Source organism: Vibrio sp. 704 (assembly GCF_033339295.1).
Genome location: NZ_JAWOUH010000001.1, coordinates 661,180 through 718,850, shown reverse-complemented (window position 1 = coordinate 718,850; position 57,671 = coordinate 661,180). Strand labels below are relative to the sequence as shown.

At 39.6% G+C, this 57,671-nt stretch carries 42 protein-coding genes and 4 pseudogenes (1 of these 46 running past the window's edge); 31 read left to right on the top strand and 15 right to left on the bottom strand.

What is annotated here, in order from left to right; translation table 11 throughout:
• Together R7R24_RS02985 and R7R24_RS02980 are read left to right on the top strand one after the other, a co-directional pair.
• Positions 1-1,736, top strand: the 3' portion of a protein-coding gene (locus tag R7R24_RS02985; protein WP_042520945.1) for an FdhF/YdeP family oxidoreductase. The gene continues 589 nt to the left of window position 1, outside the view; 1,736 of the gene's 2,325 nt are visible here — the last part of the coding sequence; its start codon lies off the left edge, out of view; the stop codon is at positions 1,734-1,736.
• Positions 1,737-1,931: 195 nt separating this feature from the next.
• Complete coding sequence (locus tag R7R24_RS02980; RefSeq protein ID WP_005376099.1) at positions 1,932-2,408, top strand: DM13 domain-containing protein; 477 nt, start codon at positions 1,932-1,934, stop codon at positions 2,406-2,408.
• A gap of 208 nt (positions 2,409-2,616) precedes the next feature.
• On the opposite strand, the gene R7R24_RS02975 is transcribed toward R7R24_RS02980, so the two are convergent.
• On the bottom strand, positions 2,617-3,066 hold the full coding sequence (locus R7R24_RS02975; RefSeq protein ID WP_054579621.1) for a YkgB family protein: 450 nt from the start codon (positions 3,064-3,066) through the stop codon (positions 2,617-2,619).
• A 147-nt stretch (positions 3,067-3,213) separates the two neighbouring features.
• On the opposite strand from R7R24_RS02975, the gene R7R24_RS02970 reads away from it, so the two are divergent.
• Entirely contained in the window at positions 3,214-4,014 is an 801-nt protein-coding gene (locus R7R24_RS02970; protein WP_017634635.1) for a PhzF family phenazine biosynthesis protein, read from the top strand.
• A gap of 139 nt (positions 4,015-4,153) precedes the next feature.
• Positions 4,154-4,852, top strand: a complete 699-nt coding sequence (locus R7R24_RS02965) for an aspartate/glutamate racemase family protein (RefSeq protein ID WP_017634634.1) — start codon at positions 4,154-4,156, stop codon at positions 4,850-4,852.
• Between the two features lie 67 nt (positions 4,853-4,919).
• Here the strand turns inward: R7R24_RS02965 and R7R24_RS02960 are convergent.
• Positions 4,920-6,512: pseudogene (locus R7R24_RS02960) on the bottom strand (FAD-dependent oxidoreductase); the annotation flags it as partial.
• Positions 6,513-6,560: 48 nt separating this feature from the next.
• Here R7R24_RS02960 and R7R24_RS02955 point away from each other — a divergent pair.
• From R7R24_RS02955 to R7R24_RS02920, 8 genes are all read left to right on the top strand, one after another.
• Positions 6,561-8,198 (top strand): recombinase family protein, encoded by a 1,638-nt coding sequence (locus R7R24_RS02955; protein ID WP_005376107.1) that lies wholly within the window; start codon positions 6,561-6,563, stop codon positions 8,196-8,198.
• A gap of 862 nt (positions 8,199-9,060) precedes the next feature.
• Entirely contained in the window at positions 9,061-9,606 is a 546-nt protein-coding gene (locus R7R24_RS02950; RefSeq protein ID WP_005376109.1) for a hypothetical protein, read from the top strand.
• Positions 9,596-10,984 carry a relaxase/mobilization nuclease domain-containing protein gene (locus R7R24_RS02945; RefSeq protein WP_005376112.1) on the top strand — a complete coding sequence of 463 codons (1,389 nt, stop codon included), beginning with the start codon at positions 9,596-9,598 and terminating at the stop codon, positions 10,982-10,984. The genes R7R24_RS02950 and R7R24_RS02945 overlap by 11 nt, the downstream gene beginning before the upstream one ends.
• A gap of 310 nt (positions 10,985-11,294) precedes the next feature.
• Complete coding sequence (locus R7R24_RS02940) at positions 11,295-12,062, top strand: hypothetical protein (protein WP_005376115.1); 768 nt, start codon at positions 11,295-11,297, stop codon at positions 12,060-12,062.
• Positions 12,063-12,218: 156 nt separating this feature from the next.
• A complete protein-coding gene (locus R7R24_RS02935) occupies positions 12,219-12,416 on the top strand; it encodes a hypothetical protein (protein ID WP_005376117.1) in 198 nt (65 codons plus the stop codon).
• A 130-nt stretch (positions 12,417-12,546) separates the two neighbouring features.
• Entirely contained in the window at positions 12,547-12,918 is a 372-nt protein-coding gene (locus R7R24_RS02930; RefSeq protein ID WP_005376119.1) for a hypothetical protein, read from the top strand.
• Positions 12,919-13,607: 689 nt separating this feature from the next.
• Positions 13,608-13,994 carry an HNH endonuclease family protein gene (locus tag R7R24_RS02925; protein ID WP_005376121.1) on the top strand — a complete coding sequence of 129 codons (387 nt, stop codon included), beginning with the start codon at positions 13,608-13,610 and terminating at the stop codon, positions 13,992-13,994.
• 521 nt (positions 13,995-14,515) lie between these two features.
• On the top strand, positions 14,516-15,010 hold the full coding sequence (locus R7R24_RS02920; RefSeq protein ID WP_054579589.1) for a hypothetical protein: 495 nt from the start codon (positions 14,516-14,518) through the stop codon (positions 15,008-15,010).
• 277 nt (positions 15,011-15,287) lie between these two features.
• On the opposite strand, the gene R7R24_RS02915 is transcribed toward R7R24_RS02920, so the two are convergent.
• The 5 genes from R7R24_RS02915 to R7R24_RS02895 all read right to left on the bottom strand — a co-directional run bounded on the left by R7R24_RS02915 (position 15,288) and on the right by R7R24_RS02895 (position 21,269).
• On the bottom strand, positions 15,288-16,991 hold the full coding sequence (locus tag R7R24_RS02915; protein ID WP_005376128.1) for a hypothetical protein: 1,704 nt from the start codon (positions 16,989-16,991) through the stop codon (positions 15,288-15,290).
• Positions 16,975-18,708, bottom strand: a complete 1,734-nt coding sequence (locus tag R7R24_RS02910) for a hypothetical protein (RefSeq protein ID WP_005376130.1) — start codon at positions 18,706-18,708, stop codon at positions 16,975-16,977. The genes R7R24_RS02915 and R7R24_RS02910 overlap by 17 nt, the downstream gene beginning before the upstream one ends.
• Before the next feature lie 240 nt (positions 18,709-18,948).
• Positions 18,949-19,461, bottom strand: a complete 513-nt coding sequence (locus R7R24_RS02905; RefSeq protein WP_025605171.1) for a hypothetical protein — start codon at positions 19,459-19,461, stop codon at positions 18,949-18,951.
• Positions 19,461-20,285, bottom strand: a complete 825-nt coding sequence (locus R7R24_RS02900; RefSeq protein WP_005376134.1) for a hypothetical protein — start codon at positions 20,283-20,285, stop codon at positions 19,461-19,463. Before R7R24_RS02900 ends, R7R24_RS02905 begins: the two co-directional genes overlap by 1 nt.
• 351 nt (positions 20,286-20,636) lie before the next feature.
• A complete protein-coding gene (locus tag R7R24_RS02895; RefSeq protein ID WP_005376136.1) occupies positions 20,637-21,269 on the bottom strand; it encodes a GGDEF domain-containing protein in 633 nt (210 codons plus the stop codon).
• A gap of 335 nt (positions 21,270-21,604) precedes the next feature.
• Here R7R24_RS02895 and R7R24_RS02890 point away from each other — a divergent pair, with 335 nt between their 5' ends.
• From R7R24_RS02890 to R7R24_RS02865, 6 genes are all read left to right on the top strand, one after another.
• On the top strand, positions 21,605-22,570 hold the full coding sequence (locus R7R24_RS02890) for a helix-turn-helix transcriptional regulator (protein WP_005376138.1): 966 nt from the start codon (positions 21,605-21,607) through the stop codon (positions 22,568-22,570).
• A gap of 5 nt (positions 22,571-22,575) precedes the next feature.
• Positions 22,576-24,198: a dynamin family protein gene (locus tag R7R24_RS02885; RefSeq protein WP_054579588.1), complete on the top strand. Its 1,623-nt coding sequence runs from the start codon at positions 22,576-22,578 to the stop codon at positions 24,196-24,198.
• Between the two features lie 11 nt (positions 24,199-24,209).
• Positions 24,210-27,833 carry a patatin-like phospholipase family protein gene (locus R7R24_RS02880; RefSeq protein WP_005376141.1) on the top strand — a complete coding sequence of 1,208 codons (3,624 nt, stop codon included), beginning with the start codon at positions 24,210-24,212 and terminating at the stop codon, positions 27,831-27,833.
• A gap of 13 nt (positions 27,834-27,846) precedes the next feature.
• Complete coding sequence (locus R7R24_RS02875; protein ID WP_005376143.1) at positions 27,847-29,082, top strand: hypothetical protein; 1,236 nt, start codon at positions 27,847-27,849, stop codon at positions 29,080-29,082.
• A 77-nt stretch (positions 29,083-29,159) separates the two neighbouring features.
• A complete protein-coding gene (locus R7R24_RS02870; RefSeq protein ID WP_054579587.1) occupies positions 29,160-30,302 on the top strand; it encodes a TerB family tellurite resistance protein in 1,143 nt (380 codons plus the stop codon).
• A gap of 4 nt (positions 30,303-30,306) precedes the next feature.
• Entirely contained in the window at positions 30,307-32,523 is a 2,217-nt protein-coding gene (locus R7R24_RS02865; RefSeq protein ID WP_005376149.1) for a dynamin family protein, read from the top strand.
• A gap of 85 nt (positions 32,524-32,608) precedes the next feature.
• Here R7R24_RS02865 and R7R24_RS02860 read toward each other — a convergent pair whose 3' ends face one another.
• Both R7R24_RS02860 and R7R24_RS02855 read right to left on the bottom strand, forming a co-directional pair.
• Positions 32,609-33,262: a HEPN domain-containing protein gene (locus R7R24_RS02860; RefSeq protein WP_005376151.1), complete on the bottom strand. Its 654-nt coding sequence runs from the start codon at positions 33,260-33,262 to the stop codon at positions 32,609-32,611.
• A 401-nt stretch (positions 33,263-33,663) separates the two neighbouring features.
• A pseudogene (locus tag R7R24_RS02855) lies at positions 33,664-34,238 on the bottom strand (DUF2913 family protein).
• 567 nt (positions 34,239-34,805) lie between these two features.
• On the opposite strand from R7R24_RS02855, the gene R7R24_RS02850 reads away from it, so the two are divergent.
• Positions 34,806-35,228, top strand: a complete 423-nt coding sequence (locus tag R7R24_RS02850; protein ID WP_005376160.1) for an ATP-binding protein — start codon at positions 34,806-34,808, stop codon at positions 35,226-35,228.
• Positions 35,225-35,626, top strand: coding sequence for a hypothetical protein (locus R7R24_RS02845; RefSeq protein ID WP_005376161.1), 402 nt, complete (start codon positions 35,225-35,227; stop codon positions 35,624-35,626). Before R7R24_RS02850 ends, R7R24_RS02845 begins: the two co-directional genes overlap by 4 nt.
• On the opposite strand, the pseudogene R7R24_RS02840 reads toward R7R24_RS02845, so the two are convergent.
• A pseudogene (locus R7R24_RS02840) lies at positions 35,591-35,882 on the bottom strand (DUF4113 domain-containing protein); the annotation flags it as partial. The gene R7R24_RS02845 and the pseudogene R7R24_RS02840 sit on opposite strands and share 36 nt — an antisense overlap.
• 464 nt (positions 35,883-36,346) lie before the next feature.
• On the opposite strand from R7R24_RS02840, the gene R7R24_RS02835 reads away from it, so the two are divergent.
• The 9 genes from R7R24_RS02835 (at position 36,347) to R7R24_RS02795 (ending at position 50,346) form a co-directional block, all read left to right on the top strand.
• On the top strand, positions 36,347-37,234 hold the full coding sequence (locus R7R24_RS02835; RefSeq protein ID WP_025796294.1) for a helix-turn-helix transcriptional regulator: 888 nt from the start codon (positions 36,347-36,349) through the stop codon (positions 37,232-37,234).
• Positions 37,227-38,006, top strand: a complete 780-nt coding sequence (locus tag R7R24_RS02830) for a hypothetical protein (protein WP_005376163.1) — start codon at positions 37,227-37,229, stop codon at positions 38,004-38,006. Before R7R24_RS02835 ends, R7R24_RS02830 begins: the two co-directional genes overlap by 8 nt.
• Entirely contained in the window at positions 38,006-38,551 is a 546-nt protein-coding gene (locus R7R24_RS02825; RefSeq protein WP_001283833.1) for a BREX protein BrxB domain-containing protein, read from the top strand. Before R7R24_RS02830 ends, R7R24_RS02825 begins: the two co-directional genes overlap by 1 nt.
• A 12-nt stretch (positions 38,552-38,563) precedes the next feature.
• The gene (brxC, locus tag R7R24_RS02820; protein WP_054579585.1) at positions 38,564-42,037 is read left to right on the top strand and encodes a BREX system P-loop protein BrxC; all 3,474 of its coding nucleotides are present in this window, start codon (positions 38,564-38,566) and stop codon (positions 42,035-42,037) included.
• Between the two features lie 154 nt (positions 42,038-42,191).
• Entirely contained in the window at positions 42,192-45,611 is a 3,420-nt protein-coding gene (locus tag R7R24_RS02815; RefSeq protein ID WP_005376168.1) for an Eco57I restriction-modification methylase domain-containing protein, read from the top strand.
• Positions 45,604-47,409 carry a DUF262 domain-containing protein gene (locus R7R24_RS02810; protein WP_054579584.1) on the top strand — a complete coding sequence of 602 codons (1,806 nt, stop codon included), beginning with the start codon at positions 45,604-45,606 and terminating at the stop codon, positions 47,407-47,409. The genes R7R24_RS02815 and R7R24_RS02810 overlap by 8 nt, the downstream gene beginning before the upstream one ends.
• A complete protein-coding gene (pglZ, locus tag R7R24_RS02805; protein ID WP_005376176.1) occupies positions 47,409-49,451 on the top strand; it encodes a BREX-1 system phosphatase PglZ type B in 2,043 nt (680 codons plus the stop codon). The genes R7R24_RS02810 and pglZ overlap by 1 nt, the downstream gene beginning before the upstream one ends.
• Complete coding sequence (locus R7R24_RS02800; protein ID WP_005376178.1) at positions 49,451-50,167, top strand: zeta toxin family protein; 717 nt, start codon at positions 49,451-49,453, stop codon at positions 50,165-50,167. The genes pglZ and R7R24_RS02800 overlap by 1 nt, the downstream gene beginning before the upstream one ends.
• 11 nt (positions 50,168-50,178) lie before the next feature.
• Entirely contained in the window at positions 50,179-50,346 is a 168-nt protein-coding gene (locus tag R7R24_RS02795; protein ID WP_005376180.1) for a hypothetical protein, read from the top strand.
• Between the two features lie 58 nt (positions 50,347-50,404).
• On the opposite strand, the gene R7R24_RS02790 is transcribed toward R7R24_RS02795, so the two are convergent.
• The 4 genes and pseudogenes from R7R24_RS02790 to R7R24_RS02775 form a co-directional block, all read right to left on the bottom strand.
• A complete protein-coding gene (locus tag R7R24_RS02790; RefSeq protein WP_005376183.1) occupies positions 50,405-52,264 on the bottom strand; it encodes a DEAD/DEAH box helicase family protein in 1,860 nt (619 codons plus the stop codon).
• 56 nt (positions 52,265-52,320) lie between these two features.
• Positions 52,321-54,306 carry a DEAD/DEAH box helicase family protein gene (locus tag R7R24_RS02785; protein WP_031778913.1) on the bottom strand — a complete coding sequence of 662 codons (1,986 nt, stop codon included), beginning with the start codon at positions 54,304-54,306 and terminating at the stop codon, positions 52,321-52,323.
• A 239-nt stretch (positions 54,307-54,545) separates the two neighbouring features.
• Positions 54,546-54,983 carry a hypothetical protein gene (locus R7R24_RS02780; protein WP_005376187.1) on the bottom strand — a complete coding sequence of 146 codons (438 nt, stop codon included), beginning with the start codon at positions 54,981-54,983 and terminating at the stop codon, positions 54,546-54,548.
• A 174-nt stretch (positions 54,984-55,157) separates the two neighbouring features.
• Positions 55,158-55,609, bottom strand: a pseudogene (locus R7R24_RS02775) (hypothetical protein).
• Between the two features lie 265 nt (positions 55,610-55,874).
• On the opposite strand from R7R24_RS02775, the gene R7R24_RS02770 reads away from it, so the two are divergent.
• Entirely contained in the window at positions 55,875-56,204 is a 330-nt protein-coding gene (locus R7R24_RS02770) for a hypothetical protein (RefSeq protein ID WP_005376192.1), read from the top strand.
• Positions 56,205-56,237: 33 nt separating this feature from the next.
• Positions 56,238-56,507 carry a hypothetical protein gene (locus R7R24_RS02765; protein ID WP_005376194.1) on the top strand — a complete coding sequence of 90 codons (270 nt, stop codon included), beginning with the start codon at positions 56,238-56,240 and terminating at the stop codon, positions 56,505-56,507.
• Positions 56,508-56,645: 138 nt separating this feature from the next.
• Here the strand turns inward: R7R24_RS02765 and R7R24_RS02760 are convergent, their stop codons facing one another.
• A complete protein-coding gene (locus R7R24_RS02760) occupies positions 56,646-57,437 on the bottom strand; it encodes a metallophosphoesterase (RefSeq protein ID WP_054579583.1) in 792 nt (263 codons plus the stop codon).
• Positions 57,438-57,671 lie beyond the last annotated feature (234 nt).

Here is a 57,671-nt window from a genome sequence, read left to right as displayed (position 1 = left end):
GTGTTGGTAAAGGCACAGTGATCTTTGATGATTTTGAAGAAGCTGATGCGATTTTCGTGATTGGTCAAAACCCGGGCACGAACCACCCACGAATGCTTGAACCTCTGCGCGAAGCGGTAAAACGTGGTGCACAGGTTATCTGTCTAAACCCGCTCAAAGAGCGCGGGTTAGAGCGTTTCCAAAACCCACAAATGCCGATTGAGATGTTGAGTAACGGCTCAGAGCCTACAAACACGGCGTACCTGCGTCCTGCTTTAGGTGGAGACATGGCAGTGTTTCGTGGCATCGCGAAATTCTTGTTGCAATGGGAGCGCGAGGCATTGCAAAACGGTGGCAAAGCGGTATTTGACCGCGAATTCATCAAACAACACACGATAGGTATTGATAAGTATTTGGCTGAAGTGGATGCAACGTCTTGGGAACACATCGCGGAACAATCGGGTCTTGATTTAAGTGAAATCGAGATGGTGGCGAGCATGTATCGACGTGCAGAACGTGTGATCATGTGTTGGGCAATGGGGTTGACTCAGCATCGTCACTCTGTGCCAACCATTAAAGAAGTCGCAAACGTGCAAATGTTACGAGGTAACGTTGGAAAGCCGGGCGCGGGTCTTTCACCTGTGCGAGGTCACAGTAACGTTCAGGGCGACCGTACGATGGGCATTGATGAAAAACCTTCAGATCTGTTGTTGGATCGCATTGAAAGTCGATTTAACTTTGCCGTCCCGCGTGGTGAAGGCCACAACACTGTGCAAGCCATTAAAGCGATGGAAGAAGGGCAAGCGAAAGTATTTATCGGTTTGGGCGGTAACTTTGCACAAGCAACGCCAGACACAGAACGTACGCACAACGCGATGCGAAACTGTAATTTAACCGTACACATTTCGACGAAGTTAAATCGTTCTCACCTTGTCACAGGTAAAGATGCGCTTATTCTTCCATGCTTAGGCCGTACTGAGATTGATCAGCAAGCGACTGGCCCACAAGGCGTGACGGTTGAAGATACCTTCAGCATGGTACATATTTCATTTGGTCAGCTAAAACCGCGTTCGGAGCATTTGCGTTCAGAACCAGCGATTATTGCAGGTATTGCCAATGCTACACTCGGGGCAAAACCAATTGATTGGTTGTGGGTGATTGAAGATTACGACCGTATTCGCGATTTGATTGCCGACACGATTCCGGGCTTTACCGACTTTAACCATAAGCTCAAACACCCGGGTGGATTCCACTTGGTAAACCCAGCTGCTGAGCGTCGATGGAATACACCAAGCGGCAAAGCACAGTTCAGCTCTAGTGAGTTGCCGAAACAGTTGATCAGCGAAGCGATACTCGAAAAAGGCCAAAAGCCAGATTTGATCTTGCAAACCATGCGCTCACACGACCAATACAATACGACACTTTACGGCTTGAATGACCGTTATCGTGGAGTATTTGGTATGCGCGAAGTGCTGTTTATCAATGAAGCGGATATTCGTAAACTCGGTTTTGAACCGGGCGACAAAGTGGACATGGTGTCATTGTGGGAAGATGGCGTTGAGCGCCGTGTGAGCGGATTTACGCTTGTTGCCTATGATGTACCAGCAGGTCAGGCGGCGGCTTACTATCCAGAAACAAACCCATTAGTTCCTTTGGACAGTTATGGGGATAGAACGTTTACGCCAACCTCTAAGTTTATTGCGATAAAATTGGAAAAATCGACATCCGATAAGATCGCTTTGGTGGAAGCGGAATAGTGACCAAACCGGCACAACGACATTTCCGATAAGCAAACGGCTGATATTAATTATCAGCCGTTTTTAATTGCGCTCAGTCTGCATTTAGTGCGCATAGCTTGTGTATAATGTTAATGACATTATGCTGCTCGATAATAGACAGATAAGGCCGATTTGAATCTAATTTCAAGTAGTAAAACTAATAAGAAGATGCTTATGACCTTGAAAAATATAATTAAATTAACAATCAGTCACTTAGTGGCAGTTTCTATTGGCATTGCGATAGGTATCTATACTTTACCGATCCTTATTGCACCACCTGCGCCGACCGATGAACAAGTTGCTAAGAGCAAGCAAGGTGCAGAATACAGCGCAGTGTTTAAGAGGGAACTCAAAGGTAGCGATGCTTTTCATTGGGGAGAGGGAGAGATTCATTTGAGTTCTGAAGTCATTACGTTGGTAGGAAAACTCGCTCCCGGACCAGACTATAAACTCTATCTATCTCCTAAGTTTGTCGAAACGGAACAAGAGTTTAATGACCTTAAATCTGAAATGAGCTTAATTGGTGATGTAAAAACGTTCGATAACTTCGTTGTTGAGGTTCCTCAAAGCACTTCAATTTCTGAATACAATACGGTTGTTGTATGGTGCGAGACATTCGGTGAGTTCATTACTTCGGCAAAGTATCAATAAACCTTAGCAGTAGAGTAAAAGGCTTTTCTTTTCACTTTACGCTAAGATGTTGTTTCGCATAATTAAGAGGCAAAGACTCTTAAACATTCTAAATTTAAGAGCCTTTGTTTAGAGTTATTGACAGAACCATTCGACTTGTTTCGACTTGTAAGTCGTTTGCACCTTTCAGGCTACGTTCTGGAAAAACAAGATTTCGAACTATTTAGAGTTATTCTCTGTTTGGCTTGTTTCGTTCGATGACGCTAATCGCAATGGCTAAAAATAGAATATCTTTTACTAAAAAGAAGTTTGTCACCAAAACCCCATCAGACACTTTCCATGTATTCGGTGTCGTAATTAGAAAGCTGAGTGTCGCAAGAAAAATAATTGCGGCGGCTATGCCAGAAAAATAAGCGACTCGTGTGTTTTTAAGGCCAACGATTAATCCAATAGCGACAATGATTTCTGTTGCGCCAATGATGTTTGATACGGCTTGAACTGACATCACATCATACAACCAACTCATCAGAAAATGATTTTCAACGAGCGGTTGTATAAGCTTGGCCTCTGTAGGTGTGAATTTATAAATACCAATCCATATTAGAACTAAAGAAACGCCGAAAACTCCGATAAGATATCCAATTGAGTCACATTGACGATGGCTTTTTACGTTTTGCATAATTAACTACATTCTCCTGTTTGTTAGCGCTTCCAACAAGACCTATAAGGTTGGTAGAAAATTTCATAGGTTTTTTTCGCTCAAACAACAGATATTAAAAATCACGTGATACAGAATTACGTGTTTGATAGAACTTAAGGATATTTCGTGGAAGTTAAAATTTTTCAGGTTGACTCGTTTACATCAGAGGTTTTCAAAGGTAATCCCGCGGGTGTTTGTATCACAGAGTCAAGCCTTGATGAGGAAACGATGTTGGCCATCGCGGCCGAGATGTCGTTATCTGAAACGGCATTTCTGTCACTCAATACAATGCAACTTCGTTGGTTTACACCGAGGACGGAAGTTGCTTTGTGTGGACACGGCACACTTGCAACGGCGCACGTTCTGAAAGAGCAGGGGTTATATAATACTGGAGATACGATTGAGTTCGTTACGCTATCTGGGGTTTTAACTGCACAACTCGATCATGAAGAAATTCATTTGGTGTTTCCTGCGCCAACTTTAGATATGAGAGCGAGTATTAACAAAGACTTACTTCATGGCTTGGGGCTAGATGCCGCCAATGTAGTCGCCTACGGTCAGTTTGATAATAAGCAGTTGATCGTCATTAATGATGAATTTGTGCTTGAACAGCTCGACCCTGATTTTGGTGCGCTGCTTAAACAAAAGGGCCGTGGCGTCGTCATCACTGCTCAATCAAGTACTGACGCCGATTTTGTCTCTCGATACTTCGCGCCTTGGGTAGGTGTTAATGAGGATCCAGTTACAGGCTCTGCACATTGCGCTTTATGTGTTTACTGGGCTAAAGAGCTCAACAAAAAGCAACTGAAAGGCTTCCAAGCCTCCGAGAGAAGTGGGGTCGTCCATACAGAGTTGTTAAGCACTGAGCACGTTAAGCTTTCTGGAAATGCAGTAACGATATTGCGAGGATATATGAGAATCGCGTAGCGGTCCTTGTGGGAATGATTTTATTTTCGTGTTACCCAATGCTCAATAGTGAGGACGCTTGAACGCTACTTATTTAAGTTGCTGATTTTTTTTGTAAAAACACCCCTGGCACGGTGGTGTATAACGATTGGAGAGTTATATGAAAACTATCGGTCTTCTAGGTGGTATGAGCTGGGAGTCGACGCTTAGTTATTACAAATTGATCAACGAAGGAGTCAAAGAGACGTTAGGCGGCTTAAATTCCGCAAAAATTTGTATGTATAGCGTGAATTTTTCGGAGATAGAGAAACTTCAACATCAAGGTAAATGGGAAGAAACGGCAAGCATTCTATCTGATGCTGCATCTTCAATAGAAAAAGGGGGCGCTGACTTCATTCTTATTTGTACTAACACAATGCACAAAGTTGCGCCTCAAATTGAAGCCAGTATTAATATCCCCATACTACATATCGCAGACGCGACTGCTGAGTTACTTCGTGAGAAAGGGGTTCAAAAGGTCGGACTCCTTGGTACTCAATTCACAATGGAGCAAGACTTTTATAAAGGAAGGCTTTCCGACCGTTATGGGCTTGATGTCGTCATTCCCGATCAAGACGACCGCTCTAAAGTACATAACATTATTTATAAAGAGTTATGCCAAGGTGAAATCAAAGAGGAGTCAAGGACGATATACTTGCAAATTATTGAAAAACTAAAAGAGCACGGAGCTGAAGCTGTGATTCTCGGGTGCACTGAAATTGCCTTACTTGTAAACCAAAGTCACACCGAGGTTACACTACTTGATACCACTTCTATCCATGCTCAAGCAGCAGTCCGTTTGGCAATTGAAGGTGAATGATCTACGCTTTCTTTCCTGCAAAAAAAGAGAAAACCAAGCACGTGGTTTTCTCTTTTTTATTATCAAGTTATAAGCGAGCAAATTTGAGAGTTCTGTATCCACCAATCAAGTTGCGGGCTTTGTAACCATTGTTGACCAGCTGACGGTATGCTACGTTACCGCGTAACCCAACTTGACAGTAAATCACGATCTCTTTGTCTTTAGGAAGTTCGTGCATGCGACGACGTAGTTGATCGACAGGAATATTAATTGCACCTTCAAGATAACCAACGGACTCCAATTCACCAGGATTACGAACATCAAGTAACAGTTGGTCTTCTGTCAGTGAATCCATTTCATCATAATGAATCGCAATCGCGTCACCTTTGATGATGTTATTTGCCACAAACGCCGCTTGGTTAATTACATCTTTAGCAGAGCCATAAGGTGGCGCGTAAGTTAGCTCGAGGTGTTGCAGTTGCTCTACCGTCATACCAGCACGCTGAGCAACTGCCATTACGTCGATACGTTTATCAACACCGTCTTTACCTACTGCTTGCGCACCTAATATTTTACCTGTTACTGGATCAAACAGCATTTTGAATGACACGGTTTCTGCACCTGGGTAGTAACTCGCGTGACTTGCTGTATGCACATACACTTTTTCATAAGCGATGTTTTCACGTTTCAGCTGTTTCTCGTTTTTACCAGTAGAAGCGACGGCTAAATCAAAAATCTTACAGATCGCCGTGCCTTGCGTACCTTGGTAAGTTTCTTGGCGGCCAAGCATGTTGTCTGCTGCCATTCGGCCTTGACGGTTTGCCGGGCCCGCAAGTGGCACTAGAGTTTGCTCGCCAGTCACGAAGTCTTTCTCTTCTACCGCGTCGCCGACAGCGTAGATCGAAGGATCGCTGGTTTGCATGTATTCATTGGTATAAATACCACCAAGAGCGCCGATTTCTAAGCCAGCTTCTTTTGCTAATTTGGTCTCGGGGCGAACACCAATTGCCATAATCAGAATATCGGTGGTGAGTCTTTCACCATTGTTTAGTGTTAATTCCAATTCACCTTCTAGATGTTGGTGTTTTTCGCTTTCACCAGAGTCGAAACTTGCCACGTGCTCGTTAGGTACGAATTTCACCGACTCAAGTGCGACGCCAAGTTTAAGGTCGATGCCTTTCTCACGAATTTCAGCATGTGCGAAGCCAGCCATTTCACGGTCAACGGGCGTCATCACTTGATCCGCCATTTCAACTAATGTGGTTTTTATGCCTAGCTGGTTGAAGGCTTCCATCATTTCCAAACCGATAAAACCACCACCAACGACCGTAGCGTGTTCAACTTTGTTGGTTTCGATCGTTTTAATGATGCGATCCATATCTGGAATATTGCGCAGCGAGTGTGTTAACGGGTTATCAATACCCGGAATAGGCGGCACAACTGGACCTGCGCCAGGGCTAAGTAGAAGAAAGTCGTAGCTCTCTTGGTATTCCGAGCCATCAAGCAAATTGTTAACCGTAACCGTTTTGTCTTGACGGTTAATAGAAACCACTTCGTTCATCACACGGACATCAACATTGAAACGCGCTAGAAAGCTCTCAGGCGTTTGAAGAAGCAGTTTGCTGCGCTCTTGGATATCGCCACCAATGTGACAGGGTAAGCCACAGTTTGCAAAAGACAACTAAATGTTATACTACATTTTATAACTCCTGGGAATGTGTAAGAAAAAGTGAATAAGTATCATCTATATCAACGTGTTAGTAAGCAAATTCAGGCTGAGGAAGGACAGGGTATACAAAGGCAGGAACAGGCTTGTGAGCATTGGATTTCTGATTACAACAAGCGCCTTTTAAGTGAAGGGAAATCGGCATACTCAAAGGGATTAATTTATGAAGATCGTGGTAAGAGCGCTTACACAGCCGCGAACTTTAAAAGAGGTGAACTGGGGGCTTTGATTAATGATATTGAAAATGGAAAGATCGAGAAAGGCGACCTTATTGTTATAGAGCTAATAGATAGATTTAGTCGAGCTAATGTTGACTTTGTCAGAAGTCAATTTCAACGGATTATCGATGCTGGTGTTAAAATTGCTATCACGAAATGGAATCTTGTTTTTGAAGAAAATATGGAATCTGTATCTAGTGTAACAGGAAGAATACTACTTGAAATTGGAATGTACTTAGCATATCAAGAATCTAGTCAAAAAAGTTCAAGAATAAAAGCCAGTAGAAAATTGCTTGAAGATTCAGGAAGGAAATCTATAGCGAAACCACCTTTCTGGTTAGCTAGAAACTCAGATTTAAAATCTTATACAATAATTGAAGAGAATGCGGAAATTATTAGGAAAATATTTTATTTAAAACTTAACTTCAATTACGGGCCTCAAAAAATTATTAAGAGTCTCGGTGACTTGGATATCTACAGATACAGTTTTGATGAAAATGGAAATCTAATAAAAACAACAAAAAATAGTCCTCTTAGTGAATCATCTATTAATGCATACATCAGAAATACGAATGTAATTGGAAAGTTAGATGGTAAGGATTACTATCCTAGAATTATTGATGATAGAACATTCTATGCAGTTCAAAAAAGAACTCGGGAAAATACAGGTGGAGTTGGTGAAATTTTCCGTAATGTGTTTGTTGGTGTTGGTAAATGTGGTTGCTTAATACGGAAGGAAAATGAGAACGGTTGTGGTAGTTTAGCTAAATGTGGTTATATAATGGCATTCTCTAGTAGGAAAGTTAAGAATCCAACTAAAGGTATGTATTTAAAGTGTAACAGAAAAAGAAAAAGTACTAAATGCGACTCTGAAAATATAAATTATTACTTGGCTCAAAATAAAATTTATAATGTGCTTAAGTCTTTAAAATTTGACATTGACCAAAGTGTAGACATTTCTCACTTAGAGGAGAAAATTAATACGATCGATAAGAGCATGTCAAAGATACGTGAATATATGACACAATATTCTGATGATGAAGAATGGGAGAATCAATATAAAATTAAAAGAATGGAAAGAGAAAAAATTGAAAATGAAATTAAAGCTAGTAAATCACGTATTACAGGAAAATTGTCTAACCTTGATATTGATTTTTCGAAAGAAAAGGATAGAGTTTTATTCAATCAGTTTTTGAAAGATAATCGTATAACAGTATATTTCACAAAGGAGAGAATGGAAATAATTATAGGTTCTTTAAACAACTTTTCGATAAAGTGTGGATATGATGATAGTAACCGTGACATAGATCATATCATTGAATCTTATTCAAAAAATGGTTTAGTTGGAATAGAAGAAAAATCTGGTAAATCAGAAGGTAAGGGATTACTTAGATTTAACCTACCCACTGTACCAGGATCGTAGGAGCATTCGAATATGTACAAGATACAAGACTGTTATACGATTGAACCAGCCGTATCATTGTTTTACTCATAATAAATGAGCAGTATTTCTTCTGCTCTAATTTTATATAGATTTATAACCGCTAGAGCAGAAATCTCACTTAACGTTTGGGATAGATGAGCACTCCTCAACGCCTTGAACGGAAGGTGTTGAGTTAAGTTAGAGTTCTACATAGGACGTTCGATTTCGCTCTAAAGATAACTTCAAGTATACAAATCTTAGATATATATGCATAATTTGGTTATAAAATTTATAGTCAACATAAATATTACTATTAATTATATTGCAATGAAGAATAGAGCTATACCTATTCAATTCTTAATAAGATATTCAGTTTTAGTAAGTAAAGTCTATTTTGTTTTTAATTAGTCTTGATGTCATACTACTTACGCAACAAAAATAAATTACACTAAGATTACTTAATATTTAAGTAATTATCTATTAAATCTACTTACATGATAAGAAAATAAAAGATTTAATTAAGATACTATTTTATAATATTGAATTTTATGAGGTTATTTATTGATTGTATTTCCTATAAGTTTATTTTAAATGTGAGCTGTGCTTTTGTTTGTGTAAAAATAAATATTGAAAATCTTATCATTTAAATTAATAATATAATTATCTAGTTTTGAAGCAAGCTGTGTCTGCGCGTTTATTTGTCCCAAATAAAATCTCCGACAAATACTCCGCCCATTCTGGTTGGTTGCACTAACCCCCTTCGGTGTTAGCGCTAGTTTATCATATGCTGTTAGTCTTAGATCTTAATAGCTATATCTAATTATTTGAGAGGTGAGTATAGATACAATAAAAGGTAATAATTATGAACAACGATGTGTTAGACATTCTAAGAAATGTAGGTGTAAAAGATTTTAGAGCTATTGAAACTGCCATTAAGACAGTAAAAAAAGAGAAATACAAAGCTCGTAAAGAACCTGCTGATTTACAGATTAAATCAGTAAAGACAAATCTCACTGAAAAAGAATATCAAGAGCTAGTTAAAAAGCAATGTGTGGCTGGTTATTCAAAGCTTTCAGCATTTACTCGTGACATCATCAATAATGCTGTAAAAGTCAAACCTATCATTCTAGAGGCATCTAAAGAGTTCTTCTCAGAAACTTCAGAACTCAGTGATCAAATTAAAACAATTGCCACCGATATTGAGAATAGTAAAGCTCTCACAAGAGAAGAAATAGAAAGTACTCTTGTAGTACTAGCGGGACTATTAAGAGAGTTTCAGGCCACTCGTCACTTGCTAGTGAATAGCTTTACTCAAGAAGCGGCTTATGAAATAGCAAAACAGCATTTAAGTGAAGACAAGCTTGTTCAGGCACTGAAAGAATTAAGAGGCTCAAGTCATGATCTATAAGGAACCTGCACAAAAAGGCGGTAAGCATACTAAGCTGACCGCAGATGCTCTCATAAAGTATGTTGCTGGTGACGATGAACGAGTGGCTAAATATTTAGTAAATTATGGTGCAGGAGCGACTAAAAGCGCTGATGCAGTAACAGAATTTATTTATGCAAATAATATTATACATATCCCTGTAAATGCTAAAAACGCACCAGGGGAGATGTTAGATATGGCGCTTGCGATAAGGGAGATGCAGGAGTCTATAAGGCTTAATCCAACCGCCAAACAGCAATTTAAGCACATGATTGTAAGCTTAGATACTAATGAGAGTTTAACTAATTTCCAATGGTGCAAAACAGCTAAAAAGTTGATGAATCATTTGGGTTACGCAAATTGCCGATATATTGCTTTTAAACATAATGATACCGATGAACAACATATACATGTAGTCACATCTACTATCGATATAGTAACAAGAAAACGCATCAAAGACTCTTATAGCAAGATACGAGCACAAGAAGTAATGAGGGAGCTAGAGATAGAGTTTGGTCTGCGACAATTAGTAAGTAGTAATAAGATTGGTTACGATTCCTATGTTGATATTAATGACGCTAAAATATTTAACAAAAAGGCTCAAATAGCTCGTCTGGTAAAAACTGGTATCAATAAGTTAAAGCCACGCTCTAATCTTGCAGAGTTTGTCACTGCTGTTGAATCAACACATTCAAGCCTCAAAGTTGAGCTACAAACAAAGAAGGGGGTTGCGGTGGGGATCGTATTTAATCTCGACGGAGTTCGAATGTCTGCCTCCCAGTTAGGTGGAAATCGAAAATATACACTCGGAAAGCTTATTGGAAACGGTATTCTACATGACGCCTGTAAGGACCTGAGTAACTATGAAGAAGAACTAGAAAGAGCGGCTGCGCACGCTCAAGAACAATCAGATAATGCGCTTAGAGTTTACGAAAGTAAGCAAGATCAAGATATGAGGACTTATCTTGTGATGCTTTCTGTGAATGTTAGATATCGCAAAGAAGTAGAACAATTCATAGATGACATGAAATGGAATCTGAGAGCACGTAAAAGATTAAAAGGCGCTTCTGATGTCGTGTATGTCGTTGAGATGATTTCTATGCTTAAAGATGTCGAAATGGGTTTTGAAACAGTTATTGAAGCGCTATTTTTGGATACTCTTGATAAAGCATTTAGCTGTATCACTAAGCGAAAAACAATGGAAAATGTATTTGAAAATTTAAGCACAAAACAGATTTCTGAGAGTGACTATAAGACTTTTATTGCTACTGCTCATGTTGATATCTTACACAAGAATGATAAACCACAACGAAGTTCGGTGAACAAACTATTAGAAAGTATCATTAGCCAGGATCACTAAGGTATAAATAATTAGCCTAATATTTATAGCTATCATTAAATGTAATTATATCACTTTCTATATATAATTCACTAGTCATTATTTTTTAATTTTTTCACTAATTATTAAAAATCAATGATTCGTCATAGTTAATAAATATTTTATTAAATTTACCCGTCAATAATAATTAAAATTAGTTTATTCGTAATAGATAAAGTTTACGAATCAACCTGTTAAAATTATATTTTTTGTAAATTACAGTTTGTTTACTTATATAAAGTTAACTGGTATCTTGTATTAAAAGATAAGAATAAATTGTAAGGTTTAAGTTATGGCTAATTATGCAGATGCAATGAATGTCGCGATTGATAAGAAAAGAAATAATATACTTGATGATGGTAAGAACTTCACTCCGTATCGACATAGGAAAGGAATGACTCTTTATCTTCGACTAAATATTAAAAGATGTGATGAAGAAGTAAGAAATAGCTGTCCTAAGAATAAGGTTGTCATTGTTGCCAAAAAACGTATTGATGACATTCCAAAGTATACATTTGAAGAGTTTCTAGAAAACGATGTAACTGAATGTGTAAAGTCAGGGGAGTATAATGTTACCAAAGGGGCTTACGACAAGTTTATAGCTAAACACAAATCTTATTATAGAATATATCATGAAGCAAAAGTGAATGAATGCCGTGGTTATTTCGATATTGACAGAGCTGGAATTAAGAAAGAGGCGGCAAAGATATCAAAGCCAATCCATGATGTTGCAGATATTGTTGAAAAGCTTGCTTTAGATGGTCTTTTGACTGCTGTAGAAGCACAAGATCTGTATCAGTCAATGTACAGAATTAAACAAGTATTAGACGCATACGTTATGCCTGATATTCTTTTTCAGAATATGCTTTTCTATGATAAAAAATTAACTGATAAAATTAAGACTTACAATCATTTATCTAACTTCAAAATTTCAAGTAAAGCAAATGCTGATCGTTTTGTTAAACACATGAGTAAAATAGACAGTTTTGAGACTGGTAATAGAGTTAAAAAATTAAGCACTGAAAGAAAGGTGTTAGAGTCTTTGTGTTCCAGTCTTTAATAAAACCTCATTGATATCTGCCAGATCAAAGATCTGGCTTTTCATATTATATTCAAGTGTCCATTTTTAAACATAATGGATGAATAGTATTGTTTTTCTGAACATCATGGATTAATATTCATCATATTCTGCTACCAACATGTAATAGGGATGATTATGAATGATGATATTCATGAGCAGCTTGGCGTCAATAAGTCATTTCTTAACGAAACATTTGCAATGATCCGTATATCAAAAAATGGTGAAGTTTGGGTTCAATACCAAGATAAGATGGATATACCATCAGGCTCTAAAGCAATTAATATTACAGCTGATGTTCTTAAAATTATTGCGCTTTATAAAAGTAGTGAGTAATAATAGTGCGGTTTAATGAAATTAGATTTAGATAATAAGGTTTGAGAAATCGACTGTAATTTATCATTATTATCACTGTTTTCTCTTTCCATTAAAGGGAAGTATTATATTTTATAGATATGGACAGACTATGAAAGCTCGAATTGGAATAGCCGATGAAGAACTAGTTCGTAAGTATATGTTGGATGTTTCAGCTGGTAAATTAAACCATGTAGAAAATTTTCCTCATTTGTGGTTTACATCATTAACGGAGCTGGCCCAGGTTTTAACTAACGAAAATATTAAGCTTTTGTATATGATTTCTCGTGATAGAGCAAATAATGTAAGGAAGTTATCTGAGATAACAGGTCGCAGTGTCGAAGAACTTTCGATTTCTATTGACGACCTTGCATCTAAAGGTTTTGTTCGTATTGATAGGTGTGGAAACGAAGAGTGTCTTACAGCAATCTATACATCTTTTGTGATACTAGTGGGCAAAGAACTGGAAGAGCTGCTTCAATAGCTACTTTGATACTAAAATCAAGCGCACTGATACTTCTTTTGTTGTTCCCAAGGCATAGAACAGAAATGGGGCATGCGAAGAGAAATGGCTAACTCCGCAATATACGACTAACTGGCGAGATATTATACTTAAAGTAACGTGCTAAGAGCTTAATTCGGGACATAGGTATTTTTATCATGCACATAACACCGACGTGATTACGAGTTGCTAAGCTAGCTAAAACGAATGGCGATATTTCTGAGCCAAAAAAAGCTATTTACGATGTGGAAGAAAACTATCATCAAACTTGTTTTCTCAGTAAGGCTCAGTTTTAGTCCTAATTATCACGAAGCGAATCGATTCACGATGGCTTTACCGACACCACTGGTAAGGGGGGCCGTGTAAACAGTTCCATCCATAATAACATGTTCCTGCTAAGGTTTAAATTTAGAATAACGAGCCGAACCTCGCACTAAAGGCTCCTCTAATATGAAGGGAATATCTTTGATTTGTGCCAAAATCGATCTCTTCTTCACGAGTGAAGTCTGCCATAGATTCAAATGTAAGTAACGTAGCATCAAAAAATAGAGCATTAAGAACAATAGGGAAGTTCTAGGGGCAGGATTTGCTTTTTCAGCAATTAGATAATCTAATCGAATTAAGAAACTGTACAAATAAAAGAGATGCTAATGAGCTTCTAAAGTCGGTACATGAAAAACTACAAGATCGTGTTCCTAGTGAAAGTGAATTTATTTCCAAGTTTGTGCAGAACTTGTCATTTACAAATCAAAAAACGACAAACAGGTGAGTTAACTGCACACTTGTATACACTAGAGCATATTGCTCCTCAAAAGCTAGGTCACGAATACATTGGAATGGTGGGTAACATATTGCCTCTATGTGCTGAGATCAATGGTGATATAGCTGACAAAGATCCTAAAGAAAAGCTAAGCTACTACAGTAAGTCTGAGCTTATTTTAGTTAAAGAGTTTGTTGATGAAGTGAATAGCGATGATTTTGATCTGGACAATTGGAATGAAGAGCAGATTAAGACAAGAACAGAATCGATCGCTAAATTAGCTTATGAACTAGTCTAAGACACTTTAAGCTATAGTCCGCATACTACGAAGTTACGTTGAATTTACCCCGTGATACAACACGGGGATTCACGACTAACAGTATCAGAAGAATGGATAACTTCTAGTCGGGCAACACCCCATGAACCAGATGCGAGTGAGTAAAAGGTCTAAGCAACTTTGGGGCAGATCTGAGGTAGTTATGCCAGCTAGCTCTGTACTGGACATAAACGTTTTGGTGATCCCTCTAGATTAGTATCTAACGGATTAGTTGAGGTGTTGAAAGTTAAAATTGAGTTAGCCATAATTTTACTTATTCATAATCCAAGAGTGAATCAGAGAGTGAGCAAACTTGAGAACATCATTCGGAATAAACATAGAATGACCAACAACAGTTGTGAGAGCATCCAATTTGACTGTCAAGAGAGGATATATGAACACTTTGAGTGTGAGAAGAACTGCTTCCTCAGCAATAGCATCCAATTCGATGATTTAATTAACAATTTGACAATATCACGTACTGAAAGTCCTAAGGTAACCCAATGAAAAAATGGAAGTTGTTCGCCGTTATCTGCACCTTACCATCTCTAGCTGTTGCAAAAACCATTACCACCGATTACGTATCTACAGGTAACTTTATCCAAAACGAGGCATCATCAGCTATCGGTTGGTTATCAGAGCAAACTGGTGACCCTGACTACCTATTCATAGCAGAGCCTGGTCAATCTGCATCGGGAAAATTTAGAATGTATTTCAACTTTATCCAGCTTGATGGGTTCAGAGTTTGTAAAGATGACTACTTGGGAAAAAGTGTCGTTACTATAAACAATCAAGATGTAGAGATGAGTCGTTTCTGTGTAGATTCACCGAATAATGTTCACACATCTATGACAGCAACTAGTGAAAGAGGTAATCAGTATATTTTAGAGCAATTTCAATCCAAGAATACTGTCCATTTTCACTTCGGGTCTCATCATGTAACTTTTGATGCAAAGGGGTATGTTTCACGCTTTGGAAAAACTGGAACAGTTCTGTAGCAGACAAGTGAATCACCACCAAACCCATAGAAACTTTGTGGTATAAGAAAAATTGGGTCAAATAACCTCGTATAGAAACGGGGGAACAGGACAGTTCTAGCTTCGAATGGGGCAAAGGTGAGTTTGCCGTGATCAACGCTGGCGCATCTCTGGACACAAACGTGTTATATATTTCACTAAATTAGCCAAACTTGAATTAATTGAGATAAAGCTATCTCAATTAATTATGGCATTTCAGTTTCCATAAAAAGGATCTGAAAATCTCAAACTTTGCTATTCACTCAGATGCAGTGAACCAGTCCTCAAGATAATGGAAAGGAACTGGATATCGGTAGCAGCGGCAAGCTGTTAGTACTAACGGAGCCTTTCCTTCAGTTACAGCTGACATTTTCTTGAATGAATCTGCCTCGCTACATTCTTGTTTTATATGCTCTAGCGCTGAACTACTATTCATAGGAAAGTCAGTTGATGCAGAGCCATGCGTATCAGAGTTAGAGTACATAGCGTCCTCACTATGTTGGTTTGGATACCAATATTGTAACGTGCTATGTGCCAGTTTTTCTGTGGCAAACTTTTCCAAATCTTGGCTTACTGAATCTAGTTTATACAGAGAGCAAAAAACCGTTAACAGCGGGTACAAAACACTAGCCTCCGTAACTTTATTTTTATAGTTACTATCGGCTTTATCTTTATTTCGATGTTCAAGCAGCTTTTCGTAAGAGTTGTGAACGATTGGATACATGCCATTACTTTCAAAACAGAATATGCACCTATTGACCATTTCCGAGAGCCAACTTCGCACAAAATCATCAAGTTCTGAATTATTTGAAAGCAAAGTTAAAGCGAGACCAAGATCAATTGCTTGTGAGTCTTTGTAAGGCGATAGCAACATTGGATTATTAACGACCAATAGGTTAATTGACCTCGTTATTTCTCTGAGGCGAAGCCGTAATTTTTCCTGTTCTTCGCTTTCTCCAGCTATAGGTGGAGTTTCCACGTAATTCTTGGACAGTGAGTCTAAAATCCAGTGCCCTTTAACCGCTAAACGTCCTAAAACATCAAATAGCTTAATATTTACATCAATAGAACTTGGCGAATGAACAGCATGAGAGAGAGCGTATTTAAATTCAACATATGGAATTAAACATCGATCTACATAACAATCAGTAATCTGTTGATATGTATCTAAAATGCTATCAAACGATTTCGAGGACTTGTTCCTTCCTGTGTAGTGATCTTTGACCTTATTCCAAGCCAACAGCAATGCTAGCTCCGACGAAAGATATGCTGATTCTAGATTCCCTCCATCACGACACCATGAGTACAGAACCCATAAACAAACGTTTACCCGCGTTATGGCCGATGCAACAGAATCGGAATCAGTGGCATTTGACAGAACTTCATCAACTAATTGTGAAAAATGCTTATTTGAACTCTCGGGTTCTTCGAGTAAAGCCAAGGATTTTCTTAACAAAGCCTGACAGGAGCTAGGCAACAACTTCTCCTTCAGCAAGTACTTTTGAATGAACTCTGAGAGTTTATCTCCATTCCACTCCTCAAAAGAAATATTGTCTCGTGTATTCCGTTTCTCATACCCAGAGACTTCCTGCCTAATACCAGAGTTAACATCCCCGCCAAAACATAAACAGATGACTATTTTTTTATCCCGATGTTCAGGAGGCAGGCGACTAGGGATAAATGAGTCTTGAATCTCATCTAACGAGGGCCTAAGAGCTTGATCTGTATTCCCATTCCAAGTATCACGAGTAAGGTTTCCAGACTTAACAGAGAACAAATAAACTTTTTCTTCCTCCGCCTTAACATGTCCAACTGCTGCTATATCAACGCCGTATTCTTTAACCCCACGAGTCGGTGAAATGAACACATTCATTCCCATGCTACTCAATAAATCGGGTAACACAGCATCTAATTCCTTACGCTCTTTCAGAGAAGCTAAGTATTGCTTAAGAATTAATTTCATTTTTCATTCTCTCACAACGGTAAAGTCGTAACATATAATCTAGTGACTCTGGATCCAGGACGTCTAAACTTGGCATTTCAGTAGAATGAGAAAAAGACTGCATTTGCATCTCTTGCCGAATTGTCTCTCCGTCCCCCTTATGTACATAGTAAATTGAGCTATTACCATACAATAAAATCTGCTTTGTTGAGCACAGATGGTCAATAAGCGATCCTCTAGATGCTTTTTCGTAGGCTGTCTGCATATGCCTGTTGGATTCTTTCCAGTAAACATTTATATTTTCGCTGGGTGCCATTAGCTCCTTTAATTCAGATACTTTCTCAATATCAGAGTGGTAAGACTGTAGTCTACTGAGAAGATGTTCACATAGATGTGCTTGAAATCCTTTATCAATGCATGATTGGAAGAATCGCTTAAGCTGTCCAGGATAACTCAAAAGCAAGGGGTAGTATAAAATCTGTTCAAAATCTTTACTTATAGCTGTCGAAGCAGTTTCGCAAATAGATAGAATGAAGCTTGCTGCTGATATAGGGCGCATAAAGAGCCAACCTACAGCCTTGTGACTCACAAATATCTGCTTCACTTCATCATCTAGCAATGCCATATCAGCCTTTAGTTCAATGTCCTTGCCCGTTACATCATGAAGTAAATCCAGAGCACCATGACAAAGTGATACTTCTCCAGATAGGAACCACCTTGTAATAATGTGGTTAAGTAAATCTCGATGTTTACGCAGTAACTCATTAGATAAATAGCCTAAATCCGTGATTTCCACACCTACAGCTAAGATTGATTCCAATAATTCGACTGCAACTGAAGTTGAACCGCTCTTAACCAATTTAACTAACACATAATTAATATTGCTGACGGTGCTATTATGCTCAGGTGAAACATTGAAAAGTTGTTTTACCAGAAGCTCAAGAACACTCTGCGGTAGGGCGACTCTTTGAAAGGCGACAATATCTGATATCTCATAGATAACCTCTGGAGAAGCTCCCTCAACAAACGTCAGTAGAATATCTTCAATCGGCTGCCAATAAGATGGGAATGTTTGTCCAAAACAAAGCATTGATTTCAGTATCGAAGCACAACAATCGCTGTCGCACTCATTTCTAGCACTGTTGTTAAGTATTCTCCAAATGACATTAGCCTGAGTTTCACCTACATCCAGCCTCCCCAAAGTAAAATATGCTTGTCTCCTGATCAGCTCATGTCTATCAGCAATCAAATTTTCTATCGTCTGGATAGCTTCGGTTACATGATTTGAGTCGTATGCGAGAATTGAACTGGATAGAAAAGGGGCATATGTACTAAGCTCACTTTGTGCCAAGATAAATCCAACACTATATCTAGGACGAGAGGCTTGCGCTCGACAGAAACGTTCAAAGGCCCCATATACGCCACTACTACCACCCTGCTGCGTAAGATGAACTAAGCAACGTAGAACATCGTCAACACTTGCATTTAGTAAAGGTAACGCGCTTTCAAAGGCATGCAAAGTTGTGAAAAAATCGTATCCGTTGGAGCTTTTATCAACTCCTCTTACTATCTCGACAAGATCAATCTCTCCTGAGTTATGTAGCTCAGACAGTGCCTCCTTTAAGATTTTCTCTTCAGTTCGTATTTCTTGGATATACAAATCATTAATCTGTGCCAGCAAACCATCTGCTGTTTCGCTTGCAGCTAGCAAACTAGCTTTTGTTTCTTCTAATGACATTTCATGCCCCTAACTAACAGCCACTAAACACTTTGTTGGATAAAGAAAATTAGGTCAAATAAAGGTGTTATAATTGAGATTTAGAAGGTGCCTAAAACGTTTTGGGGCACTTCTGTGCTACGAAGCAACAATGAATACTGCAAACAATGAATACTGCAAACAATGAATACCAACATTTACGGACTACGCAAGGATTTAACTAGCTGAACGACACCTGACACCTTTGAAACGACAATACCGTTAGATAGCCTTCATTTTTGCGAGGAGGTTGAGGAGTAAAGCGTCTACTTCTTCCGATTGAGGGGGTAAACGTGTCTCTGACGGTAAAGAGCTGTAACCGTAGGTACTTTCACACCACTCATTTGAAGCTAAGGCCGCACAAAGGCCGCTATCATGTGTAAAGCCAATAGTCTCAAACACAACCATCGCTCCAATGAGTACCAATGAGAGTAAGCTAGTAAAAAACTGAAGGCGTATCTTCCAAAATAAGGATTTCTTAGCCTTATCAGTCAATGGCGCTTTATTTTTCTGTTTTTCATTATTGTATGATTCTTGTTTTATCTTAGAATCGATTACAACTTCAAATGCTTTGTAGCAAAAGAATGCACTGATCATGACAAATATTATAGCCAAGATAAGCAGGACACTTGTAAAAAAAAGCTTTGCATTTGCCCCTATTGCGGCAGTAAAGGCGAGTATGGCAATAAGAGTTAAAAGTAAGTGTTTTGAGAAATCGAGAATGCTATCTACCACTATGCTACCTCATTGAGATCGCTTTGATTCAATTTCAGAGCAAGATCCACTACTACCTTTTTCATTGTTCTTGCGTCTTTACTGTTTTTTATAAGAAGCAAGAGTCCTCCTAGGCGAAAACTATCCTCAATACTCGCTTCCGCAAGTACTTCGAATATTTTATTGAATTTACTAAAACCGCGCTTCTTAAATCGCTCCAGATCTCCTTCATCTGTATGCTGAAGGACAAGTTCACCCACTTTGTTAAGATTGACACCTTTATCAACGGTATGAGCTTTTAGCATCCCCTTAAATGGCGTAGTCATATGACCATATATTCTAGTGAAATCAAAAACATTAGCGTAAAACCTAACGGTTTTTCTTCTCATTTCCTTTGGGCTTACTTTGCTTTGAATACCATCTGATGTTAAGAGTGCTTCCTCATTCATTACATCGATAGAATTGATGATGAACGCTCTTACAATTTCACGGCCAAGAGAGGAGTGCTTGTTCTCATCGTACCAAAGTAACCAGAGAGCAATCACATAGTAATACTTGTTGCTTGCCTTAAGAACTACATCTACGTAAGAGGTGCCCTTGTAGTGGATATAGCATGTTTCAGTAATAGGAAAGGGAGCAACAGAGATTTTAAAATCATCTTCGTCTGAACACGGGAAGTAAGCTGAACGATTTGGGTCTATCCTACCAACTACTCGAAGTCGTTCTAACACTTGAGGAGTCAGCTTATGGAAGTGGAACTGAATGAACTCAGCGTGTTCTGGGTTAATGTTTTTGAAAAGTCTTAGCTGAAGTTCTTCGTATAATTTACTGTATAAAACTGCCATTGTGATGTTTGTGCTCCACTCTGAACAAGTTGATTATAAAACCGTATGTCTTATCTTATGCGGTCATATGCAACCAAGTCCAAGGTGATTGCTAGAAACTGTTACCAATGGCTCGAAACAGCAATACATTCCTCTCTTTTTCTAAAAACTTCAATTGGTGGTTAACCCATTAGCTAACCTTATCTCATTGGAGACAGGCTCTAAAACGGTTTGGGCATAAATTTGTCAAGGTTTTGCTGACACATCCTTGAAGTTTTTAAGTAACAAAGTACGTATTGTGATGAAGCGATCAATATTCGTATGTCTTAACTCTTAACTTACCCAGGTAGTTCCTAGTTTTTGGATGGTTCGTTAACGAATGCGACCACCTTTCTTTTGATACATATCGAGGTCAACCAAACTGATTAATTGGTTCGATGTTAATTTTTCATCGCCTTCCATGTTGTAAACATAACTTCCAGTAGTGACGGTGATGGAAAGTGATGAACGAGCAAGTGGTAGTCGTTGTTTTGCGAGTGTTTCGTGGAGTTGTTTACACCATACATTGGTTTCTTGATGTGTTGCATTGGGTAGCACCGCAAGGAATTCGTCGCCACCATAACGTGAGATAGATTGGCAAGGCTTCTGAATATTCTTGAGTGCACTACCCACATAAGACAAAACTTTATCCCCTACCACATGTCCTTCTGTATCGTTGATTATTTTAAGATGATCGACATCTATAAAGACTAGCCCTAGTGAGTTCAATTGTTCATTTTTTAAAGACATTTCTAAGTATGTCATCCCGTATTCACGAGTTTCAACTTTAGTTAAGCAGTCTATTCGAATCTGATTTTCTAAAGAGCACACCCTATCCTTGAGCTTCTTATTTTCTAGTTCTAAGAAACGTATCTGATTGATTAGATCCTGCCATGTAGCTTTACTAATTGTGCTGATATCAAGGGGGTCAGCAGAGACATTCTTATCACACGTATTAACAGACATTATGCACTCCGATGTTAAAAGTGTCCTTAATAGAAGTGATCTTAAATTCAAGTACGACACCATGTGTCACATAGAACAAGAGATTTTCTGTGCGTTAGAAATGGCTCTATCACTCAAGGTGATTGTTTTTTAAGCGGTTTGGTGCGACACAATTTGACATATAACACGTTATAGTCAATTTGTTAGGTATATGGCTGCCTGTTTCTTAACTAAAGGTTGCATATTGAGGTATAAGGAGTTCATTAAAAGGTATGACATTACAATATGAAATATCATTTCTTTTCAGTTGTATCGAATAAAGACATCAGTTTTTGAAAAATTAGGTAAGACTAAGTATGGCCAAACGAACGAGCACTCACGAGTCTCTTGTTGTAGCGTTTGAGTTGCTAAAGCGGATACCAAAATCACATCAAGTTACGGCACGAGAGCTTCACCAGCAACTAGAGCATATCGGTATAGAGAGGGAACTCCGTACAATTCAGCGGAATTTAGAACTGCTTTGTGAACACTTTGACATCATTCGTGATGAAAGAAGTAAACCATATGGATATCGCTGGAACAAAGAAGCTGGGGGGGTGACGCTACCTAAGCTGTCAGCACAAGAGGCATTGCTTTTAAACCTAGCAGAAGAGTATTTGATTAAGCTCTTACCAGTTAACATAACAGCGTCACTTGATGGTTTTTTTCAAGAGGCAAAATACAAACTCAACCCAACGAGTGGAAACTCTAGAGAAAGAGAGTGGCTAAAAAAGGTGAGAGTAGTGAGTGAAACTCAACCACTATTGCCACCCAAAATTGTCACAAAGGTATTTTCCGCAATTAGCGAAGCTCTATATCACGATCGTTTGCTCAATATTGATTATTACAATACTAAACAAGTTCAAAAGTCTGCATTGGTGATGCCGTTAGGTTTGGCTCAGCAAGGCCAACGAATGTACTTAGTTTGTCGATTTGATGGCTATGACAACGAACGGAGCATCGCAGTTCATCGGGTAAGTAAAGCCTCTGTTTCATCTTTCGGTTTTGAACGCCCAAAAGAGTTTAAGCTAAGCCAGTATGATGCTGATGGAAGGTTTGGTTTTGGCGAAGGACAGAAGATCTCCCTCGAACTTGAAGTTAAAAATGAGTTAGCGTTGCTTCTTTCGGAAACACCAATCTCGACAGACCAAAACATTACCCAACAGGGGGATATATACAAAATTTCAGCAACTGTAGTTGACTCAAAGCTATTAGCTCAATGGCTCTCTGGCTTTGGTGACTTAGTTATAACACAACGCATAACTGAGTATTTGAAAGGTTAAATGAGATGGATATAGATAGCTTGATGAATGGTCATTTAGCATCACTAGAAGAAAAGAAAGAAACAACGCCTTTGGTATCATCAGGTAAATCTAATCGTTATCTTGAAGATTCAGATCTTGGGTTGGAACTATTTGCCAGCTTAGTCGCAAAACCAGAGGTAAGAACTCCGAGTGATCAAATTTTAGAAGATATAGATAAGCTAATTAATCAAAAGTTTTTATCGCACACAGAAAAGAGTGAAAATACTAGCGGTGCAAGTGCTTATGTTCGACTTCTTGAGTGGTTTGATTTACTTAAAGAAGCGGTGTCATTTCCTCAGTTACAACAGAGTCATACTGTGGCAGTTGGAGGCTCTTTTAGTGCAGGTAAAACACGTTTTCTCAATACTGTTTTAGGTTGTCCTTCACTTCTTCCTGTAGACACGACTCCAACTACGTCCATACCCACTTTCTTATTCAAAGGGGTTTCGAACAGCATTGATGCACTGAATTTCTTTGGAAAGAAGACCGAAATTGACGAACACGCAGTCAAAGCGATTTGCCATGCATTCAACAAAAAGTATCGAGTGACCTTTAGTCATATATTGCAAATGATTGCTGTTGAGAGAGAGGTTTTTCATTATGGCAATCTGATCTTTTTGGATACTCCAGGATATAGCAAATCTGATAACCAAAAGAAGATTGATGAAAATATTGCTCGCACTCATTTAAGAGCGGCAGATTATCTAATTTGGTTAGTCGATAGTCAAAGCGGTACCGTTCCCCAACAAGATATCAACTTTCTTCAAGGCCTGGAGCTAGAGCAGCCAGTCTTGGTAGTAATGAGTAAGACTGATAAGAAATTGGAATCAGAAGTCAAAAGCATTATCGAAGTAGCCAAAGTTGATCTTGAACATGCCGAGATAAGTTTTGTAGATGTGATTGGGTACTCTTCGGTAGAAAATATGGAGATCTCAGCGCACGGTGATCGACTAAAAGAGTTTTTGGCTCAAGTAGACCAGGGGAGTGACGGCTCAACATTGAAATGGCAGCTTTCAAAAATCTTTGAAGAATATCACCGAGAATACTTGGCTACTCAACAAACACTGAAACTAACGATTGGTACGTTAAATGAGCTTATTTTTGATGAAAATTTAGTAGGGGATAAGAAAAAGCACTTAGCTGATTTTCACAGAAAGGTTAAGTCTCAGCTAGATATTCTTCATCACCAAAAACGTGACTCAGAAAAAATTTATGCCCACATCGAAGGTTTACTGATTGAGGTGTGTAGGTTAAAAGAAATTGCATTGGCCAGTAGTCCAAGTGTGATGCAATTAAACTCGATGAAAATAAAAACAGATCGGATACAGAGAGACATAGTGACTTTTGACGCGCTTCTTCAAGGTGACCTAAAGGTTCTTTCTGGAATGGCGAATCTTGACTCCCTGCAAGGCAGAGTGGTCAAGATCAGTCCGATTGGCGTGTCTATTCAATTGGATGATGCTCCTGAAATAGAGATTATGGTGTTAATGATAGTTATAGCCAAGACTGCACCCGCTATAAAATCGGAGCAGTTCTACATATCACAAGAAGTACAAGTTCAAATTATTAGTGATAAAAAGTCATTAGTATCAGTCAGTTTCGATTAATAAGGTAAATAATGAGTAAATTAGGTATTGTCTTCTCGGGTGGAGGTGGCAAAGGCGCATATGAAGTTGGCGCTTGGAAAGCACTTAGAGAGTTTGGTCTAGATAAAAACGTTGAAGCTGTGGCTGGTACTTCTGTTGGTGGCTTAAATGGTGCATTATTTGTTAAGGGTGATGTGGAAGCAGCCGAAAAATTATGGCGTGGAATATCTAAAGATCAAATCATGTCTTTAAATAAAGACAACCTTGCAAGAAAAGCAGCATCTTTTGCTAGTACATTGTTTACCCCTTCATTGGCTGCTAGAGCTGCACTGGCGATAACAGGGCTGAGCCAATCACAAGGTTTGTTTAATCAAAGTGGCTTAAAGCACTTGATTGAACAAAGCGGTGCTTGTGATGGTGTCTGCCAAAGTGATATTCCATTCCATGTTTGTGCGCTGAACTCTAGTACCAGAAAGCTTGAATACCCTGATTTAACGGATAAAACACCGACAAGTATAGTTCAATGGTTACTCGCGTCAGCAGCGATTCCTATTGTCTTTGATGGCATTGATATTGATGGAACAACTTACTTCGATGGTGGGGTGTTGCCTGGTGAATATAGTGATAACACACCTTACAAGGTGTTGATTGAAAAGCATAACTGTACTCATATTATCAATTTATATCTAGAGAGAGACCCACAGTTAGCTCAAACGGTAAAGCAGTACCCTAATGTTCGTTTTTGGAACATCGTGCCCACGAGAGAGTTTGATGGATTAATTGCACCGCTTAACTTCACTCCAGAAAATGCAGGGAAATTGATAGACGAAGGCTATGAGGACGTGAATCGTATCTTAGAGCAGTTTAAAGATTTCCAAGATACTGAAGAGAGATTTGTTGCTGTGGTCGATAAGCTGGCTGATGCCTCAAAAGATTTTGATCAAAGTGTCGAGCTAAATAAGCAGTTAAGAAGTGGGCACTTTGAAACCTATGACAGCCTTCAACAAGTCACACAGCAAGTTGCAATGGAAATTGAAGCTCAAGAGCAGACCTTTATTGATAATAGTATCGATATGTTGATTGAAGAGATGAAAGGTAATTCAACCGAGTTACTTAACGAAGCCTTTTCATCAATTACTGCACTTGCGTCAACCGAAGGGATAATAAACTCTCAATTAGAGCAAAGTCGGTTCGGTCGAATCATTGGCAATCTTACGGGTAGTAATAGTGTACGACAGTCTGAAGTGAATCATGGGCTAAGCAGAGCAATCTATGCTAATCAAAGACTGATACAAAAGCTGAATCATAAGAATATGCTCACAATGGAGGTAGTCGCGTCCCTATCGAATAAAACCAGTTATCTGATGAAGCATGTTGATGTTTTATATGGAAGTATTCAGATGACTGAGCATAGACTTAACCGCTCATTGACCCTTATGAAACATGGTTTCGAAGTGCTAGAGTCTGAATTGTCTCAAAAAATAGTCAATGTTTCACAAAGAGTTGACGCATTGGAAAGAAATCAAATTATTAATGATTGGTTTCATACAGCTACAGCACAAGGCCTAGCATCCAACTCATATCAAACACTTCTTAATTTGACGAGCAGTTTCTATGTGACATCTGGACGTACGTGGGAGACTAACGAACTTGCTCGCTATATAAATGCGTTAAAGTTATTAAAGCTTGATGAAGAAGAGTTAGTTCCAGCGACTCTAATTTTACAGTCACAAGAATGCAACCTTATTGATAATGTTGAAGGTGAGTACATTCTTCCAATCGCTAGCAGTAAACAAAATGATTACCCTCTTTTGAGAGGTATTCAAATGGCTAACGAAATTGAGAGTGAGCGAGATATTATCGGTGAACTTGAGTTAGATCTAAGTTTGAACTTATTTACTCCTCGCCCAGCTAAAGAACTTGGTTTGGAGCTGCTACACGCATTACGCCAAAATGATCGTAGGGCAACCACGATCCACTCGAGTTGCAAGGATACGCTATTACTTGATCATGGTGTCGTTGCCTCAGAGCTACAGTATCAATGGTTATCTGTTGTTGAGCAGTTGGAAGATATCAATAGTCAGCACTTGAATGATGATAGTGTGAAGGAACAATTACAGTTTGTACGTTCTCGAATTAGCAACTTCAAAGTTGTCATACCAATTATTGGGAAGTTTTCAGCAGGTAAAAGTAGTCTATTAAACAGTTACCTTGGGTATGACTATCTTAAGGTAAATATAGCAGCAGAAACAGCTGTCGCAACTGAGCTGACGTACGGAATGACAGAGCAGTTCACCGTTCACTATGTTGATGACACCCCTGTATCCGTCTATCCACTTGACACCTTACATAGTTTTCAACCAAGCGACCATGTTGCCCACATCACAGTTGAGTTAAATAACCAACGTCTAAAGAACAGAAGGGGGGCTATATTAGTTGATATGCCAGGGTTTGATGCTCGTAATGTGGCGCACCAGAAAGCAATAGCGACGTATCTGGAGCGTGGTGATTACTTCGTAACGTTGTTTCCCGCAGATATACCGTTTGATAATAGCGTGATGGAGCGCCTTGAAGAGATCTACTATGACTACAGTAGAGATATAGGGTGCTTAATTTCTAAATCTGCTCGTAAATCGGAATTTGAACTAGTGAAGAGCGTGGAGCAGCTCAAACTAACGTTAAGTGAAAGATTGCAAGATAGTTTTGATGTCATGAGTATCGAAACACAAGATAAGCAGCTCTACTCAATTAAGGGGTTTGAGGTGATGATTGATAACGCTGTAAGTCAGTTCGACCACTTGTTAAAGCACCGCTACCAGTCTGCAATATTAGCTTTGATAACGAGCATCGAAGAAGCACTGAAAACAAAAAATTCATACATGTCAAATAGTGCTGTTGAAATTGAAGAGAAGATCAACGCATTGGAAAGAAGCTTTAATGAAGAAAAGCAAAGTCTTCAACTTATGCTAAATGAGCTTGAGTATAATCTGTGCAGTGTTGGTAAAGAACAAATAACGTCAAAGGTTAGCTCTGAGTTATCTAACAATACGCTTAACCTAGTAAGTGCCGCAAAAAGTAATACACTGTCCGACTCTATTGTAAGTATTGTTCGACCTGTGGTGCAACTAGAGATAGATGAACTAATCCGAATAGAGCTAGAGCGTTTTAAACGTAAACTAGAAAGTAACGTTACCGTCTCTTTAGAAGGAATTGGTGTTCATTTAGACATCCCTCCCCAAGAAAAAGAAAAGTTCTCTCTAATAGCAGGCACAATCGCTGGTGGAATTAGTATTGCAATGTTAAATCCAATTGTGGGAATTTTTGTTGGAGTTTTTGGTGGGTTACTTGGCAAGAAAAGAAGTAATGAAACAGAACGAGACCACCAGATCGAGCAAGAGATTCGTGGTCAGATTATCCCAGAGGCGACAAGCCAAATCATTGATATGGTCGCTGAGCATCTGAACCGAGTAATGAAGAACTTCAGTGAACAACTCAATATTACTCTTGAGCAGAAGCTACGAGCACATAATGAACAACTTATGTCATTGAACAAGCAACACAAAAAACAATCAGACATATTGGAAGAAACAAAGCAAAAACTGACGGAAGCTTTAGTTTATGTGTCTACCTTAAAACAACGTATCGATAAAGATTAATTGCGAGTCTGTTATGCTAGATATTTTAGACATCATCAATGAAGCGACGAAAGAAGCTAATTCCTTTGAAAACCATGCAGCAAAAGATCTTAGTCTAGAAGAGCGCTTACTTTATTTACAAGGTATAGCGCTTGTAATGAATGCTGATGGTGTGATCCACCATGAAGAGAAAGAATTTATCCGTATTCTAATCAAATCATTTGAGATGGATGAATCGATTCTTGAAAGCGTTGTCGAGTTTGCGCAGTGTCCTGACAAAGATACTGTTCAAGCATTTTTCCGTACATTTAGACGAAGACCGATTTCTCAATTGTTCTTATTTGATGCATTAGTGATGACACGAAGAGATGAAAATGTTGATGAGCGTGAAAAAGCAGTAGTTGATAAGATTGCAGAGCAATTAGAAGTCTTAAAAGGGACGTATCAAGATATCTTCGACTTATTCTGCCATATTAAGAATAAAGACTGGGAAGAAAGTTCTTTATATTTTTCGAGTCACTTGTTAAACCCAGAATATTTTAGACATTTGTTAGATTATTATGAAGTCGATTTTGAGGATTTATTAGAGCGTACTAAAAATATTAGAAATAAAAGAGTTTTAGAAATCTTCAAAAGCCGTGTAAATTCTTTATCAGAAAGCAATGAGATGAAGATAACACTTAATAATGATGTTGTATTACCGATAATTCAATCTGGAATTGATAGAGGTGAAGTGAAAGTATTCATGGGGAAAATCATATTCCCAGAGGAAAAAGAATGTGAACTTTCTACAGTAGGTTTTGGTTACCTTCAAGAAAGCAAGAGCTTATATTTGGCTAATGCTGAAAATATTTCAGATAGAATCATAATTTCATTTGTATCAAATTATTTGAATACTAGTAACATTGAAATGTTTGAGGTTTTATTTGATAGTAATAATATAATTAATGGAGAAATTGATAAAGAATCTAATCGAAAGTTGAAATTATCTACAAACTTTGAAAATGGCAAGTTTATAGCTATTGGTAATAAACTTTTTCAATATGTCAATAATGGAAAGTATGACATTTTCGGGAGTGATGAAATTTACTCATCAAAAATAGGAGTTGATTTTTATGAGTATATTCACCAGGATAAGAAAAATGAAAAGGGGACTATGGCTAGTCTAATTTCGTACTCTTTCTTTAGTAGAGATGGAGATATTGATCTTGATTATGGACTCGATGATCAAGATTCTAAAGGCTCATTAAAAGAAGTGGATTTGTTATAGTTTTGTCGAATTGTAGATAACTAAGTTCTAAGTAAAATATATAGTAAGAGTTTCATGGTTAGGTTAGAGTTAAGAGAATGATAGATATTTTATCAACAATAAAAGAGGCTGCTAAAGAAAGTTGTGCATTTGAAAGTCATGCAGCTAAAGAGCTATCCCTCGAAGAGAGGCTGCTCTATTTACAAGGGTTAGCATTAATAATGAATGCTAACGGTGATATGCATGAAGAAAAGAAAAACTACTTATTAACTTTAATTATATCTCTAGAGGTGGACGAATCTATTATTGATAGTTGTATGGATTTTGCTAACAAGCCAGACAAAAACATAGTTCAAAGTATTTTGAAATATTTTAAACGTAAACCTATCGCGCAACTTTTCTTATTCGATGCTTTTATGATTAGTGTTCGTGATGGAGATATTTCAGTATCAGAAAAAAATATTATAGATGAGTTGGCATTGCAATTTGAAGTTTCTAAAGGTCTCTATAGCGATATTTTTGATTTTTTCTGTCGCGTCAGAAATAAAAATTGGCAAGATGGCGCGTTATACTTCAATACTCATTTATTACAACCTAAATTCTTTAGCCACATTCTTAAATACTATGAAGTTAACTTCAATGAGTTTACTCAGAGAAGTAAAGAAATATCTAAGAGAAAAATATTAGCTAATATTAAAGATAAAATTAAATATGGATTTAATAATGAAGTCTTACTGCCATTGTTACAATCAAAAATTAGTAGAAGGGAGGCGACTGTTCAGAACGGGATTTTTATTTCAACTGATATGAATGATGTTAATTTAAGCTCAATCAAACTAGGTTATGATCAGTTAAATGAAAGTCTGTATATAGAACTACCGCATTTAATTAACGATAGTGCTTTAATAGAATATTATTATAATAGTCTTGGGATCACTGAGCTAGAACGCTATATGTTAGAGGATGGTTCTAAAACTGTTATATCCTCTAATGTTGATAAAAATAAAAGAATTTTAAATTTAGAAAAAAAATATACTGAGGGTAGTCTAATTGATATCAATGGTATTCTTTTTGGGTATAAAAAATATAAAGGAAGACCAGATATTGTCGGATTGAGTTCTATTTATAGTACCACAATGAAAAACTTTGATCATATAAAAAAATATAAAGAATTAATGTTACATAGTTCTTTGACGGATAAAACTATCCAAGGGACATTATATAGGGTTTTTAATAAGTAAGTCTATGAAAGATAAAATAAGTGATGTCTATTCACGATATGAACATCATAGTACAGTGATCGATTCTAAGATTCTTGAAGAATTAAACCAGTTGCGTACCACATTCGAAGCTGACCTCTTGAATGCTCAAAAAGAAAATCGCATTTTGAGGATTGGTATTGTAGGTCAGATTAAGCGAGGAAAATCTTCTTTCCTGAACAGCCTCCTATTTGATGGTGAGTCAGTTTTACCAAAAGCCGCGACACCTATGACCGCTGCGCTCACTAGAATTAGCTATGCACAAGAGCCAAGTGCCAAAATTGAGTTTTACAGCAAAAATGAATGGAACAAAGTTCTAGAACAAGCACTACGAGTTGAACAAGAAGAGAAGCATTATCAAGATTTGATAGCAGATTTCCAAGCCTCCCAAAGCTCAAGTATAAGCCGAAGAGGTGTTCGGCCACCACTGAAGCCGAATCATCCAGAAGAGTCTAAGGCATGCTTTGAGCTTTATCAGATGGTAAAACGTTCAGGGTTGAATGTTGATAATTATCTTGATCAGGTGCAGGTTATTGATGAAGTTAGCTCAAACGAAGTTCTAATTTCTGACTTAACACCTTATGTGGGAGCTGATGGAAAGTTTACTCCTATTGTGAAAAGCTCTTCATTAGCGCTGAACTTACCTGGTCTTAAAGATATTGAAGTAGTTGATACTCCAGGGTTGAATGACCCGATTGTGTCTCGTGGTAGACGTACACAAGAATTTTTGGGGCAATGTGACGTTATATTTTTATTGAGCTACTGTGGTCAATTCCTAGACAGCCAAGACATGGCACTGCTAGCGCAAAATATCCCGAATAAAGGTATTGAAGAGATCATCTTAATTGGTTCTCTATTCGACAGTGCGTTGCTTGATGAGTACAGCAATTATGAGTCAATTCAGCAGGCTTTGCCTGCATTGACGCAAAGTTTAAATGACCAAGCACAGTCCGAAGTTAGTGCAGTCTGCCGCCAAGATGAGTTGAATAATTGTGGTCAATCACACTTGATGCAAACACTGAAGAATGCATTACCTCCTATTTTTGTATCTTCTCGTTGCTATGATTTAGCGAGAAAGGGGAGCGATTTGAGTGAAGAAGAGCAGCATACACTCAGTCGTTTGAACCAAATGTTTGACGATTTTACTTTTACTCCTGAAATCCTCGCAGCGGTTGCAAATTTCAATAAAGTTCACTCTAAATTGGAGCTTGTCCGAGAAAATAAAAATGCAATTATGTCCGAGCGACTCGATAACTTAATGAAAGGTGCCGAGAGAGAGTTATTGCAAAAGCTAACAGCTATTTATGATGATATTACTCATAAGAAAAACAACCTTTTACAAGGTGATTTAGCCGTAATTGAAAAGAAGCAGAAAGAATTAGCCGAGCGAATCAATGCTGGGAAAACAAAGGTGAGTATGGTTTTCGACAAGTACCGAGTACATATCGAAAAAACACTGCGAAAAGTGGAACAGGGAATAGAGCAAGACTCAGTTTCAGTACAGCGTATTAACTCTCAAACGGGCAGCCGAGAAGAGTCTTATACCACCTATAATAAGGTCTATGATCCAGAGTTATTCAGTCCGTCTACTTGGTTTTCAAGGAAAACTGTGGCTAGTACAAAGTACAGAACTGTCAAATATACCTACGCAAATGTTCAAGATGCTGTACAAAAGCTAGAAGATTTTGTTATTGAGACAAGTGATAGGCTTTACCAGGTAAGCTCACAAGCAATTAACATCAATCAGTTCCGTGAAGATATTAAGCATGCAGTAAAAGGTTTATTTGACTTTTCAGACCCAGATTTCGACCCTGAAATGATACTATTGCCTCTGAGTAATTCTGTTGATCGAATTACGATTTCTGCAATTAGTTTAGACCTAGATCATCACATCAACTCGATCAGGCAACAGTTTTCTATAAATGAAGTCGAAGGTGAAGAGATCCAAAAACTGAGACAAGAGCAGGCTAGGGTGGTTGGTTTGTTGCTAACGGAAATCAATGAGGAAGTTGCAAAGTGCAGCTCTGAAATGCTCGGAAAAATCTCAAAAGAAGAACAAAAGTTTCTTCCCACGCTTATTAGAGATTTAGAGTCTAATGTTGAGCAGCTGAGAGCAGACTTAGAGAATAAAGAACAAGCTCTGAAAGAGTACAGCGATATTCTTCAGATGGTTGGAGAGGATAAGCTTAAACTTTGTGTATGACACCTGTTTATCAAACTTGACAAAAAGAATAAAGTAGTAAAGTGATTGAGGGCACATATAAATGCCCTCAAGCTCAACTCAACTTTTAATCTTGTATTAACGGATAGACAGGGTCTCCCCATAATTCATTGCTAGAATCCATCATAACTTTAATTATAGTTGGTAATAGCTTTTCCAACAGATTAGTACAATCTCGGAGTTGATTACGGTTCGCGGAGCTACCGTAAGTTGCTCCACCATGAATAATTTGGTTACGTAGTGTATATAAACGGGCAAATACGATTGAAAGAACTGAAGCGGTATTGTCCTGTCCAAGAGCTGCGTTAGCCGCAATCTTGGATCTACTTCGGGCTGCCTTCCATTCACCTTCGGTGATCCTCCCTGCATGATAACTCCAATAACTTTCTAGAATAAATTCATTGTCCAATAAAGATCTTATAGCCCCAGAGTAATTATGCCAGACGATGTGTGATAATAAATTTTCAGTATCCAATTCAACAAGTCGTGTCAAAAACTCTTGATAAAGTCCTCGTTCCCCATAATTAACTTTTTGTTCAAACTCTTGTGCGTATGCAGCATTGAAAGCAATCCAAAGGAAAATAAATTTTGAGTCTTCGTCATCACATGACTCAGCTTTCTTAAGCCAGCTCAGTGAGCGATGTACTCTAGTTGAAAGAGCCTCAGAGTAGTTTTCCCTCTCATTGCGGTGACGTTTTTTTAAAGTATCGAAAGTAAGCATTTGTTCCTCGTTTACTATGATTATGTGAGAGTTATGGAGTGTATAGTTTATGACCTGTCATCACTGTGACTAGACATGGACAAAAAGATTTTTAAATACGTTTTTTATATTTGGCATTTTCCCTGATTGCGATTTCATAGCAAAGATCGAATAATCGTCTGTAGTATCTAAATATTGAAAAAGGCCAGGCTTAAATACACATATGAAAAACTTTACGACTTTATTGCTAAAGTTTTATCTCAGTATCAGGTTAATCGCAGTCTTCTGATTGCTGTGCAAGCTTGGCTTTTAATATAACTACACTCATTTGTCTTATCTCAAAGAATAAAAATCTGAAAGTCTCTAATACCGCCTTCATTATAAACACTTTTCTACTTTGGAAACCTTCGCTTGTCAGAGATTTATGATGTAGGATGTAGGCGATAGTGATAGTTCTTCAACGATTCGTTAACTTGAAAAGTTTCATATTTAAAATGGATTTGTTCATCAAGACATTGAGTAAACTTGTCTAGTTGTTCTGTATGAATGAGTAAAGAAATTGGTGCGATTTGGTGATTATCGATCTCATCGAAACAATGGTTAATGTGTGTTCTATCTAAATAAACAACATCTTGATTCTGTGTTGGAGTTTCTTCTATCAGCTTTGTTTCAAACCCTGCCTTCTCGAACTGCTCAAGCAAGTCATAGAGTTTGTCTACATCATTCTTGCTCTTGATTGAGCTATATTGTTGAATAATCCCATTTAAGTGTTTCTCGATTGACCCAAATTTGTTTTTCATTAAGCAGATGGTTTTTAGCTTTTTTTGATAAGTGAATAGCGTTGCTCTCTCAATTTTGGTTTTAAGAAGTCAATGAGGATTTTGTTGCGTTGTACTTCTTTGACAAAGTTTTGAGACGCACTGACCTTAAAGTAGAGATGAAGAAGTGCATTTTCAAAAGTAGTTTTTAAAAGCTTGTGATATGACTGTTCTAACATTGTGAGAGTTGATTATTTTCTGGTGCTGTTATTCTAATCATACTAGGGAAAAGCAAACGAACACAGCAACTGGTTTACTGTCATTTATATAAGGGAGTGTCCGATTATCTGAGCGGATACCCATTAAAGAGTGATATAGAGCAGTCTAGCAGGAAGTGTAATGGAACCAACTAACTCAATTCTGTCCGTTCCGTACTAAATGTTTACCCAATGTGGTACTAAATGTTTTCAATCAGCACTGCTTTCGCAGTGCATCAATCGATGTTTGATTAATAGTCAACAAACCATCTTTACCCCTTATCGAGGGTAATTCGTCGTTTACCCCCGATGCGGGGTAAAGCCGATTCTTTGTTTTTATTAGATATAAATTGAATTAAAAGTAAATAACGTACTGTTTTAATTGAAGAAAAATGTTGATAAAAAGATTTTTATACGTTTTAATAAGCTTGAACACTCTCTATCTCAATTTGTATAAAGATTGAGTTAAATAAATCAAACAATATCAAAGAATTCATCACCTTATCGGTGAGAGGAGGGGATTATTTTTTAATAAAAGGAAACGCCAAAATGGCCAAGCAAACACTTACTCTTGTGCGTGGATTACCAGGCTCTGGAAAGTCTACATACGCAAAAACTCTCAATGCTGTCTTAGTCGAAGCTGACCAATTTTTTATCGATAGCAACGATACCTACCAATTCGACCCCGCTCTAATCAAAAATGCTCATGCCTGGTGTCAACTCGAAACGAAGCGCTTACTTCGTGCAGGATTTGACGTCGTGGTTGCAAACACATTCGTAAAAAACTGGGAAATGTCATTTTACAAATCACTTGCGGATGAGATGAATGTATCATTCGAAGTCATTGAGATAAATGGGAAATACCAAAATATTCATGGTGTACCTGATGCTGTCATTGCTCGAATGAGTAAACAGTTTGAGAAGTTAAATCCTGCATTGATGTCTTCACCTGCAATGGAGATGTCACAATGAGTTCAATAAAAATTAATGGGTTAGACAAAGCACTCGAGTCAGTGCAAAAGCGTACAAGTGCTAGAGAATTAACCAGTGAAGGCGTCTATAAAATACTCAACGAAGTGCAAGAGACTTTAGATACTTATCTATTTAAAAAGGATCAGGTAGGTATTCAAGTATTGGTTACAGTTTATACAAAAGTTGCGAGTTCATACCAAAGCATACCATATGCAACTTTTGTTGAAGTTGAACGCGGTAAAACCGTGTGGAAATTGATCAACGTGTATCGCGGTGAAGCGATAGCCGCAGACGCAAAGATCCTCAATACGCAAAAATTTACTGATCAGATTTATTGTAAAGCTGAAAAGAAACTCAATAGATTAGTGTATCCTGACATCGATTTGTTGAGTGTGTGATAGCGAACACCTGATCTTCGGTAAATCGACTCTGCGGGTCGTATATTGCGGCGTTATCATCTGACGCCGCATTGACCACTTCTGAGATATCCCTCGTGCCGTTAAAAACACAGTGTCTCTCCCAAGCTGTGTCATACACATTCATAAGCTTAGGATTATTTGGGTTCAGGTTTAACAGATCGGGCTGTTCATACTGCTCCTCAACTAAGTTAATCAGCCCAACACCAACTTTATAAAACCTCACATCCTGTTGGAATTGAAGCGCGGGTTGTAACAATGCAGCAATCAAGCATGTAAAGAAATCTGCTATTCGTTCTATGCGGCGATAGCCGCTTTAGTGCAGTACTGCTTGCGCAGTGCATTGTCGAAAGTTATTACTAATAGCAATGTCTTTCTGTGCTATGTCTATTAGGAAGCACGGATCTGTATTGGGCTTCCTTGAGATAGTTAAGTATTCTTAAAATTTACGCATGACCGAAATTTTCAATTTGTTATGCTAGTTAAGAGGCGAGATAGCCCAAACTGTATACAGAAGGCTATGAAATTTTCCAGAGAATGCTTTTTGAATGAGATAAGCTAGCGTGCATAAAGAGAGCACATTTCACCATTAATTCTGAACCTTACACTTCACTTCTATATCATATGATCTAATCATTTTGATTGTACCATGCTCGTATTAGGAGTATACTAACTGTCAGATATTCTCAACAGAAGTTTCTGATGAAAAAACTCGAACAATTACCTCACGCTCAACGTGAGCGACTAGCGTTTATCGATTTTAGTTTGAGCTACTTTGGTGAGATTGCTAGAGCCGATCTCATTGCAAAATTTCAAACAGGTTTAGCCGCAGCAACTCGTGACTTCGCCACTTACAAAGAGTTTGCTCCGTTCAACCTAGAGCTAATTCATCAATCAAAGTCTTATCATCGTACAGAGCAGTTTGTGCCTCTGTTTGAGCACGATCCAGATACCGTTTTAGTAAGCCTTGCTAGAGGATTTGGTGATGGATTGACGAGTCAACTAGAAAACAGCCAAGTTTGTATCCAGCCACAACAGTTGAATAAACCTTCGACTGACATCCTGTCGGCGGTTATGCGTGCCATACACCAAAAATCTGCACTTAAGATAAAGTACGTTTCCCTTAGCTCTGGTAACTCAGCAAGAGTAATTGTGCCTCATAGCCTCGCGAATAACGGCAGTCGTTGGCATGTTCGTGCTTATGACCGTTCGACAAGTTCTTTTCGTGATTTCGTTCTTACTCGCATCAAATCCGCGAGCCTTGCTCAGAATGAAATCGATAGTGTGAAAGAATCGATTTCAGCAGACAAGCAGTGGAACCGCATTGTTGATTTAACCTTTATTCCTCATCCAGCAGCAAAACACCCTGAAGCGATAGAGCTTGATTACAGAATGGTTAATGGCAAACTTCAAGTCGAATGCCGTGCTGCGCTGGCGGGCTATTTGCTAAACCAATGGAATGTGGATTGCTCAAGTACATATCAATTAAACCCACAGCAATACCATTTAGCGCTGGAAGAAAATGCAGTTATATATGGTGTTGAGACTGCGAGTTTAGCCCCTGGTTACAAAGGCAATAACAATGAATAGCCAAGCTTACCTCAAAGCACTGGGTTTTAAGTTCGGTAATAGTGGTGCTCATACATCTCGCAGCATGATGATAGAAGAGCTGAAGATCTTATTATTTGGGCGACCTGAAAACGCGACACTAGAAGATTACAGGGAAGATATTGAAGTATTCAATGTCCTTCAAAAACCAAGCGAAAATGCACGTAAGTACAGTTTCCAACCTCTGGCTTCAATGTATGGTTTATCACCTGATATTTTCCTCTTTAAAGTATTTCGAGATTGGTGGGAGCTGTATGAAGGCTCTCAACCGATTCTAGCGTTACAACTTGCTGTCGCCAGAGACCCACTGTTGCGTAGTTCTTCGGAAGTGATTTTGAGCCTAGAACCAGGTCAACACTTAGCTAGAGAGATGATGGAGACGTTTCTATCAAAAGATGACCCTGAACGTTTCAGCAAGGCATCACTAAAGTCTTTCGCACAAAACATTAATGGTACCTGGACGCAAGCAGGATACCTATCTGGGAGAGCAAAGAAGTACCGAAAAATCCCAGAAATTAGTTATGTGAATGTCGCATACGCTCTATTTCTAGCCCATTGTCACGGGCTTAGCGGGCAACGTCTATTTGATAGTTTCTGGTGTCGTATGTTGGCTCAAGATAAAGAACGATTGTTTGAACTAGCACATAGAGCATCGCTAAGAGGAATGATTAACTTCAAACAAGCAAGTGAAGTGGTTGAAGTAACTTTCCCTGGTCTAGTCATGCCCGAATTTAACGAATCTGAGGACGAGTGATGTCAGATCGATTATCCAAGCTACTAACAAGCTTTGAAAAACACATTAGTATTCCATGGCCAGTGGCGGTTTCTGCTGATGAGCGAACCATATTTCTGGTCTACCACAAAGAAGATGAGCTAAAACTTCGTGCGCGTGTCGAAGAGTTTGAACAAGCATGTGTTAAGCATAACCACCCATGGCAACTGCTAGATTTGACTCATAGTTTTGAAAATTGGATGTCGGCTCAAGACTACAAAGAAACGTATTTTGAAGATCCTGAGTATCTCAAAGGACTCTACGATGACTTCGCCGATGAGCTAGTTGAAGAACTGACCAATAAAGTCGAGTCAAATCAAACGGAAGATGGCGTAATTGCTCTTCTTGGTTGCGGCACTCTATTTGGCTTCGCATCTGTGTCGGGTGTCGTAGAGTCTTTAGCTGAAAAGGTGACAGGGCGCTTAGTAGTCTTCTTCCCTGGTGAAGTACAAAACAACAACTATCAATTATTAGATGCGAAAGACGGTTGGGGATATCACGCAACCGCGATTTCGGCAACGTCATAAGGGCTTTATTCAATGTTAAACCGTGAAATTTTCGTAAACGATCCTGTTAGTAGCCGCTTAGCTAACAACGGCGTCGCTCAAGTAAAGGATGACCTTTCTAAAGGTGCTCTAGATACGCTTGAATATGAGTTGCGTACATTCGTTTGTGATGGTGCATATGCCAAAGGCATGGACAGCATTCTGAGCAACTATTTGTCAGCGTTTAAGACGAACAATGAGCAACCAGGCGTATGGATCAGTGGCTTCTTTGGTTCAGGTAAATCTCACCTTGCTAAAATGCTGCGCACACTCTGGACAAACCAAACGCTAAACAACGGCTCTGATGCTCGTTCAATCGCAGATTTACCTGAGCACATTGCGAAGCATTTCGATGAGTTATCATCAATTGCAGCTGGTAACGGTGGCCTTCATGCAGCTTCAGGTACTTTGGGGGCAGGTGCTGGCGATAAAGTTCGTATGGCGTTTCTTGGCATCATTTTTAAATCAGCAGGTTTACCCGAGCAATATCACCTAGCACGTTTTGTCATGTGGCTAAAAGCGGAAGGTGTTTTTGAACAAGTTAAGTCGTTTGTCGAAGCCAAGGCAAAAGTGAAAGAGGGTGTAGACCCTTGGACGAAAGAGCTTAAAAACCTGCACGTATCTCCAATCATGCATGAAGCGGTTCTGCAAGCCATCCCAGGCATCGGCGCAGATCTGAAAGAAGTGCGCGAGATGCTACGTGCCCAATACAAGATCGTTGATGATGTAACAAACGATGAAATGGTCTCTGCGATTGTTGATGCCATTTCCAATGACGGCGAATTACCACTAACTCTAGTTGTTCTGGATGAGGTGCAACAGTACATCGGTGACAACGTTCAAAAAGCGTTTGATGTACAAGAAGTAGTAGAGACCTGTAGTGGCGCTAGTGCACTTAAGTCAAAGCTATTGTTTGTTGCAACAGGTCAAAGTGCCTTGTCTGGTATGGCAAACCTCCAACGTTTAATGGGTCGTTTCCAAGTTCCTGTGCAGTTGGAAGATACAGATGTAGATGCAGTTATCCGTAAAGTTATCCTACAAAAGAAACCTTCAGCAGAAAATGCAGTTAAAACGGTTGTCAATGACAACTTGGGTGAGATCTCTCGCCATCTACGTGGTAGCACCATTGAGCACAATAAAGATGATGAGAAGTGGATGGTGCCAGACTATCCGCTACTTCCAGTTCGCCGCCGTTTTTGGGAGCGTATCTTACCAGCGCTAGATAAAACGGGTACAGGTTCTCAACTGCGTAACCAACTCCGTGTTGTGCATGAAGCATTAAAGACAACGGCAGACAAAGAGCTGGGCTACGTTGTTCCTGCCGACTTTCTTTATGATCAGATTTCAACGAATCTACTGCAAACAGGTGTGATCTCAAAAGATATCTATGAAACCATCAGTCGCAAGCGTGGTGGTGATCAAGAGGCACAACTACAAGGCCGTTTGTTATCTCTAATCTTATTGATTAGCAAGCTACCAGCAGAGATGGAGTACGGCATTTATGCAACAGTAGATACGTTATCTGATTTGCTATTAGAGGATCTACAAAACGATAAATACAAGCTTCGCCCGCTTGTGCCAAAGATGCTGCAACAGCTTGAAAATGAGCACCTCATCATGGCTCGTGAAACGGCCCAGGGTCGAGAGTTCAGTTTGCAGACAGTAGAAAGCCAAGCTTGGTATGACGAGTTCCGCCGCCAAGAAAACGATCTTCTGGGTAACCCTCAGACGTTAGAGGCGTACCGTACAAAAGAAATCCAGCGTTATATTACTAAGCAAGTGGCTCAAGCTCGAATTACTCAGGGTGAGGTAGCAGAGCCTCGAGTGATCAACGTGTCCTTTGACTCAGAGTTGCCAAGTGAAGCTACAAAACGGATTTATGCCTGGGCACCAGAGCAAACCGAGAAGCAATTTAACGACCTTTCTCGTGGCGCTGATCCAGATGGTGCAACCATCTTCGTTTATGTGCCAACTCTCCACCGTAGTGAGCTTAAGAATGCCATTGTTGCGCTTAAAGCAGCAGAGAACACGCTAGAGGTTCGTGGCCGAGCAACAACAGAAGCGGGTAAAGACGCCTTACAGGCAATGGAAACGCGCTTAAGTGAAGCCGAACGTGCCAAGAAAGGCTATTTGAGCGATATCTTCTCACAGATACAAGTCCGTTTGGCTGGTGGTCAAGAAGTTGAAGGCGAAACTCTTGCAGAGCAAATCCAAAATGCAGGTGCTTTAGCGTGTCAGCGTTTGTATAACAAATTCAAAATGGCAGATAGCCGTGGCTGGGCTAGAGTCTTTGATCAAGCAAGCAAGCTTGCAGACCCAAATGCGCTTGAAGCGGTAGGCTTCAACGGAGAAGCGAATCAACAACCCGTGTGTGCAGAGATCTATCGCTTTATTGGGACAATGAAAACGGGTAAGGAGATCCGAGATCATTTTTATGATGCGCCATACGGTTGGGGTAAAGATGTTGTAGATGGTGCGTTGTATGCAATGTTAGCAGCGGGCGTGCTACGAGCGTCAGATGTGCAAGAGCGTGCGATTGATGCTAAAAGCCTAGATCGTAGTTCAGTAACGCAAACTAAGTTCCGACCAGAAAACGTAACGCTATCTAAAGTACAACTTATTAAAGTTCGTGGTGTGGTTTCTACCTTGCTTGAAGAAGCATGCAATACGGGTGAAGAAGCCACTAAGCTACCTTTTGCGATTATTAATGCTAAAAACGTGGCTCGTAGTGCGGGTGGTGACGCGCCACTACCTATGGCACCAAGTACAGCTTTGTTATCAGAGCTTGAAATGTACTCAGGTAATGATCAATTACAGAAGGCATTTGATAATAAAGATCAATTGATTAGTGACTTTCAGCAATGGAAAGCACAAGCGCATAAAGCTGAACTTCGTATGAAGCTTTGGAAGAAGTTAACTCAAGCAATAGAGTACTGTTACCCACTTGCTATATACAAAGAGCTGCAACAAGAACAACAGGCAATCGTAACTAACCGAAGCTTGTTATCTGAACCTTGCCCAGTTAAACCATTGCTAGACAAAGCGACCAATGAACTCCGCACGGCGTTGACCGCACATCGTGAACGCTATGAAGAAGAGCATCGCGCTTGTATGTCTGACCTATTAGCAGATGAAAACTGGCAAAAGCTTGATGAAGCAAAGCGTAATGAGTTTTTGAACAAGCGCAGCTTAGATGTTATCCCAGCAATTAATATTGCTGACGAGGACTCGGTATTCAACTCGCTAGATGAAACCAGCTTTGATAGATGGAATGACAAAGTTGCCTTGCTTCCTGGCATCTTCGATGCGGTATTGAAAGATGCGATCAGTGAACTTCAACCTAAAACGAAGTATTACAAGCTCAATAAGCCATTGCTAGAAACGGAAGATGATTTGCAGAAGTGGCTAGCTGACGTAGAGCGAGAGCTACGTTCAGAGTTAGAAAACGGGCCAGTTGTTCCACAGTAATATTACTTGAAGTTTAGAAGCCACTGTCGAATAAGAATTCGCCTAGGAGATATTCCCCCTAGGCGATTTGAAGTTTGTGGTTAACGAACACTATCTCAATAGTCTAAATGCTCTTATTTAGGTAGGGCAGACTAATAGAATTAAGAAGAACGATATGAGACAAGCATTAGATAAAACACTGCGTAAGAAGCTAGAAGATACGGTAGTTAAAGCCCGCGATATCGTAGAACAAGCCGTATTTGAAGCGCTACAACGTTTGGGTGTGGCAGAAGCTCAAGCTCCAAGCTATTTAAGCGAAGAAGAACGTGTGCTACGTAATAAGTTGCGTGCCCACGCTCGTCAGCTCGGCGACAAGCTGAAAGATGGTAAACAGGAAACTGAACGACTAATCAACGAAATGGCCTATGAGCATTGGCATCGTATGCTGTTTGCTCGTTACCTAGAGCAAAACAATCTATTGATGTACGACGAGTACACGCCAGTCACTCTGGACGAATGTTTTGAGCTGGCAGAAGAAGAACCAGATTGTAAAGACGGTTGGGAGCTTGCAGGTCGCTTAGCACAAAAAATGCTGCCACAAATTTTCCGTGTGGACTCACCTGTTTTCGATATCAAGCTGTCGATGAACCGCGTTGAAGAGTTAGAAAGTCTGATTGCTCAGCTAGACCCTCAAACCTACCAAGCTCAAGACAGCTTAGGTTGGTGTTACCAGTTCTGGCAAACTAAAAAGAAAGATCAGGTTAACAAGTCTGGAGTGAAAATTGGTGCGCAAGAACTAAGCCCTGTCACGCAGTTGTTTACTGAACCTTACATGGTGAGCTTCTTACTTGACAATGCGCTTGGTGCTTGGTGGGCCAATAAACGCCTTTCTCAAGATGATTTAATTCGTGCAAACAACGAACAAGAGCTTCGTGAGCTAGCGGCTATTCCTGGGGTTTCCCTAGAGTACCTTCGCTTCTCTAAAGAAGAGGGCGCAGAATCATGGAAACCAGCAGCGGGTGGGTTTGAAAAATGGCCTGAGAACTTATCAGAGCTTAAAACACTAGACCCTTGCTGTGGCTCTGGTCACTTTTTAGTGGCTGTTTTCTTAATGCTTGTTCCTATGCGTATGCAGCTTGAAGGATTGTCAGAGAAGCAAGCGGTTGATGCCGTGCTGCGCGATAATATTCATGGCCTTGAACTTGATCAACGCTGTGTTGAGCTTGCGGCATTTGCGCTGGCTTTAGAAGCATGGCGTTATCCAAACGCAGGTGGTTACCGCGTATTACCTGAGCTTCAATTAGCCTGCTCTGGTATGTCGATTGCTGAAGCACAGAAAGAGTGGAAAGACTTAGCGAAAGGTGATGAAGCACTCACTGATGCGATTACATGGATGCAGCATACTTTTAAAGATGCCCCGACGTTGGGTAGCTTGATTAGCCCGAATAAAGCTTTAGAAAGAGAGCAATCGCCACCTTGGGAGTTATTGCAGAATGTGCTGATTACTAAAACAGAGGCAAGTAGTGACGCTAAAACGGTTGCACAAGGCTTAGCAAAAGCTGCTGGCATACTCGCGGGAAAATATCAGTGGGTGGTAACAAACGTACCGTATTTGGCAAACAATAAGTTTAGTGATGTGCTCAAAGAGTTTTCAAGTGAGTATTATCCTAATTCCAAAGCAGATCTAGCGAATATTTTTATTGATAGAACTTTGGAACTTCTAGTTGAATCAGGTACGAGTCAATTAGTTACACCTCAGAATTGGTTGTTTCTGTCAAGTTTCCGCAACCAACGAAGGGAGCTGTTAACCAATGTTACACTTTCATACTTGGCAAGGTTAGGCACTGGCGCATTTGATACGATAAGTGGCGAAGTAGTTAACGTCGCGTTAGTTTCTTTCTGTAAACACCCTGTTGCACCTTACTCAATTCTTACTGGATTGGATGTGAGCAACTTTAACTCAACAGAAGAAAAATCGCTTCACTTGACAAAGGAACAAAACCTTAGAGTAGAGCATAAGACGTTATTAGACGGCTCTGGCTACAAAATCAACTTTGAAAGTCAAAGTGATTTAGAAGAACTCTCAGAAAGTGCAACAAGTAATTTGGGAATCTGTTCAGGGGATTATCCTAGATTTGGAAGATTTTTTTGGGAATGTGTTTATGATGATGAAATGTGGGCTTATCAAAATACTTCTGTAAAGTCATCCACTCACTTTGATGGTAATAGTAATATTTTTCTTTGGGAAAAAGGGAATGGAGCGTTTCTGACTTTTTTGGAGGAAAGACTTGGAGAAAAGGGGATTTACTCATGGCTAAGGGGAGAAAATGCCTGGGGTAAGAAAGGAATAACAGTAAGCGCTACTGGTAGCTTACCTGTATCTCTATATAATGGGCAATTGTTCGACAATAATGTTTCAGTACTTATTCCCAACGAACCGAGTTTAGTTTCTGCTCTCTGGTGTTTTTGTGCTAGTGGTGACTTTACAAGAGAAGTTAGATCAAGGAATCAACAATTAAAGATAACAGATCAGAGCTTTGTAGAAATTCCTTGTGACTTAAGTCATTGGAAAGGTATTGCTAATCAACAATATCCTAATGGCCTTCCACTCCCGTATTCAAACGATCCGACACAATGGCTTTTTCACGGGCACCCTTGTGCATCAGTCATTTGGGATGACGAATCTAAAACGACTGCTGTAGGTACTCTACGCCAAGATGAAACCGTCCTCCAGGTATCAGTTGCTCGTTTGCTGGGTTACCAATGGCCTGCCGAACTTGATCCTGAAATGGAACTTGCGCCAGAAATGCGCGAGGTGATGAAGAAGAACGCAGATTTTGCTGGCTTGATTGATGATGACGGTATTGTTTGTATTCCAGCAGTACGCGGTGAGAAAACCGCAGCTAAGCGTTTAGAAGCAATTTTATACAAAGCCTACGGCGACGAGTGGACAAGTTCAGTCGAACAAAATCTGCTTAATGCAGTAAAAGCAAAGGCTCTTGAAAGCTGGTTGCGAGACAAGTTCTTTGACCAACACTGTAAGTTGTTTCAACACCGCCCGTTTATTTGGCAGGTGTGGGATGGTTTGAAGGATGGCTTCTCAGCTCTTGTTAACTACCATAAGCTTGATTACAAAGGGCTTGAACGCCTGATTTATACTTACCTAGATGACTGGATCAGTACCCAGAAACGCGACCTAGCTGACGGCAAAGATGGCGCAGACATTCGTTTAACAGCGGCTGAAAACCTCAAAAAACAACTGGAAGCTATCCTGGCAGGTGAAAAGGGCTTGGATATATTCGTGCGCTGGAAACCGTTAGAAGAACAACCTATTGGTTGGAACCCAGACTTGAATGATGGGGTTCGTTTGAACATCCGTCCATTTATGCTAGCGAAAGACGTGGGTAAAAAAGGCGCAGGTGTACTCCGTGGCAAGCCAAACATCCACTGGAAAAAAGACCGAGGCACAGATGTCGCCTCCGCTCCATGGTTTGACCTTGGGCCAGTCTACGGTGAGAAAGAGGGTAGTCGTATTAACGATCATCATTTAACGCTGGCAGAGAAGAAAGCGGCTAGGGAACAGGCGAATGATTAAGTCGGTAGAAAACTATGCGGTTTCTGCCTTGTTTAGTGTAGATGAGAAAGTCATCTACGCTATCCCTAGATATCAGCGTGAATACACCTGGGGTAAATGGCAGTGGGATACATTATTTGAGGATTTGCTCGACAATGATCCAAGCTACTTTTTAGGTTCTATTATCTGTATCAACCAAAGTACTGACGTCCTAGCCGTACAATCATTGGAGCTGGTTGATGGTCAACAGAGAATGACTACTCTGTCATTGCTTAAAGCAGCCATATACTCATGCTTCAAAAACCTTGACGTAGAACTTGAATTTGAACAACAACTCGAACTTCATAACTTGAAGCACAAGTTGATTTTGAAAAGCAATGCAGATCAGACTCGTATTGTGCCGCAGGTTCAAAATAGCAATCAGCAGGATTATTTCTGGGTATTAAATCAAGCGGGCGTACTCAAAGAAGCCGACTCCCCATCAAATGCAGGTAATCGGAGAATTGTTCGAGCTTTCCGACATTTCAGCTCTCGAATTGAGGAATGTCTTCAAGAATCAAGCGATAGAGTGTCAGCGCTAACATCTCTAATAGAAAAAGTGAATACTGCAACTTTAGTCAAGATTGAGGTGGCAAATCATTCTGATGCGTACACATTGTTTGAATCATTGAACAATAGAGGTGTACCACTTACCGCGATTGATCTTATTAAAAACAAGCTCCTGGCTAAGCTTGAAAGTGATGATGAAGGCCAAATTGACAAGCATTTCAATAATTGGATGAAGGTATTAGGTTACCTCGGTGATGATTATGGCGTTCAAGAGCGCTTTTTTAGGCAATACTACAATGCGTTTAAGCCTAAGTTGAAAGACATAGTTAGTGTTCCTGTTGCGACTAAGTCGAACCTGATGCAAGTCTATGAGAAGCTTATCTCACATGACGCAGAGACATTTCTTGCTAAGATGATTAAGCATTCTGAGCTGTATGCACAGATCATTTGCCATACCCAGGTTCCAGAGCAACCAAGGCTTTCTTATTTGCTTGAAGATTTAGAACGTGTTCAAGGGGTGCCTTCTTATCTGCTTCTGATGCTGCTTTTTGCTAAGCAAGAAAAACTAGGGTTGTCATTTGATCATTTAGAAAACATCACCAAGTTATTGATTGCTTTCTTTGTTAGACGTAATACAACCGACAGACCTGCCACTCGCGACCTTACTCGAATCTTTATGGACTTGACTGGGGTAATACCAACCCTTCAGGGGGATGAAATTGTTGATGCGGTGGCGACGAGCTTAAGCCGAGTTAGTGCTGATGACGAAACATTTAAACGTGATTTGTCAGGCAATTTATACGCAGATAATAAGTCTGTGTGTCGTTATGTGCTGTGTGCTCTAGAGCAGGGGCGGATGACACGAGAGACGGAGCGCAATTTGTGGGCTGTTAAAGGTAAGCAGTTTGTCTGGACTATTGAGCATATCTTCCCGCAAGGAGAAAATATTCCTGAGTGCTGGGTCGATATGATCGCACAAGGTGATGAGGCTTTGGCGAAGCAGTATTTGGAAACACACGCTCATAAACTCGGCAATCTGACTATTTCTGGGTACAACAGTACGCTTGGAAACAAAAGCTTTATTGAAAAGCGAGATAGACAGGACAAGAAAGGCAGCCCTGTGGGATACAATAATGGTTTGTACCTCAATGCTGAGCTTGCTAAAGCTGATTCATGGTCGGTCGAGCAAATCGACAGTCGAACGCAAGATCTTGTGCAACAGATTTTGCAGATGTACCCGTTACCAATTTCGAACAAAGAAAGGCTTTAATGTTAGTCGTTAATTATTTAATCGAGCAGTTACGAAACTCAGCAACTTTTAATAAGTCTGTTCAAGTAGCACCTGCTGCCATTTTGTGGACAGACATTGATTGCCAATGGCAATCCGCAATGCCATACATCAAACAGCAGTTGCCTGAACTAATTGAACTCGGTGAATACAAACCAGAAGAGCGTACAGGCCCCGCGATTTGGGTTAAGTGTACGATTGCTGCAAAACTAGAAGAGTGCAAACTACCAGAAGATAAAACGCCAATCATTTATCTTCCTGGCGTTGGGCGAAAAGATTTGCGAGCTATTGAGCAATGCCCTGAGTATTTACAGCCGTTGGCTGAGCTTCAATACCGTGGTTGCTGGTGGGCGTATAACACGGCTGGACGTGACTGGTCTGTTGGCTCGTTTCTAACTAACCCTAAAGTAGGTCTAGAACTCGACCTTGCAAAAGACACTAAAACCCAAGAAGCAATACTGAAGGTTTTGCCCGATCTACTAGAAACCCCAACAACGAAGTTGATGGGTAAAAAGTTAGAAGCGGAAGATTTCTACTCTATCGTTCTAGATGATCCTATCAAAGACATTTTGGGATGGTTAAACAACCCAACCGAAAAAGCTGAGCAATGGCAAGGCAGTAAGTGGGATATTTTCAGCCAGTCCTGTATATCAAGATACGGTTTTGAACCGAGCGAAGCGAATATGGCACTTGCTCTAGAGTTGCTCTGTGATGCTCAAGGTGAGTGGCAAGGCGTATGGGAGCGATTTGAAGAGACAGCAAGTAACCTCCCTGCACTGGTGGACCGTTTAAAAACAGTAGTACCATCGGGACTTGCTTTTGAAGCACAAAATTATCTATCCGAAAATTTGCGTGATGAGTCCGTTATTGAAGACGCATTTAAGCAAATAGCGGGCAGTAATCGTGATAACCTGAAGCAGACGTTCACTACACTGTGGAATAGCCATCAATCACGCCAAGATTGGATATGGTCTCAGCTAGGCTTTTCACCTTGGTTAGACATTTTAGAACAAGTTACGATTGTTCTTGAGCATACAGAGATTCCATTTACATCAGGTTCGCCAGAGGGCATGGCTGAGTTGTATACCAGTCGTTTTTGGCAGGCTGATGCAGCAGTGCTAAGTGCGATGGCAAAAGCGAAAGATATTCACCATCAGCAGTTGGTTGCGGATGTACTAGCTATTATCTATACGCCATGGTTGGAAAGGGTGGCACTTAACTTCCAAGATCAAGTCCGATTGAATGGTTACCCTGGTGAAAAACAGTTAAAAGAAACATCAGCAAACTACTCTGTTGGTAGCCAAGTGATTTTCTTTGTTGATGGGCTACGTTTTGATACAGCTAAGCAACTGGAGAACAAACTTTCAGCTATTGATGTAAATACCGATCTCACTTCGCAATGGTCTGCGCTCCCGTCATTGACAGCAACAGCCAAAGCCGCAGTAACACCGCTGGCTGATTTGCTAACGGGTTTAGAGGATAACGATGACTTCATTCCAGCGCTAGCGAGTACACAAGCGTCTTTTAGTAGTCACTACCTCAAGAAGCTACTTGCCGAGCGAGGCTGGCAATACTTAGATGGACTGGAAACAGGTGAACCGAATGGTTATGCCTGGGTTCAAACTGGAGACCTAGATAACTTAGGTCACAAGCAACAGTTAAAGATGCCACAGTATATTGAGCAGGTATTGGATGATGTGGTCGCACGAATCCGAGGTCTATTGGACGCGGGTTGGAAGCGGATCAAAATCGTCACAGACCACGGCTGGTTGTGGGTGCCAGATGGCTTACCAAAAGGTGAAATTCACAAGTCATTGGGAACAAACCGTCAACGTCGCTGTGCGATATTGAAGAATAATGCTCAATACGATGGTTTAGTCGTACCTTGGTTCTGGAATCCGAGTGTTTCTATCGCGATGGCTCCTGGCATCTCAGGCTATGTGTCGGGTGATCACTATAATCACGGTGGTCTGTCATTACAGGAGTGCTTGACGCCTGTATTAAACGTTAGGAACGCTCAGTAATGTCATTTCAAGAAGAGCAGATCACAGAAAAAGCGATTAAAGAAGCCAAGAAGCTCAAAAAGAAGCTAGCAAAAGAAATGGTCGATCACTTACCTCAAGAGGAGTCTGCTGTGTCGGTTTTCATGGCGGGTTCTCCTGGTGCAGGTAAGACCGAAACGGCTCGCAACATGATTAAGACCTTCAAGAAGGAGTCTGGCGTAGATCTTGTTCATATAGAAAATGATGAGTTACGCAAGGTGTTTGAGGATTACGACGGAATAAATTCGCCCTTATTTCAAAGGCCTGCTACTCTTTTAGTAGAAGCGATTCATGATAGAGCATTAAAAAGGGATGTGAGTTTTATATTAGACTCAACGCTCTCTAGTCTTGAAAAAGCCAAAGATAACATCCAGCGTTCTTTAAAACGTAATCGCTATGTTCTTATAATCTTTGTTTATCAAGAGCCAGAGCAGGCTTGGTGTTTAGTTAAAGCAAGAGAGATCGTCGAGGGAAGAAGGGTTCCTGAAGAAGTATTTGTGAATCAGTTTATGGAGTCACAAAGAGTAGTCAGTGAGTTGAAAAAGCTTTTCCAAGATCAAGTTGATATCATTTTCATTGAGAAAAACATTGACGGAAGGAACGAAAGGCCTCATTTTAATGTAAGTGATATTGACGCACTTCTGCGTAAAAAGTACAATCGCGAGTCCTTAGAAGCCATCGTTGGCTTAAATAAGTAATGGAGGGTAGGATGTTCACTACAAAGCGTGAAAAGGTAAAATCAACCCCTTTCTCTGAGTTTGTGCGTAACGCTTCTTCAGGTGAGAAACGTAAGTTTTTTGATAAGGTGGTTAAAGAAACCATCGAAGAGCAGAAAACAATGATAGCGAAAGCTAAGCAGCACGATTGTCACTGTTAGGCAATACTTCAACTAGTGTATTTAAAACAAAGCCGCGAACATCGCGGCTTTGTTGTACCTAGAAGACACTGTTATGTCGTATGCGGGAGGTTTGGACTTCGTGGTTAATAGGTTGGTTATCATCAAAAACCTCTGATAATGCTCCTCTTTGGTAAAGTACGATCAGGGTGTTGTTATCATGTTCTGCACCTAGTAGCCCACAAATTTCTTCCAGATCATCCGAATCTAAAGAACGCTTGAAAGCGTCCATCTGACCAGAAAGGTTATAAGTACTAAATATACTCGCCATAACTCGCTTATCTTCAGTTTTTTCGCCTCCACCAGGGTTTACTATCTGGTTAAATGCCACTTTCTCACCAGAATTTAACCGAGAAATAAAGTTTAATGTTCTCGATTTTGCACAGCTTTGAGTGCCATCGTCATAAGTGGCACCGTTTACCCACTGCGCCTTTATCCAGTTCTGGTGTTCGCCACGCAAAGCGCGGTTTTTCTTTCTGTAAGGCCCATCTTCACCGATTAGCTCTTTGCGGATTAATTTGATGGCGTCTAAGAGTTCTTGATCAGTTGTATACACAGAAAAATCGAAGTCAGGCTCTTTTAGTTTTCCTGGAACGACCAAATAACGTTTTGTTAAATAAGACTTGGTATCGATAACCTTCTTTTTTACTTTAGTTTCGCATGTGGGGGCTATTGTGGTGCCACGATCAAAGCCCTTGACGTCATAGCGAGAGCAAATTTGTTCGAATAGCTGATGCAGCCCATCAAACTCGTGGCTATTGTGGTTTGACTCTAAGTGATCAAGTAGCTCACCATAGGCTCTGACAGCATCTAGGTTAGTGTAGTGCTTTGCTGTTGTATTCTTGTGGTAGCCACAAGCACGACCAATATTAGCTTGTACAACCGCTGCAATATTAGCAATCGTGCTATCCCAAGAGTTGATAAGTGTTTCTTTCATCTCTTGACCGAAGTTAACGCCAGCCCTAAATCCCGCGACAGTGATTGCTATCAGCTTATCATCAAATAATGCAGCAGTTTCGTATTCACGCTTAAAGTCATCAATAGAGCAGAGTTCATGATCTTCGAGACCTACTAGTTTTTGACCAATAATATGTATTTGATGTGGCTCAATACCATTAGAGAGCAAAACATCTCTTGCAATTTTTGCCTGACTGCTAGGTACTCGAATTAATGACCAACCAGAGCCTTCATGTTCTTTGATTTGCCGAATAAAACGATTTCTCAGTAAAGAGCTTTCACAAAAGTCTCGCGAGTTTTCATCAAGCTTAATGATCTGGTTGCTCCGATGCATTTGCCTAATACCATGATACTCGTCACTTGTTTTGTGAAAGACTAATGAAGTATTAAAGTTGTGGCGGAGTATCGAGTCCGCACCAGCCGCATATAGCGCACTAAACGGAGTTGCAGAGACAAAGGCAACATTGCAGTGGCGGTTGTCATGCTCAAGGTAATTGAAAACCTTGTCGTATCGCACGCTATCACTGCTTGAACCATAGTGGCACTCATCAATAATGATCAGTTTAGGAGCTTGAAACTTGAAGTGTGTCTTTAGTGCGGATTCAAAATTTGTAAAATTACTGACGACCACGTTTTTGCTAGCAGACAGGTCTTGTTTGGCCTGCTCTTGAAGCGCAAGGTCCGCCATGGTTACTAAATATAACGTGTCTTTCAGACATTTCCTGTCGATTATCACTTCATCTGAAAGCGAAAGTCTTTGCAAGCAAGATAGGGCAAGTGCAACCCCTGATTTACCAGATTGCATTTCCGCAGCAATGACGACTGCTCTAGATCCTGCTTTAAACTGGTTGAATGCTTGTTGTGCCGCTTCTCGCTGGTGTAGATACGTATTATTTGAGATTGTATGCTCAGTAAGTTTGCGGTGCTTATCAGAATTATTCATGGTTAGTACCGAAAATGGGAGCTAACAAGCCCCCACTAAGATTAGTTGTGTACAGGTTAGGTTTTATCTGAAAAATGAGATTCATCGCTTAGATCTCCAGATTTTTCAGGCAATTCATTATGCTGTTTCTTTGCGATAGAACGCTCGATATCGTATTCACCACGCTTGTAGAGTACAAACATAGTGTCGTCTCGCTCGATATCGAAATAATCGCACATGTCATAAACCTCTTCTAAGGTCATGATTTTTTTATCAACCTGGCGACGAGAAATGTTGTATATGCTGAATATGGTCGCTGTAACTAGCTTGTTTTCTGATAGTTCGCCTGAACCAGGAGCGACAACACGGTTAAACTCAAGATACTCACCGTTGTCGAGCATTGTCGTGTAGAGCTTTGCTTTCTCTTCCTGAGTACCGTCTGCATGAGCTTTTTCAGGATTATTGTAGCTATCACCATTTACCCATTGAGCTTTTATCCAGTTCTTCTTTTTACCACGCATCGCTCTATTGCCTTTGACACTTGGCGCTCCTTTGGCAGTAAACTCATTGCGAATTATGTCAATAGCTTGAAGAAGGTGTTTGTCTCTGGTGTATTGCGTAAAGTCCGCTTCGTCATCCAATAGTTTGGCTGGTACAGCGATATAACTGTCTGTTCGATAGGTTTCAACATCACCGATAGGTCGTCTACGCTTGTATTTGATCGTTAAACCAACATCTAACCCATTGACTTGATACTCTTGACACACATCTTCAAAGAACTCTTTTAGTCCATCAAAGTCAGATGCAGCTTCCTCAGAACAAGTTTTCTCTAAGTGATCCAAAATAGATGCATAGGCTTCTGTTGCATTTAGGTTCGTAAAGTGTAGTGATGAATTATTACCGTGGTAACCACAGGCACGACCTATGTTGGCTTGTACGACTGCTGCAACGCTAGCAACAGTGCTATCCCAAGTCGAGATTAAATTGTTTTTCATCATAGCACCAAAGTTGATGCCAGCTCTTGCTCCAGCAACCGTGATTGCAATTAGCTTATCCTCAAAGATAAGAGCGTCATCAAACTCACGTTTAAAACGTTCTATACTGCAATGCTCATCTTCAGGGACGCCTGAAAGAGAGTTTCCCAGAATATAGACAGAACTCTCGTCGATGCCTTGGCTGATCAAAAACTTTTTTGCATCCATTGCGAATCCAGCGGGAACTCGGACTAAAGACCACCCCATACCTTCGTGAGATTTAAATTGCTGGATAAACTCGTTACGCTCTGGTGAGTCAACTAGGAAGTTTTTAGTGTCTTGCTCGAGACCTTTAACTTTGCCACTTTTCAGCATTTCACGGACACCATAATATTCATCGCTGGTTTTGTGGAATACTAATCGAGTGTTGAAATCACGCCTCAAAATAGAGTCTTTAAGTGCGTTTTGGGCGGCTTCTTGAGCCTCAAGAATAAGAGCTTGATCGTCATCACATTCGGCTTCTTCCTGAATTTCAATCGCCTCTTGATATTCAGTTTCAGCTCCATAAAGAGCGCCGAAAGGAGTAGCTGAAATGAATACAACTTTACAGCTATCGTTCTCTTGTTCAAGGTAATCAAAAATCTTGCTATATCTGACAGCGGATACGTTTGAACCGTAGTGACATTCATCAATGATGATCAGCTTAGGCGGATTACCTTTAAAGTCATTCTCTAACGCTTTTTCAAAATTAACAAAGTTACTGACGACTACATTCTTCGCCAATCTCAGATCAGCTTCGGCTTGTTCTTTTAGTGCGGTATCGGGCATGGTGACTAAGTAAAGTGTATCTTTAAGCTGCTTGCGGTCACAGATATCGGTGTCACTTAAACTGAGTCTTTGTAAGCAGCATAGGGCTAGAGCTATTCCTGATTTACCAGCTTGCATTTCAGCCGCCGTTACCACTGCTCGAACGTCGCCAATAAAAGCATTAAATGTTTTTGTTGCTGCATTGACTTGGTGGGAGTGAAGAGCATCGCTTTCTAGTATCGTATGAACCATATGGCGAAGTTTGTCTGCTTGAGTTGTCAACTTTCCTAACCTAGTTTGTACTAAAAGAATAGTTGCATATTATAACGTATTAAGCGTGTTTTGGTGAAATACAACGCGGTCTTTAAGGGGGAAAGGTCAGGGGGGGGCTTTTATAGGCAGGGAAGTGAAAAATCGTGAAGTTGAGGTTAAGGTCACAACGTTTAAGATTGATACTGACTGATTAAAAAAAAGCCAGTGCGGATGCACTGGCAAAATCGATGGGGTGAGGAAGTGCATAATTATAATGATGAACGTTGACTTAATCGACAAAGCCACTCTTGTAATGAAAAACAATTTGAAATGATTCTTTCAGAATCAGATAAATCATCATTGAAATAAATCTTTAACTGATTATCTTCGCAATGTGTTTTCATGAAGTTCGATTTGTTCATCGTAAACACGACATCTAGAATGTCATCAAAACTCTCAACTTGATGAAGAAAGCGATTTGATAAACGCCCAGATAAAAGACTTCTATCTTCTGAGTACTGATGTGATAAACATACTAGTGTATGGGCTTGAGCGAATACAACAAATAAATCAATGGGGTCTTGAAAATGAACTGTTCGAGGATGGTGTTTTAATACACTGAAATTTAAGGTAACAAGAGAACTGGCCTCAACATAGTTAGGCTGTGATGACAGTGCTTTTTGATTCTTAGATATAGCAAAACTCATAAATTAATCCTTAATAAATCAAACCTCCCCAAAAAAGATTTAATGTTTAATTTATTATAGATTAATTTAAATGCGTAAAATTGGGGCTTAAATTACACAATTACAAAGCTAATGCCTTAATTAGTAATTGTCAAATGTTTTTGAATCGAATGTATGAAGCCTGTTTTTATCAATTTAATCTTCAGCGTATAGCTCTTCGTAATCGATAAGGTGCATGTTTCTATCAATCCTTTTTAAATCCTCAAAAGCGAAAAGTTTCTTTGCAAGACGAATAGTGTCATAAGGTTCAGTTGTGTTAGCCATTATTACTTCATGGCTATGAGGAACATGCACAAACTCAATGCTGCCAAATCTAGTCTTATAAAACCCCGACTTCCCAGTCGTGCCGAGAATTAAAACCATTGGAATTTGGGAGATAACACTCCAACGTGATAGGGCATCTTCGAAAGAGATGTAACACAGTTCGCCTTCTTGCAGTGACAAGGCTAGTTGTAAACAAATCGCTCTAAATCAATACTGACAATGTAGTCATATTTTGCAATGATCTGCTCAATATCATCACTTCTAAAGATTGAGCAGATCTCCTCACGTTTATAGATAAACTTTTCTGTACGCCGATACTGCATTTCGAAAATCATTTTCAAGATGGAACTCCTTACATTAAAAATGATTAAAGTTATTGGCTTTAGCTACATTATTCTATGTTATGTTTAATATTAACACAACATTAAGTTGATAGAGCTATATAGTCATAACCACAGGTGGTTATATTTTTTTTAATTTAATAATTAAATGTTTAATTATTAAATTAAGGGAAATATAAAGTTTTAAAATATTCTTTACAGAGGGGGTTAATTAAAGTTGTTGGTTTTATTTTTAATGGATATAGTTATGAGTGTTGAACTGAAAACTCAGAAAAAAAGAAAGTATCATTACATCAATAAAAGAAGTGTTGAAATTGTTTCTGATAAGAATGTCGATAATAATATTTTATGTATTTCAGATGAAGAAGCAATTTTTAAAGCTAATTCATTAACAGTTGAAGATCAACTCGAGCGCTTTAGGTATTCTGGAACTAAAGAAAAGTCCGTTACCAACAATTTATATCAGCAAAGCCCGAACCAAAAGGAGTCTCGTGTTCCTGGGCTATATGGTTGTAACAGGTATAAATCGAGAAGAAACGTAGCGACTGAAACATCAGAAAACTTCGTATTCTTTTAGACAGATAAACTCATAAAAGCCGAAGGTGAATGCATGAATAAACAGCATCAATGTGAACGTATGCCAGAAGAGGTTGTTATCTATTTCACTGATCATTACACATCAGATCGACAATGGTTTCTATTCATTTCAGAAACTGCAAAAGAAAGAGACTTGGAGCTAAGCACGGAAATCAATAATGTGGGAGAACTTTTATGGCAAACGGCGTTTAATATTCGCTTTTGTCCTTACTGCTCGGAAAAACTCGATATGAACAATGAGGAGCCTCACTTTCATAAAGCCGTGAACTACAAACTTGTGTAGAAAAACAACAGAGTGGTTACTGGTGTACCTCATTTACTTTCAGCCCTATTTCAGATAATCAATGCGAAATTCACGGAAAGGTGTAGAAGAGGAAACCAACCAGGACTTGCATATGGAGAGTATGTTGTTATTTAGCAGTTAGAGGGTATAAGCTTTCTTAGAAAGTAATCCACTGCTCAAGCGGACAGATCCTTTGGGGTTACAAATTAAGGTGGTATTACCGTCAGCGATGACTTTCTCTACAGCATCATGTTGATGCCCAGCCACCCAAAACCTCGCTCTTGAAATCAAATCATTACTTAGCCCTGCTTGGTAATAGGGAGTATAGACACTGTTGGCATTTACTTCTGAGGCGAAGGCTTCTTTAGAAGGAAGATGATGTGAAACAACAAGATCAACTTTTTCTGGTAGGTTCTTAACGAACGATTTGTACTGCTCTTCAATCATTGAGCTGTCAATAAACTTAATGTCGTTCATCAACTCAGAATATGCTTCTACAAGCTCGGCAGAGTATGTATGGATAGGAAACCAGAGCGTTCCACCAAAGATAGTGAATCCTTCCAACTCAATCGATTCATTATTCAAAAAGAACAGGTTTTTAGTAGTGTCGCTATGAGCCTTAAGCTTTACTAGTACTGAACTCGTATAATCTTTTATAACGCCAGATTTGGTAATGGATTCGTCGCCAAGGAGTGTGCTTTTTTTACAGTAGGATTTACTCTTATTGCTATACCATTCATGGTTTCCAGCAATGATGATGACTGTCTTAAAGTGGTGGCAAAGTACATTCTTTACGTATGCTATGCCTGAGAGACCGTTCGACGTGTCACCTGCAACGATCAAAGTAGCTTCTTTATCGAAGTCATGCCAATAATCACGGCGTATTCCGTGAATGTCGAGATGTAGGTCGGAGACAACGTAAAACTTCAAACTATCATGGCCTTAAGATTGATTGACTACTTCATATTACATTGGTTATTGGGATTAGAGAAGTGAGTATATACGCTAAGGCACTTCTATCAGTTACTTGAAATTGTAACTTCTGGTCATAAAACAGTTGAGCACGGATACGACACAGATCCTACCTATCGATTCTCGCAGCGTAGCTGCGTCAAGTCAGCACAGCGAAGCTGTGCAATATCAAATGGTGGGATGACGTAAGCT

Excerpts from the sequence above, each read along its gene's own strand:
- R7R24_RS02980 (WP_005376099.1), top strand. The coding sequence starts at position 1,932 with ATGACCTTGAAAAATATAATTAAATTAACAATCAGTCACTTAGTGGCA.
- R7R24_RS02975 (WP_054579621.1), bottom strand. The coding sequence starts at position 3,066 with ATGCAAAACGTAAAAAGCCATCGTCAATGTGACTCAATTGGATATCTT.
- R7R24_RS02965 (WP_017634634.1), top strand. The coding sequence starts at position 4,154 with ATGAAAACTATCGGTCTTCTAGGTGGTATGAGCTGGGAGTCGACGCTT.
- R7R24_RS02950 (WP_005376109.1), top strand. The coding sequence starts at position 9,061 with ATGAACAACGATGTGTTAGACATTCTAAGAAATGTAGGTGTAAAAGAT.
- R7R24_RS02945 (WP_005376112.1), top strand. The coding sequence starts at position 9,596 with ATGATCTATAAGGAACCTGCACAAAAAGGCGGTAAGCATACTAAGCTG.
- R7R24_RS02940 (WP_005376115.1), top strand. The coding sequence starts at position 11,295 with ATGGCTAATTATGCAGATGCAATGAATGTCGCGATTGATAAGAAAAGA.
- R7R24_RS02935 (WP_005376117.1), top strand. The coding sequence starts at position 12,219 with ATGAATGATGATATTCATGAGCAGCTTGGCGTCAATAAGTCATTTCTT.
- R7R24_RS02930 (WP_005376119.1), top strand. The coding sequence starts at position 12,547 with ATGAAAGCTCGAATTGGAATAGCCGATGAAGAACTAGTTCGTAAGTAT.
- R7R24_RS02925 (WP_005376121.1), top strand. The coding sequence starts at position 13,608 with ATGAAAAACTACAAGATCGTGTTCCTAGTGAAAGTGAATTTATTTCCA.
- R7R24_RS02920 (WP_054579589.1), top strand. The coding sequence starts at position 14,516 with ATGAAAAAATGGAAGTTGTTCGCCGTTATCTGCACCTTACCATCTCTA.
- R7R24_RS02915 (WP_005376128.1), bottom strand. The coding sequence starts at position 16,991 with ATGAAATTAATTCTTAAGCAATACTTAGCTTCTCTGAAAGAGCGTAAG.
- R7R24_RS02910 (WP_005376130.1), bottom strand. The coding sequence starts at position 18,708 with ATGTCATTAGAAGAAACAAAAGCTAGTTTGCTAGCTGCAAGCGAAACA.
- R7R24_RS02900 (WP_005376134.1), bottom strand. The coding sequence starts at position 20,285 with ATGGCAGTTTTATACAGTAAATTATACGAAGAACTTCAGCTAAGACTT.
- R7R24_RS02895 (WP_005376136.1), bottom strand. The coding sequence starts at position 21,269 with ATGTCTGTTAATACGTGTGATAAGAATGTCTCTGCTGACCCCCTTGAT.
- R7R24_RS02890 (WP_005376138.1), top strand. The coding sequence starts at position 21,605 with ATGGCCAAACGAACGAGCACTCACGAGTCTCTTGTTGTAGCGTTTGAG.
- R7R24_RS02885 (WP_054579588.1), top strand. The coding sequence starts at position 22,576 with ATGGATATAGATAGCTTGATGAATGGTCATTTAGCATCACTAGAAGAA.
- R7R24_RS02880 (WP_005376141.1), top strand. The coding sequence starts at position 24,210 with ATGAGTAAATTAGGTATTGTCTTCTCGGGTGGAGGTGGCAAAGGCGCA.
- R7R24_RS02875 (WP_005376143.1), top strand. The coding sequence starts at position 27,847 with ATGCTAGATATTTTAGACATCATCAATGAAGCGACGAAAGAAGCTAAT.
- R7R24_RS02870 (WP_054579587.1), top strand. The coding sequence starts at position 29,160 with ATGATAGATATTTTATCAACAATAAAAGAGGCTGCTAAAGAAAGTTGT.
- R7R24_RS02865 (WP_005376149.1), top strand. The coding sequence starts at position 30,307 with ATGAAAGATAAAATAAGTGATGTCTATTCACGATATGAACATCATAGT.
- R7R24_RS02860 (WP_005376151.1), bottom strand. The coding sequence starts at position 33,262 with ATGCTTACTTTCGATACTTTAAAAAAACGTCACCGCAATGAGAGGGAA.
- R7R24_RS02850 (WP_005376160.1), top strand. The coding sequence starts at position 34,806 with ATGGCCAAGCAAACACTTACTCTTGTGCGTGGATTACCAGGCTCTGGA.
- R7R24_RS02845 (WP_005376161.1), top strand. The coding sequence starts at position 35,225 with ATGAGTTCAATAAAAATTAATGGGTTAGACAAAGCACTCGAGTCAGTG.
- R7R24_RS02835 (WP_025796294.1), top strand. The coding sequence starts at position 36,347 with ATGAAAAAACTCGAACAATTACCTCACGCTCAACGTGAGCGACTAGCG.
- R7R24_RS02830 (WP_005376163.1), top strand. The coding sequence starts at position 37,227 with ATGAATAGCCAAGCTTACCTCAAAGCACTGGGTTTTAAGTTCGGTAAT.
- R7R24_RS02825 (WP_001283833.1), top strand. The coding sequence starts at position 38,006 with ATGTCAGATCGATTATCCAAGCTACTAACAAGCTTTGAAAAACACATT.
- brxC (WP_054579585.1), top strand. The coding sequence starts at position 38,564 with ATGTTAAACCGTGAAATTTTCGTAAACGATCCTGTTAGTAGCCGCTTA.
- R7R24_RS02815 (WP_005376168.1), top strand. The coding sequence starts at position 42,192 with ATGAGACAAGCATTAGATAAAACACTGCGTAAGAAGCTAGAAGATACG.
- R7R24_RS02810 (WP_054579584.1), top strand. The coding sequence starts at position 45,604 with ATGATTAAGTCGGTAGAAAACTATGCGGTTTCTGCCTTGTTTAGTGTA.
- pglZ (WP_005376176.1), top strand. The coding sequence starts at position 47,409 with ATGTTAGTCGTTAATTATTTAATCGAGCAGTTACGAAACTCAGCAACT.
- R7R24_RS02800 (WP_005376178.1), top strand. The coding sequence starts at position 49,451 with ATGTCATTTCAAGAAGAGCAGATCACAGAAAAAGCGATTAAAGAAGCC.
- R7R24_RS02795 (WP_005376180.1), top strand. The coding sequence starts at position 50,179 with ATGTTCACTACAAAGCGTGAAAAGGTAAAATCAACCCCTTTCTCTGAG.
- R7R24_RS02790 (WP_005376183.1), bottom strand. The coding sequence starts at position 52,264 with ATGAATAATTCTGATAAGCACCGCAAACTTACTGAGCATACAATCTCA.
- R7R24_RS02780 (WP_005376187.1), bottom strand. The coding sequence starts at position 54,983 with ATGAGTTTTGCTATATCTAAGAATCAAAAAGCACTGTCATCACAGCCT.
- R7R24_RS02770 (WP_005376192.1), top strand. The coding sequence starts at position 55,875 with ATGAGTGTTGAACTGAAAACTCAGAAAAAAAGAAAGTATCATTACATC.
- R7R24_RS02765 (WP_005376194.1), top strand. The coding sequence starts at position 56,238 with ATGAATAAACAGCATCAATGTGAACGTATGCCAGAAGAGGTTGTTATC.